The organism is Pseudomonas sp. HMSC065H01, from assembly GCF_001815235.1.
Taxonomy (GTDB): Bacteria; Pseudomonadota; Gammaproteobacteria; order Pseudomonadales; family Pseudomonadaceae; genus Pseudomonas; species Pseudomonas aeruginosa.
On the sequence record NZ_KV819897.1, the window covers coordinates 55,878 to 110,329 of the forward strand.

55 protein-coding genes and 1 riboswitch (2 of these 56 cut by a window edge) are annotated in these 54,452 nt (G+C 67.6%); of the genes, 28 read left to right on the forward strand and 27 right to left on the reverse strand.

Annotated features, from left to right (window positions below):
* From cupB3 to HMPREF3014_RS18190, 5 genes are all read left to right on the forward strand, one after another.
* Positions 1–781 carry the final stretch of a fimbrial biogenesis outer membrane usher protein CupB3 gene (gene cupB3, locus HMPREF3014_RS18170; RefSeq protein ID WP_014833886.1) on the forward strand. It extends 1,688 nt beyond the left edge of the window, so 781 of the gene's 2,469 nt are visible here — the last part of the coding sequence; its start codon lies off the left edge, out of view; it ends in the stop codon at positions 779–781.
* Positions 778–1,518, forward strand: a complete 741-nt coding sequence (locus HMPREF3014_RS18175) for a fimbrial biogenesis chaperone (RefSeq protein ID WP_023086989.1) — start codon at positions 778–780, stop codon at positions 1,516–1,518. The genes cupB3 and HMPREF3014_RS18175 overlap by 4 nt, the downstream gene beginning before the upstream one ends.
* 87 nt (positions 1,519–1,605) lie before the next feature.
* Positions 1,606–4,662: a two-partner secretion domain-containing protein gene (locus HMPREF3014_RS18180; protein ID WP_023086990.1), complete on the forward strand. Its 3,057-nt coding sequence runs from the start codon at positions 1,606–1,608 to the stop codon at positions 4,660–4,662.
* A 99-nt stretch (positions 4,663–4,761) separates the two neighbouring features.
* Entirely contained in the window at positions 4,762–5,907 is a 1,146-nt protein-coding gene (locus tag HMPREF3014_RS18185; RefSeq protein ID WP_003158814.1) for a fimbrial protein, read from the forward strand.
* 644 nt (positions 5,908–6,551) lie between these two features.
* Entirely contained in the window at positions 6,552–7,196 is a 645-nt protein-coding gene (locus HMPREF3014_RS18190; RefSeq protein ID WP_003093364.1) for a response regulator, read from the forward strand.
* Positions 7,197–7,210: 14 nt separating this feature from the next.
* Here HMPREF3014_RS18190 and HMPREF3014_RS18195 read toward each other — a convergent pair whose 3' ends face one another.
* The 4 genes from HMPREF3014_RS18195 to HMPREF3014_RS18210 all read right to left on the reverse strand — a co-directional run bounded on the left by HMPREF3014_RS18195 (position 7,211) and on the right by HMPREF3014_RS18210 (position 11,753).
* Positions 7,211–7,900, reverse strand: coding sequence for an SDR family oxidoreductase (locus HMPREF3014_RS18195; protein WP_023086991.1), 690 nt, complete (start codon positions 7,898–7,900; stop codon positions 7,211–7,213).
* Between the two features lie 89 nt (positions 7,901–7,989).
* Positions 7,990–10,965: a non-ribosomal peptide synthetase gene (locus HMPREF3014_RS18200; protein WP_023086992.1), complete on the reverse strand. Its 2,976-nt coding sequence runs from the start codon at positions 10,963–10,965 to the stop codon at positions 7,990–7,992.
* A gap of 210 nt (positions 10,966–11,175) precedes the next feature.
* Entirely contained in the window at positions 11,176–11,382 is a 207-nt protein-coding gene (locus HMPREF3014_RS18205; protein WP_003093358.1) for a helix-turn-helix transcriptional regulator, read from the reverse strand.
* Entirely contained in the window at positions 11,379–11,753 is a 375-nt protein-coding gene (locus HMPREF3014_RS18210) for a hypothetical protein (RefSeq protein ID WP_009313341.1), read from the reverse strand. Before HMPREF3014_RS18210 ends, HMPREF3014_RS18205 begins: the two co-directional genes overlap by 4 nt.
* Before the next feature lie 106 nt (positions 11,754–11,859).
* On the opposite strand from HMPREF3014_RS18210, the gene HMPREF3014_RS18215 reads away from it, so the two are divergent.
* The gene (locus HMPREF3014_RS18215; RefSeq protein ID WP_023086993.1) at positions 11,860–12,696 is read left to right on the forward strand and encodes a class I SAM-dependent methyltransferase; all 837 of its coding nucleotides are present in this window, start codon (positions 11,860–11,862) and stop codon (positions 12,694–12,696) included.
* On the opposite strand, the gene HMPREF3014_RS18220 is transcribed toward HMPREF3014_RS18215, so the two are convergent.
* Complete coding sequence (locus HMPREF3014_RS18220; RefSeq protein ID WP_014602497.1) at positions 12,693–13,361, reverse strand: helix-turn-helix transcriptional regulator; 669 nt, start codon at positions 13,359–13,361, stop codon at positions 12,693–12,695. The two genes, HMPREF3014_RS18215 and HMPREF3014_RS18220, sit on opposite strands and share 4 nt — an antisense overlap.
* A gap of 228 nt (positions 13,362–13,589) precedes the next feature.
* Between HMPREF3014_RS18220 and HMPREF3014_RS18225 the strand changes: the two genes are divergently transcribed.
* The 6 genes from HMPREF3014_RS18225 (at position 13,590) to HMPREF3014_RS18250 (ending at position 20,497) form a co-directional block, all read left to right on the forward strand.
* Positions 13,590–15,077: an aldehyde dehydrogenase family protein gene (locus tag HMPREF3014_RS18225; protein WP_003113043.1), complete on the forward strand. Its 1,488-nt coding sequence runs from the start codon at positions 13,590–13,592 to the stop codon at positions 15,075–15,077.
* A 190-nt stretch (positions 15,078–15,267) separates the two neighbouring features.
* Complete coding sequence (locus HMPREF3014_RS18230) at positions 15,268–16,758, forward strand: APC family permease (protein ID WP_003118227.1); 1,491 nt, start codon at positions 15,268–15,270, stop codon at positions 16,756–16,758.
* Positions 16,733–17,311, forward strand: coding sequence for a DUF3156 family protein (locus HMPREF3014_RS18235; protein WP_003159319.1), 579 nt, complete (start codon positions 16,733–16,735; stop codon positions 17,309–17,311). The genes HMPREF3014_RS18230 and HMPREF3014_RS18235 overlap by 26 nt, the downstream gene beginning before the upstream one ends.
* Before the next feature lie 160 nt (positions 17,312–17,471).
* The gene (feaR, locus tag HMPREF3014_RS18240; RefSeq protein WP_003105262.1) at positions 17,472–18,422 is read left to right on the forward strand and encodes a transcriptional regulator FeaR; all 951 of its coding nucleotides are present in this window, start codon (positions 17,472–17,474) and stop codon (positions 18,420–18,422) included.
* Between the two features lie 268 nt (positions 18,423–18,690).
* A complete protein-coding gene (locus tag HMPREF3014_RS18245; protein ID WP_003113045.1) occupies positions 18,691–19,575 on the forward strand; it encodes a dTDP-4-dehydrorhamnose reductase in 885 nt (294 codons plus the stop codon).
* Entirely contained in the window at positions 19,568–20,497 is a 930-nt protein-coding gene (locus tag HMPREF3014_RS18250) for an NAD-dependent epimerase/dehydratase family protein (RefSeq protein ID WP_003093339.1), read from the forward strand. The genes HMPREF3014_RS18245 and HMPREF3014_RS18250 overlap by 8 nt, the downstream gene beginning before the upstream one ends.
* Here the strand turns inward: HMPREF3014_RS18250 and HMPREF3014_RS18255 are convergent, their stop codons facing one another.
* The 6 genes from HMPREF3014_RS18255 to HMPREF3014_RS18280 form a co-directional block, all read right to left on the reverse strand.
* Positions 20,498–20,854 (reverse strand): SirB2 family protein, encoded by a 357-nt coding sequence (locus tag HMPREF3014_RS18255; protein WP_003093338.1) that lies wholly within the window; start codon positions 20,852–20,854, stop codon positions 20,498–20,500.
* An 83-nt stretch (positions 20,855–20,937) separates the two neighbouring features.
* Positions 20,938–21,636 carry an outer membrane protein OprG gene (gene oprG / locus HMPREF3014_RS18260; RefSeq protein ID WP_003093337.1) on the reverse strand — a complete coding sequence of 233 codons (699 nt, stop codon included), beginning with the start codon at positions 21,634–21,636 and terminating at the stop codon, positions 20,938–20,940.
* A 147-nt stretch (positions 21,637–21,783) separates the two neighbouring features.
* Positions 21,784–22,302, reverse strand: coding sequence for a DUF3299 domain-containing protein (locus tag HMPREF3014_RS18265; RefSeq protein ID WP_003105266.1), 519 nt, complete (start codon positions 22,300–22,302; stop codon positions 21,784–21,786).
* Positions 22,303–22,319: 17 nt separating this feature from the next.
* Positions 22,320–23,585, reverse strand: a complete 1,266-nt coding sequence (locus HMPREF3014_RS18270; protein WP_003118230.1) for an ABC transporter permease — start codon at positions 23,583–23,585, stop codon at positions 22,320–22,322.
* A 2-nt stretch (positions 23,586–23,587) separates the two neighbouring features.
* On the reverse strand, positions 23,588–24,292 hold the full coding sequence (locus HMPREF3014_RS18275) for an ABC transporter ATP-binding protein (protein WP_023086994.1): 705 nt from the start codon (positions 24,290–24,292) through the stop codon (positions 23,588–23,590).
* 88 nt (positions 24,293–24,380) lie between these two features.
* Positions 24,381–24,953 (reverse strand): DUF2796 domain-containing protein, encoded by a 573-nt coding sequence (locus HMPREF3014_RS18280; RefSeq protein ID WP_003105271.1) that lies wholly within the window; start codon positions 24,951–24,953, stop codon positions 24,381–24,383.
* Positions 24,954–25,085: 132 nt separating this feature from the next.
* On the opposite strand from HMPREF3014_RS18280, the gene HMPREF3014_RS18285 reads away from it, so the two are divergent.
* Positions 25,086–25,442: a hypothetical protein gene (locus HMPREF3014_RS18285; protein WP_003105273.1), complete on the forward strand. Its 357-nt coding sequence runs from the start codon at positions 25,086–25,088 to the stop codon at positions 25,440–25,442.
* Positions 25,443–25,466: 24 nt separating this feature from the next.
* Here HMPREF3014_RS18285 and trxA read toward each other — a convergent pair whose 3' ends face one another.
* From trxA to HMPREF3014_RS18300, 3 genes are all read right to left on the reverse strand, one after another.
* On the reverse strand, positions 25,467–26,336 hold the full coding sequence (gene trxA, locus HMPREF3014_RS18290; RefSeq protein WP_003119122.1) for a thioredoxin: 870 nt from the start codon (positions 26,334–26,336) through the stop codon (positions 25,467–25,469).
* A 71-nt stretch (positions 26,337–26,407) separates the two neighbouring features.
* Complete coding sequence (locus tag HMPREF3014_RS18295; RefSeq protein WP_003119123.1) at positions 26,408–27,070, reverse strand: class I SAM-dependent methyltransferase; 663 nt, start codon at positions 27,068–27,070, stop codon at positions 26,408–26,410.
* On the reverse strand, positions 27,067–27,537 hold the full coding sequence (locus HMPREF3014_RS18300) for a YbaY family lipoprotein (protein WP_003113050.1): 471 nt from the start codon (positions 27,535–27,537) through the stop codon (positions 27,067–27,069). The genes HMPREF3014_RS18295 and HMPREF3014_RS18300 overlap by 4 nt, the downstream gene beginning before the upstream one ends.
* Before the next feature lie 185 nt (positions 27,538–27,722).
* Here HMPREF3014_RS18300 and nrdR point away from each other — a divergent pair, with 185 nt between their 5' ends.
* The 13 genes from nrdR to HMPREF3014_RS18365 all read left to right on the forward strand — a co-directional run bounded on the left by nrdR (position 27,723) and on the right by HMPREF3014_RS18365 (position 37,444).
* Entirely contained in the window at positions 27,723–28,187 is a 465-nt protein-coding gene (gene nrdR / locus HMPREF3014_RS18305) for a transcriptional regulator NrdR (protein WP_003107181.1), read from the forward strand.
* A complete protein-coding gene (ribD, locus tag HMPREF3014_RS18310) occupies positions 28,184–29,305 on the forward strand; it encodes a bifunctional diaminohydroxyphosphoribosylaminopyrimidine deaminase/5-amino-6-(5-phosphoribosylamino)uracil reductase RibD (protein WP_003107179.1) in 1,122 nt (373 codons plus the stop codon). The genes nrdR and ribD overlap by 4 nt, the downstream gene beginning before the upstream one ends.
* Before the next feature lie 81 nt (positions 29,306–29,386).
* Positions 29,387–29,549: riboswitch (FMN riboswitch) on the forward strand.
* A gap of 183 nt (positions 29,550–29,732) precedes the next feature.
* A complete protein-coding gene (locus HMPREF3014_RS18315) occupies positions 29,733–30,392 on the forward strand; it encodes a riboflavin synthase (RefSeq protein WP_023086995.1) in 660 nt (219 codons plus the stop codon).
* Positions 30,393–30,418: 26 nt separating this feature from the next.
* Entirely contained in the window at positions 30,419–31,516 is a 1,098-nt protein-coding gene (gene ribBA, locus HMPREF3014_RS18320) for a bifunctional 3,4-dihydroxy-2-butanone-4-phosphate synthase/GTP cyclohydrolase II (protein ID WP_003093313.1), read from the forward strand.
* A 117-nt stretch (positions 31,517–31,633) separates the two neighbouring features.
* A complete protein-coding gene (ribE, locus tag HMPREF3014_RS18325) occupies positions 31,634–32,110 on the forward strand; it encodes a 6,7-dimethyl-8-ribityllumazine synthase (protein WP_003093311.1) in 477 nt (158 codons plus the stop codon).
* Positions 32,107–32,586: a transcription antitermination factor NusB gene (nusB, locus tag HMPREF3014_RS18330; protein ID WP_016253004.1), complete on the forward strand. Its 480-nt coding sequence runs from the start codon at positions 32,107–32,109 to the stop codon at positions 32,584–32,586. Before ribE ends, nusB begins: the two co-directional genes overlap by 4 nt.
* Before the next feature lie 18 nt (positions 32,587–32,604).
* Positions 32,605–33,573 (forward strand): thiamine-phosphate kinase, encoded by a 969-nt coding sequence (gene thiL / locus HMPREF3014_RS18335; protein ID WP_003454180.1) that lies wholly within the window; start codon positions 32,605–32,607, stop codon positions 33,571–33,573.
* Positions 33,566–34,081 (forward strand): phosphatidylglycerophosphatase A family protein, encoded by a 516-nt coding sequence (locus HMPREF3014_RS18340; protein WP_003093304.1) that lies wholly within the window; start codon positions 33,566–33,568, stop codon positions 34,079–34,081. Before thiL ends, HMPREF3014_RS18340 begins: the two co-directional genes overlap by 8 nt.
* Before the next feature lie 8 nt (positions 34,082–34,089).
* Entirely contained in the window at positions 34,090–34,836 is a 747-nt protein-coding gene (locus HMPREF3014_RS18345; RefSeq protein ID WP_003102821.1) for a substrate-binding periplasmic protein, read from the forward strand.
* 2 nt (positions 34,837–34,838) lie between these two features.
* Positions 34,839–35,483, forward strand: a complete 645-nt coding sequence (locus HMPREF3014_RS18350; protein WP_003093301.1) for a TIGR02281 family clan AA aspartic protease — start codon at positions 34,839–34,841, stop codon at positions 35,481–35,483.
* 130 nt (positions 35,484–35,613) lie between these two features.
* Positions 35,614–36,231, forward strand: a complete 618-nt coding sequence (ribA, locus tag HMPREF3014_RS18355; protein WP_003110510.1) for a GTP cyclohydrolase II — start codon at positions 35,614–35,616, stop codon at positions 36,229–36,231.
* On the forward strand, positions 36,228–36,647 hold the full coding sequence (locus HMPREF3014_RS18360; protein WP_003118238.1) for a hypothetical protein: 420 nt from the start codon (positions 36,228–36,230) through the stop codon (positions 36,645–36,647). The genes ribA and HMPREF3014_RS18360 overlap by 4 nt, the downstream gene beginning before the upstream one ends.
* Positions 36,647–37,444, forward strand: coding sequence for a cobalamin-binding protein (locus HMPREF3014_RS18365; protein ID WP_003102817.1), 798 nt, complete (start codon positions 36,647–36,649; stop codon positions 37,442–37,444). The genes HMPREF3014_RS18360 and HMPREF3014_RS18365 overlap by 1 nt, the downstream gene beginning before the upstream one ends.
* 236 nt (positions 37,445–37,680) lie before the next feature.
* On the opposite strand, the gene dxs is transcribed toward HMPREF3014_RS18365, so the two are convergent.
* The 3 genes from dxs to HMPREF3014_RS18380 all read right to left on the reverse strand — a co-directional run bounded on the left by dxs (position 37,681) and on the right by HMPREF3014_RS18380 (position 40,799).
* Complete coding sequence (gene dxs, locus HMPREF3014_RS18370; protein ID WP_003102816.1) at positions 37,681–39,564, reverse strand: 1-deoxy-D-xylulose-5-phosphate synthase; 1,884 nt, start codon at positions 39,562–39,564, stop codon at positions 37,681–37,683.
* A gap of 108 nt (positions 39,565–39,672) precedes the next feature.
* The gene (locus HMPREF3014_RS18375) at positions 39,673–40,560 is read right to left on the reverse strand and encodes a polyprenyl synthetase family protein (RefSeq protein ID WP_003114915.1); all 888 of its coding nucleotides are present in this window, start codon (positions 40,558–40,560) and stop codon (positions 39,673–39,675) included.
* Positions 40,557–40,799, reverse strand: coding sequence for an exodeoxyribonuclease VII small subunit (locus tag HMPREF3014_RS18380; protein ID WP_003093283.1), 243 nt, complete (start codon positions 40,797–40,799; stop codon positions 40,557–40,559). The genes HMPREF3014_RS18375 and HMPREF3014_RS18380 overlap by 4 nt, the downstream gene beginning before the upstream one ends.
* 157 nt (positions 40,800–40,956) lie before the next feature.
* On the opposite strand from HMPREF3014_RS18380, the gene HMPREF3014_RS18385 reads away from it, so the two are divergent.
* Entirely contained in the window at positions 40,957–42,126 is a 1,170-nt protein-coding gene (locus HMPREF3014_RS18385; RefSeq protein WP_023085617.1) for a mandelate racemase/muconate lactonizing enzyme family protein, read from the forward strand.
* Positions 42,127–42,357: 231 nt separating this feature from the next.
* Here HMPREF3014_RS18385 and HMPREF3014_RS18390 read toward each other — a convergent pair whose 3' ends face one another.
* The 8 genes from HMPREF3014_RS18390 to mucE form a co-directional block, all read right to left on the reverse strand.
* Complete coding sequence (locus tag HMPREF3014_RS18390; protein WP_003102810.1) at positions 42,358–43,365, reverse strand: DUF4340 domain-containing protein; 1,008 nt, start codon at positions 43,363–43,365, stop codon at positions 42,358–42,360.
* Position 43,366: 1 nt separating this feature from the next.
* Positions 43,367–45,169, reverse strand: coding sequence for a GldG family protein (locus HMPREF3014_RS18395; RefSeq protein ID WP_003114912.1), 1,803 nt, complete (start codon positions 45,167–45,169; stop codon positions 43,367–43,369).
* Between the two features lie 9 nt (positions 45,170–45,178).
* Positions 45,179–45,913: an ABC transporter permease subunit gene (locus HMPREF3014_RS18400; protein WP_003102804.1), complete on the reverse strand. Its 735-nt coding sequence runs from the start codon at positions 45,911–45,913 to the stop codon at positions 45,179–45,181.
* Positions 45,910–46,836 (reverse strand): ABC transporter ATP-binding protein, encoded by a 927-nt coding sequence (locus tag HMPREF3014_RS18405; RefSeq protein WP_003118243.1) that lies wholly within the window; start codon positions 46,834–46,836, stop codon positions 45,910–45,912. The genes HMPREF3014_RS18400 and HMPREF3014_RS18405 overlap by 4 nt, the downstream gene beginning before the upstream one ends.
* 404 nt (positions 46,837–47,240) lie before the next feature.
* Positions 47,241–49,547 carry a CHASE2 domain-containing protein gene (locus HMPREF3014_RS18410; protein ID WP_023086996.1) on the reverse strand — a complete coding sequence of 769 codons (2,307 nt, stop codon included), beginning with the start codon at positions 49,545–49,547 and terminating at the stop codon, positions 47,241–47,243.
* Positions 49,548–49,565: 18 nt separating this feature from the next.
* On the reverse strand, positions 49,566–50,567 hold the full coding sequence (locus HMPREF3014_RS18415) for a FecR family protein (protein WP_003110517.1): 1,002 nt from the start codon (positions 50,565–50,567) through the stop codon (positions 49,566–49,568).
* A gap of 165 nt (positions 50,568–50,732) precedes the next feature.
* A complete protein-coding gene (gene aqpZ, locus HMPREF3014_RS18420) occupies positions 50,733–51,422 on the reverse strand; it encodes an aquaporin Z (protein WP_003102790.1) in 690 nt (229 codons plus the stop codon).
* A gap of 346 nt (positions 51,423–51,768) precedes the next feature.
* The gene (gene mucE / locus HMPREF3014_RS18425) at positions 51,769–52,038 is read right to left on the reverse strand and encodes a mucoid induction factor MucE (protein WP_003093256.1); all 270 of its coding nucleotides are present in this window, start codon (positions 52,036–52,038) and stop codon (positions 51,769–51,771) included.
* A 194-nt stretch (positions 52,039–52,232) separates the two neighbouring features.
* On the opposite strand from mucE, the gene HMPREF3014_RS18430 reads away from it, so the two are divergent.
* Entirely contained in the window at positions 52,233–52,949 is a 717-nt protein-coding gene (locus tag HMPREF3014_RS18430) for a response regulator transcription factor (protein WP_003093250.1), read from the forward strand.
* 91 nt (positions 52,950–53,040) lie between these two features.
* Here HMPREF3014_RS18430 and ppa read toward each other — a convergent pair whose 3' ends face one another.
* The gene (ppa, locus tag HMPREF3014_RS18435; RefSeq protein ID WP_003093248.1) at positions 53,041–53,568 is read right to left on the reverse strand and encodes an inorganic diphosphatase; all 528 of its coding nucleotides are present in this window, start codon (positions 53,566–53,568) and stop codon (positions 53,041–53,043) included.
* A 79-nt stretch (positions 53,569–53,647) separates the two neighbouring features.
* Positions 53,648–54,452, reverse strand: partial view of a M90 family metallopeptidase gene (locus HMPREF3014_RS18440; protein ID WP_003093244.1) — the 3' portion only. Its footprint extends 26 nt past the window's final position; the window shows 805 of its 831 coding nt (coding positions 27–831); its start codon lies beyond the right edge, outside the window; the stop codon is at positions 53,648–53,650.

The window sequence follows — 54,452 nt, forward strand, 5'->3', positions numbered from 1 at the left end:
CAGCAACAGCGGAACCCAGCTCACCAGCGGGGTTTCCGGCATGCTGGGCAAGCGTGGCGAGGCCTCCTACTCGCTGTCGGCCTCCCATGACCGCGACAGCCGGCAGACCTCGAAGAGCGCCAGCCTCGACTATCGACTGCCGCAGGTCGAACTCGGCTCCAGCCTCTCGCAGGGACCGGGCTATCGGCAGTTGTCGGTCAAGGCCGCGGGGGGCCTGGTCGCGCACAGCGGCGGGATCACCGCGGCACAAACCCTGGGCGAGACGATCGGCCTGGTCCACGCGCCAAATGCCAGGGGCGCGGCTGCCGGCTACTCGGGAAGCCGGATCGACCGCCACGGCTATGCGGTGATTCCCAACCTGCTGCCCTACCAGTTGAACAGCGTCGACCTCGACCCCAACGGCATGGCCGACGAGATCGAACTGAGGTCCAGTTCGCGCAACGTGGCGCCCACCGCCGGAGCGGTGGTGCGCCTCGACTATCCGACGCGGGTGGCAAGGCCCTTGCTGGTGGATAGCCGGATGCCCAGCGGCGAGCCCCTGCCGTTCGCCGCGGAAGTGCTCGATGCCCACAGCGGGCAGTCGGTGGGCGCCGTCGGCCAGGGCAGCCGCCTGGTGCTGCGGGTCGAGCAGGATCGCGGCTCGGTTCGGGTGCGCTGGGGCAACGAGCCGCAGCAGCAGTGCCTGGTCGACTATGCGCTGGGCCCGCGCGAGACGACGCCTCCCGTCCTGCAACTGGCATGTCGCCCGGCGTCGGCCGCCGACCGGGAGCGCACGCTGTGACCGGCGTCGGCCTGGGACGATGCAGCACGGCCTGGGTCCTGCTGGTGGCGCTGGTGGCCGATGCCTCCGCCTCGCTGTCCGTGATCGGGACCCGTTTCATCTATCCGGCGGGCGTTTCCGCGCTGACGATCCGCGTCGGTAACGTCGGGACGCGCCCGGCCCTGGTCCAGACCTGGCTCGATCGCGGCGACGAGACGGCGGACCCGAGCGCTGTCACGGTGCCGTTCATCCTGTCGCCGCCGCTGTTGCGTATGGACCCGCAGGAGACCCAGGCGCTCCAGCTTCGCCATACCGGCGAGCCGCTGCCGGACGACCGGGAATCGCTGTTCTGGGTCAACCTGCTGGAGGTGCCGGGGCGGGAGGACGGCAGCGGCAACCTGCTGCTGGTGAGCTACCGCCTGCGGATGAAGCTCCTGTTCCGTCCGCAGGGTCTGGCCGGCGATCCGCGAGCCGCCGCGCGCCAGGTCGTCTGGCGCCTGCGTCCGGCGGTACGGCCGGGGCAGCGGGCGCTGCTGGAGGCGGACAACCGCAGTCCCTATCACGTTTCCCTGGTGCGCCTGGAGCTGGGCGAGGGCGACCTCGCCATGTCCCTCGGCAGCGTCACCCTGCCGCCTTTCGCCCTTACCCCGTTGAGTCTGCCGGCCGTGCCCGGCGAGGCGGCGCGGGTCCATTTCGATGCGGTGGGGGATGACGGCCAGATCGAGCGTGGCGACGCGCCGGCAGAGAGATACCCGTAGGAGTTCGGCAGGGCCCGGGGAGTTGGGCTCCTGCCGTAGCACGGCCCTGCGAATAGGTCGCGGGGTTTCACTGGAGGAAGGAAGCACATGAACAAATGCTATGCACTGGTCTGGAACGTATCCCAGGGCTGCTGGAACGTCGTCAGCGAAGGCAGTCGCAGGCGCGGCAAGCCCGCCGGCGCCAAGGCGGCGATCGCCTCCGCCCTGGCCCTGCTGGGCGCCACGGCCCTGGCTCCGGCCTATGCGCTGCCAAGCGGGGGAACGGTGGTCGGCGGGAGCGCGAACGGGGAGATACACCTGTCGGGCGGCAACAGCCTGTCGGTCAACCAGAAGGTCGACAAGCTCATCGCCAACTGGGATTCCTTCAGCGTTGCCGCCGGCGAGCGGGTGATCTTCAACCAGCCGAGCAGTAGCTCGATCGCCCTGAATCGGGTGATCGGCACCAAGGCCAGCGATATCCAGGGTCGGATCGATGCCAACGGCCAGGTCTTCCTGGTCAACCCCAACGGCGTGCTCTTCGGTCGCGGTGCCCAGGTCAATGTCGGCGGCCTGGTGGCTTCCACGCTGGACATCACGGATGCCGAGTTCAACGGCAACTCCTCCAGATACCGTTTCACGGGTCCCTCTACCAACGGTGTCCTCAACCACGGGGGCGCCATCACCGCGGCAGAAGGCGGCAGCATCGCCCTGCTGGGCGCGCAGGTCGACAACCGCGGGACGGTCCTGGCGCAGATGGGCGGTGTCGGGCTCGGCGCGGGCAGCGACCTGACGCTGAATTTCGACGGCAACAAGCTGCTCGACATCCGCGTCGACGCCGGGGTCGCCAATGCGCTGGCAAGCAACGGCGGCCTGCTCAAGGCCGACGGGGGGCGAGTCCTGATGGCGGCCAGGACCGCCAATGCGCTGCTCAACACGGTGGTGAACTCCCAGGGTGCCATCGAGGCCCGTTCGCTGCGCGGCAAGAACGGGCGGATCGTGCTCGATGGCGGCCCGGACGGCAAGGTCATGGTGGGAGGCGCCTTGTCCGCCAATGCGCTGAAAGGTCCGGGGCACGGCGGCACGGTCGAGGTCCGGGGGCAGGCGGTGGAAGTGGCCCTGGGCACTCAGGTGAACACGCTCGCCAGCAATGGCCTCAACGGCACCTGGAAGATTGCCGCCGACAAGATCGACGTGCGCCCGTCGGCGGTGTCGGATGGCGTCACCGTTCATGCCGACACCCTGTCGCGGAACCTGGCGAGCACCAATATCGAACTGGTTTCGACCAAGGGCGACCTGGACCTCGACGGCTCGGTGAGCTGGGCATCGGGCAACCGGCTGGGGCTGGGCTCCGCGGCCGACCTGACGTTGAATGGCAGGCTGAATGCCAGTGGCGCCAAGGCTGGGCTGGAGCTGAAGGCCGAAGGCGCTATCGATATCAATGACAAGATCGTTCTCGGCGGGGCTGGCAGCGCGCTGGCCATGGATGCCGGCGAAGGCCACCGGGTGAACGGCACGGCGTCGGTCTCCCTGGCCGGGGCCAACGCGACCTACGTCTCCGGTGGCTATTACTACACGGTGGTGCAGAACCTGGCGCAGTTGCAGGCGATCAACAAGAACCTGGACGGCCTGTACGTGCTCGGCGGCAATATCCTGGGCGGCAGCTATTACTGCACGGCGCTGCAATCCATCGGCGGGCCCGCCGGCGTTTTCAGCGGCACCCTGGACGGTCTCGGCAACAGCATCGGCAATCTCTCGATCAGCAACACCGGGCCGAATGTCGGGCTGTTCGCCCGCTCCTCGGGCACCCTGAGCAACCTGAAGCTGAACAACCTGCGGGTATCCGATAACACCTACGGCTCCGGACCGTCTTCGCTCGGCGCCCTGGTCGGGATCAACAGCGGCCGCATCGCCAACGTCAGCGCCAGCGGGGTCTCGGTCGTCGGCAGCCGACTGCGCTCCAACGCACTGGGCGGCCTGGTCGGGCGCAATATCAGCGGGCAGATCGCGAACGCATCCGTCAGCGGCGGCGTCACCGGTTATGCGGCGAGCACGGCGGTCGGCGGTCTGGTGGGGGAGAACTTCACCACTGCCTGGGGGCCGGAGGCGGTCATCGAGAACGCCCACAGCAACGTCCATGTGGCTGCACAGTCCACCGAGCGCAACAGCCTGGGCGGCGTCGGCGGCCTGGTCGGACTGAATGCGAAGGGCATGATCAGGGCGTCCGGCAGCCAGGGGAAGGTCGAGACCTACCGGCCCGGCCTGAACGTCGGCGGCCTGGTCGGCTACAACATGTTCGGCCACGTCTCCGATAGTAGCGCCAGCGGCCAGGTGGAGGCCAGCGGCGCGGGGAATACCGGCGGGCTGGTCGGCCTGAGTTCCGGCGGCGAGATATTCCGCTCGCAGGCGAGCGGGTCGGTGTACAGCAAGGGCGGCCTGGCGACCGGCGGGCTGATCGGCAAGGCAGAAGGCAACGGCATGCTCGGAAACCTGAAAGCCAGCGGCAGCGTCACGGACCAGGGCGGCGCGGATCTGGGCGGGCTGGTCGGCAACAATAGCCAGAGCGCCATCGAGACCGCCGAGGCGACGGGCAAGGTCAGCGGCGGCAGCAACAGTCGCGTCGGCGGGCTGATTGGACACAACCTCGGCGGTTCCGTCGCCCATGCGATCTCGCGCGGCGACGTGAGCGGCGGGTTCAACAGCCTGGTGGGCGGGCTCGTCGGCCACAACGGCGGCGAACTGGTCAACGTGGATACCAGCGGCAGGGTCAGCGCCGCTGCGAGTGCGTCGGTTGGCGGCCTGGTCGGCAGCAACGCCGGTTCGATCCTGTCGGCGCGCAGCAGCAGTACCGTCAACAGCGGCGGGCGCAGCCGCATCGGCGGCCTGGTCGGCGAGAACCAGATCCAGGGACGCATCGTTTCGTCCATGTCGGAAGGCACCGTCAGTGGCGACTACTACGTCTCCATGGGCGGGCTGGCCGGCGTCAACCTGGGATCGATCGAGTACTCCGGCGTCAGCGGCAAGATCGACTTCAAGCCTCAGTCCCATTACGGCCAGATCTACGGTGCGCAGGTCGGCGAGAACCATGGGGTCCTGGGCGGCAACTACGTGATCGGCGAGGCGGCGCTCCTGCCGCCTGCCGGTATCGACTACGGCAACATCTGGTAAGGCCGGCAGGGGAGGTCCCTGGCGGACCTCCCTTCCCGGCCGGGGCCGCTCTCGCCTGGAGTGTGGCCCTCTTCCGCAGGCGCAATCTTGGAGAGTTCCATGAGCATGAGGTTATTTCCCGGCCGCGTTTCCCTGCGCCGCCGGCCTGGCGCGCAGGCTCGGCAGGCGCTCGTTCTCGGCCTCTGCTGCCTGACCGGCGGCCAGGCCTGGGCCCTGAACGAGGTCGCCCTGAACTGCTCGTTCGGCAATGGCAAAGGCTTGCCCTGGCGTGTGGTGAACGAGCTGACCAGCGGCACGGCGAAAGGCACGGTGCTGTTCGCCAGGCCGGTGAGCCTGTTCCTGAACTACAAGCCCCAGGCTTCCCAGGAGGCGCATGAGCTGGTCATCGGGGGGAACTGGTCCGGGGTGGGCTTTCCGGGGCCTTACGGCACGGTGGCGTCCGACGTCAAAGGCATCGGCTATCGGATCTCGGTGGATGCCCAGGACGGCGTCAAGCGGGTGATTCCGGTCGACAACCAGCCCCATGCGCTGGACAAGCGAGTCACGAGCTTTTCCGGAAGCACGACCAGCGACTACCTACAGGAACTGGTCCTGACGGTCGACCCCGGCGAGTTGCCTGCCGGCGACCTGAAGGTAACCAGCGTATCCGGCAGCGCCACCCTGAATCTCTGGGCGGTGGACAGGCTGAAGGGCGAAGCGTCCATCGGCAGCGTCCTGGCGGTGCCTGCGGACAACTACCCCACCGGGGTTTGCCGAAAGCCCTATTCGCTGATCGGCCCGGCCTCCATCGGGATCGGCGGCGGTCCCCCGCCGCCGCCGATCCCGAAGAAATGCAAGGTCGAGGTGGGACGGGAAATCAACGTCAAACTGGGTAGCGTCGCGTTGAAGAACTTCCCGCGGGTCAACGACACCTCCACGGAGCGCTCCTTCGATATCTCTCTCAGCGAGTGTGCGGCGCTGGCCAAGCCGGAAATCGCTTTCCGCGACAAGTATGTCTCGGCGCAGCAAGCGGACCCGACGATCCTCAGCTTGAAGAGCGGCGGCGCGGCGGGGTTCGGCATCGTCGTGAAGAACGGCCTGGACCAGCAGCGGATACGTTTCGACGGCACGCCCTACCCGATGCGGCGTGTCGGCGACAGCGCCGACCTCCCGCTGAGTGCCGCCTACATCCGTATCGGCGCGGAGGGCGAATTGAAGGCCGGGGTCGCCGACGGCGCCGCCGAGTTCACGTTTACCTTCCCCTGAGCGGCGCCGCCGCTCTTTCCCCGGCGTTTCCCGCCCCGCCTCGGGAAGCGCCGTCGGCCGCTTTCGCGCCAGCCCTCGCGAAGGCTCGGCCCCTCACCTCCAGTGGTTGCAGATCGCCGAAGGCGCTCTGCATATCGCTCCGCTGCTCGTCCTGGGTCTCGTGCGCACATGCCATTCCCGCACACGGAATACCGATATTGCGTATGGGCGAAGGCTTTCTGAGGGATATGCAAGTTTCCTCGGTAGGATTTCGCGCAAATAAACGAACGCTATTTTCCAGGCGATAGTTTCAGCTTGTCGCGGAACTCTTTTTTCAAACTTTTTGCTGCTCTGGCTTGTCCGTTTCGTATTTCATCGTTTTTCATAAGTGTCTACGTAGACGTTTTTCGGGGGCTGTTTCAAGTGTCTTTGTTGTTAGTTTACGAGGCGAAAAAATAGTAGTTTTACTATATTAAATATCGTCGGTTTCACTAGAAAATACACATGTTCACTTTGAACCGGGGCAGTGGCGTCGGCGGATTCCGGACCGCGCTTTCCTCCTTGCCGGCCGAGCGGCGGCCGCCTGCCTGCGGCAGGCATGACCGAGACCACAGGTTTCCTGGTAACGCTTTCGCCTGCCGTGTACCGCTTAAGGAGACGCAAGGATGTCCCTACATCGCATTCGCGTAATGGTTGCGGATGATCATCCCGCCATTTCGCTGGGTATTTCCTACGAACTGAGTCAGTGCGGTTCTTTGGAGATGCTCGGTCAAGTTTCCAATTCTACCGAGTTGATCGGCCGGCTCGACGAAGGCGACTGCGATGTCGTTATCGTCGACTATACGATGCCGGGCGGGAAATATGGCGATGGACTGGCATTGTTGTCATTGCTGCGGCGACGTTATCCGCATCTGCAATTGGTTGTCTTTACCATGCTGAACAATCCGGGCCTTATCCGGGCCATTCTCAAGCAGGGTATCAATTGCATCCTCAGCAAGTCCGACTCGACCAGTCACCTGCTGGCGGCGGTGAGCGCGGCCTATTCGCGAAACCAGTATTTCTCGCCGTCGATCAGGGACATCTTCGTCAACCAGGTGCTTTCCTCGCACAACGAACGGCTGACGCCCCGGGAGGCGGAAATCGTCCGTCTGTTCGGCTCCGGACTGACCATCACCGAGATCGCCGAGCGCTCGCATCGCAGCGTGCAGACCATCAGTACGCAGAAGGTCAGTGCCATGAAGAAGCTCGGCATCAAGCGCGATGCCGACCTCATCAGGTATGCGGCCGAGGGCTATTGCCGGATGCCCTGACGGATCGGCCCGCTTCACCAGGGCAGCGGCTGGTTCCGATAATCGACGAAGCGACAGGCATTCACGCCCGCGGCATCCTCCACCGCCGCGACCAGTCCGGCGGCGCTTTCCTCGACGCTCAGCGGCGCGCTGTCGCCGCCCATTTCGGTACGCACCCAGCCGGGATGCAGGAGCAACAGGCTGAACGGCAACTCCTCGAACTCGCCCTCCCAACTGCGTACCAGGCTGTTCAGCGCCGCCTTGCTGGCGCCGTAGAGCGGCATCGTGGCCGACAGGCCCAGCGCCAGGCTGGCCATCTGCGAACTCATGAACGCCACCACGCCACCCCGGCTAACCCGTCCGGACAGTGCCCTGGCCAGGCGCAGCGGCGCGATGGCGTTGGTCAGGAATAGCTGGGCGGTCTGCTCGGCGTCGATTTCCGCCACATCCTGTTGCTGCGGGCCGTAGATGCCGGCGTTGACGATCAGGCGATCGATCCGCCGCTCGCCCAGCATCTTGCCAATGCGTTCGGCGCAATCGTGTTGGTTGAGGTCGCCGGTCACCGCTTGCAAGCGCTCCCCGGCCCGCTCCGCCAGTGCCTGTAGCCCGGGAGAGCCTTGCGGTCGCCGGGCGACGGCGAATACCTGTGCGCCGCGTTGCAGGAAGGCATCCGCCAGTCCCAGGCCGATGCCGCGCGAGGCGCCGACGATCAGAACGTTGTGCATGAGGTTCTCCGGGCGATAAAGCGGACAGGATACCCAAGCGCGTCCCGCTGCGGTAACCGCCGCGGCGACCGGCCGCGGCGGCCTCGACCTTACCGCATGGCGCTGCCGCCCAGGCCGGCGAGGTACAGGTCGAGCAGGCGGTCGTCGAACTCCGGCTCGCGCACGGCGCTCCCGCGCAGGTGTTCCTCGACGTTGGTGCAGTCCCAGAGATAGGTGTCCTGGTACAACTCGACGGTGCTGCGGCCGGCGTACATGTTGTCGCGGAACATGCTCAGCAGGGGATAGAGCGGGGCGTCGCGATTGTCTTCCCAGAGACTTACCCAGTCGTCGAACGGCATCTGCCGAAGGGGACGCCCGGCGCGTCGCCCGAGACGGCCGAAGAACTCGTCCAGGGTCAGGCAGCGCGGAATGCTCGGCACCAGGTTGAATTTCTTGCCCAGCGCCGAAGGCTGGCGGGCGATGACGCTGATCGCCTCTACCATGTAGTCCACCGTGGTCAGGCCCTCGCGCAGCTCGCGCAGGAGCGGCACGGCCCGGTACTCCAGGCAGGTCCGCGCCAGCCGGCTCCACCACTGGTAGTCGGCGTAGGCGCCGGTACGGCTGTGGCAGGTGGCGTAGCCGAGGCGGAAGGTCATCAGCGGCAGGCCGCGTTCAGCGGCGAGGTCGGCGATCTTTTCCATCACCCATTTGCTGCGCACGTAGCCCATGTCGGTGACCACCGCCGGCAGGTTCTGGTCGATGTCGTCGTCCTCGCGCATCAGGCGCTTGCCGGTATGCAGGTGGCCCCAGCTGTACACCGAGATGCTCGACAGCAGCATCAGCGGCTTGCAGCGGCCGCTGGCGCAGAAGCGCAGGACCTGGCCGAGCCCCTCGACGTTGTCGCGCTTCATGTAGCTGTACGGCTGGATGAAGTTCACCGCGCTGGCGGAATGGAAGACCTGGTCGACGCTGCCGGCCAGCTCGCGATAGGTTTCCGCCGGTAGTCCGAAGCCTGGTTCGGCGAGGTCGGCGGCGTAGGCCCTGACCCGTCGCCAGTCCGACTCGGCGAGTTCGATGCGGTGCTGCCGGGCGGCCTGGCGCAGGCGTTCGAGGGCGTGGGCGTCGTTTTGCGCACGGACCGGACAATGCAGGTCGGCCTCGCGGCTGGCCAGCAGCTCGGCGAGCAGGTGGGCGCCCATCAGCCCGCTGGCGCCGGTGAGCAGGATGTGCCGTGGCGCGAGCAACTGGGCGGCGTCCATGGGCCGACTGAAATCCACGTCGGCGGGCAGGCGCACGTCCCGTTGCAGCTCCTGGGCCGGTTCGCTGTCCAGCGCCGGCGGCGCTTCGCCGGCGCGCCGCGCCAGGCTGGCCGCCAGTTGGCGTACGCTCGGGGTGCGGTAGATGTCGTGGATGTAGGCACGGTTGCCGAAGCGTCGGCTCAGTTCGCGCACCAGGGCGGCGGCCAGCAGGGAATGGCCGCCGACCTCGAAGAAGCTGTCGTCCAGGCCGAAGTCGGTATGCCCCAGCACTTCCTGCCAGGCCAGGGCCACTTGCAGTTCGCCGGGGGTGCCGAAGCGTTGCTCGTCGAGTCGTTCCTGGCATTGTTCCTCCAGGCGTCGACGCAGGGCCTGGCGGTCGATCTTGCCGTTGACCGTGGTCGGCAGGCTGTCCAGCGACAGATAGCGGCTGGGCAGCATGTAGTCGGGCAGTTCCTGGCGCAGGGCGGTCTTGATGGCGGCGAGCACGGCCCTGGCATCGCCGCCCCGCTGGCGGGGGACCACGAAGGCGCTCAATTGCTGGCTACCGCAGCGTGGGTCGGCATGCGCCAGCACCACCGCGCCATGGATCGCCGGCTGGCGCAGCAGCGCGGCTTCGACGTCGCCGAGTTCGACGCGGTGGCCGCGGATCTTCACCTGGTCGTCCAGCCGACCGAGGAACTGCAGGCTGCCGTCGGCCAGCCAGCGGGCCTTGTCGCCGGTGCGATAGAGCCGGCGCCGCAGTGCCTGCGAGTAGTGGAAGCGCCTGGCGGTCATGTCCGGGTCGCGCAGGTATTCGCGCGCTAGGCAGACGCCCGCCAGGTTCAGCTCGCCGGGCCGGTCGCCATGGCAAGGCCGGTCGTCGGCGTCGAGAATGAATGCCTCGCAACCGTCGATGGGCGTGCCGATCGAGGCGGGCCGCCGATGAGCTTCGGCGTCGACGATGCGGCAGGTGGCGAAGACCGTGGCTTCGGTCGGGCCGTAGTAATCCACCACGGTATAGGGCAGCCCGCCGGTTGCGACCGGCGGCAGTTTTTCCCCGGCGCAGAACAGGTAGCGCAGCGCCAGCGACGGCGGAGCGGGTTGCTCCACCAGCGCAGGGACCATCACGGTAGGCGCGAAGGCATGGCTGATCCGCTGCTCGGCGAAGAATGCCAGCAGCGCCGCCGGGTCCGGGCGCACCTCGTCGGGCACCAGGTGGAGGCAGGCGCCTGCGCACAGGGTGGACCAGATTTCCCATTGGCAAACGTCGAAGCCGACGCCGGCCATCAGGGTGGTGCGGCTCCGTTGATCCATATTGAAGCGCCGGTTGTGCCAGCCCACGAGGTTGGCCAGGGAGCGACTCTCGATCACCACGCCCTTGGGTTCGCCGGTGGTGCCCGAGGTGAAGATCACATACAGCGCTTCGCTGCCGTCGAGCGCCGGTCTCGGCGCGGCACCCGCCGCACTCGTCGCGAGCGCCTGTGCGATGGCCTCCACCGGTTGCCCCGGCAGGTCCTCGGCCTGGGTGGCGAGGGCCAAGGGGGCTTGGCACTGGCGGAGGATTTCCCGCTTGCGCCTGTCGGGTTGCCGACGGTCCACCGGTACGTAGGCCGCTGCGCACTTGGCGGCCGCCAGGATGGCGATGACCAGTTCGGCCGAGCGTTCGGCCAGCAGGGGCAGCCGCTCGCCCCGGGCGACGCCGCGCCTGGCCAGGTGGGCGGCCAGCCGGTCGCTGAGTCGGTCGAGTTCGCGGTAGCTGAACGAGCGCTCGCGATCGACGAGGGCGGGGCGTTCGGGATGGGTATCTGCGTGTTGCCTGAATAAGCCAAGAACAGAATCTTTCGACATGGCTGAGACTCCTGTCTTGCCGGTTGAAAAGACGTTATCCGTGGTTTTTCAGCGTATCGAGCGGGGACCAGGGGGAAGGCTGGCGATAGGCCTGGTCCAAGGCTAGCCCCGAGGGGAAATGCGGCAACTGCCATTTGGTACAGGGTAAGGGGGGCTCGCCGCCGGGGTCGCCAGGGGGCGCCCCGAACATTTTCGGCAGCGGGACCGGACTCAGTCCAGCTGGCCTTCCCGGTCGTCGAAGATCGCTTCTATCGCCAGTCCGAACACCCGGGCGAGCTTGAAGGCCAAGGGCAGGCTTGGGTCGTAGCGGCCGGTTTCGATGGCGTTCACCGTCTGCCGCGATACCTCCAGCTTTCCGGCCAGCTCCGCCTGTGACCAGCCGCGCTCCGCGCGCAACTCGCGAACCCGGTTCCTCATGCGTAGCGCCTCAGTCCCAGGACGCAGCCGATGGCCCAGAACGCGCCCATCAGGGGCCAGACGAAGAACATCGAGAGTTTCGGAAAGCCGGTGGTTTCGAGGAAACCGTAGGCGAAGGTGAGCAGGGCGGTGCCGACGAAGGCCAGGGCGAGGGCTTCGAGATGGATGCGCCGGGCCATTTCGTCGAGGCGCCGCAGGTAACGGATCACCACCAGCGCCAGGGCGACCATCGGTGGCACCGGCAGCAGGGCGAGGAAGACCCGGCCGGCGCCCGGTTCCGTGCCTGCCAGCAACTGGCCGCTGATCAGAACGGCAGCGGCATAGGCGACCAGCGCGAGAAGCAGTTCGAGGAAGAAACGTTTGTGGGTCATGGTTGAACCGTCCATGTAAAGGGGGCTTTACATTGGCCGGGATGCTCTTCTTTGTCAAGCAAGCTTTACATTCTCCATGGGCTTGCCTTGGCGAGGAGACTCGGGGATGGTAGCGGGCGGTCTCTGGGAGAACGGCGAAATGGCGACGGGCGACGAATTCGACGCGCTGCTGGTGGAAGCCGGCCGCACACCGATGCGCGGCTGGGAATACGACTATGGCGGACGCATCCGCCTGGAACCGCCGCCATGGGATTTCCCGGGGCGCATGCTGGAGCGCTGCCGGGCCGCCGCCAGCCTGCTGGACATGGGCACCGGCGGCGGCGAACGGTTGAGCCGGCTGCCGTATCGTCCGCCGCTCACCGTGGCTACCGAGGGCTGGGCGCCCAACCTGGAGATTGCCCGGGGTCGCCTGGAGCCCCTGGGCATCCGCGTGGTCGAGGTGGAGGGCGCGCCGGACAACCATCGCCAGGGCCGGGAGGGCGATGGCGGCGGGGCGTTGCCGTTCGCCGATGGCACCTTCGACCTGGTCGGCAACCGCCACGAGTCCTATCTGCCATCGGAGGTCCGGCGGGTGCTGGCGCCCGGCGGCTGTTTCCTCACCCAGCAGGTGGCCGGCGACTTCAACCGCGAGTTCTATGCGTTGCTCGGCGAACCGGCGCCGACGCCGGAGGCGCCGCACTGGAACCTGGGTTTCGCCCGGGCCCAGCTGGAGGCCGCGGAGTTGCCGCCGGTGGCAGGCGGCGAAGGTTGGGAGGTGTTGCACTTCGCCGATGTCGGCGCCCTGGCCTGGTACCTGTTGAACCTGCCCTGGGTATTTCCCGGTTTTTCCTTCAGGCGCCACCGCGAGCGCCTGCGCGGCCTGCACGAGAGCGGCAAGCCGCTGGCGGTGCGGCAGTTCCTCTTCTGGCTGGAGGCGCGCAGCCCCCAGGCCGCGCGCGGCTAGAGGAAGAGTCGCTTCACCAGCTCGGTGCGGCTGCGCGCGCCGGTCTTGCGGAACAGGTTGAGCAGGTGGGTCTTCACCGTCGGCAGGCCGAGTCCGAGGCACTGCGCCAGGCATTTGTTGCTGACGCCGTCGCGCAGCAGCAGGGCGATCTCCCGTTCCCTCGGTGTCAGGCCTTGCAGGCGCTCGGCGCTGGCCGTTGGCGTGGCGCATGCCTGCGCCGCCAGCTCCATCAGGCCATGCAGGGCGCGCAACTGTCGCAGCTCCTGGTCGGAGAAGGCCCCTAGGCGGGCGTCGCGCAGCAACGACAGGGCCGCGACCGGACGCTGATGCGCATGCGCCAGCACCTCGACCACGTCGCAGATCCCGTGGCGTCGCAGGAAGCCCTGGTACAGCGCGCTGTCCTCCGCGGGCTGGTGGGCGATGCCCTGGCGCAGCGGCACCACCGGCGAAGCGTTGGCCAGGCAGTGGCGCGGCTGCAGCGGATCGTAGTCGCGGTAGTGGCGCAGGTAGTCGCGGTGCATGCCGGCCGGCATCCGCAGGAGCTGGAAATCGTGTGCGCGGCAATCCTCGTCGATGCGATAGAACACGCACAGGCTGGCCGGCACCACCTGGGTGAAGGCCTGCATGCAGCGCGGGCCGAGGTCGGGCGACAGGGTCGAAGGCATGGCGCGGGGCTCCCGTGGGACGAGGCGGCGGGACGTCCACTGTCCCGCCTGCCGGGCAGAATGTCCATGCCCCGGCGTGCCGTCTTGTCTCTCTCTGCCTGGCTTGGCAGGCAGCGGCAAGAAACCCGGCAGGCTGGAGCAAGCGAGCGGGGGAGCGGCGGGTCCAGAGTATTCCCGGGTAGTAGGCGCATGCATGACGCAGCGCCGTCGCCAAGCCGAGGAGCACACATGAGTATTGCCATCGACCCGTCCGTCAGCGCCTTCTTGCGCAGTCCCCATGGCCTGCTGATCGACGGCGAGTCCGGGCCGGCGCGTTCCGGCGCCGACATGCCGCTGTACGACCCGGCGACCGGTGCCGAGCTGGCGCGCGTGGCCCGCGCCGGCGCCGAAGACGTCGATCGGGCGGTCGCCGCCGCGCGGCGTGCGTTCGAAGGCAACTGGGCAGGCCAGCGCCCTGCCGATCGCGAGCGCCTGCTGCTGCGACTGGCGGAACGGATCGAGGCGCATGGCGAGCAACTGGCGCAGCTGGAGACCCTGAACAACGGCAAGTCGATCAACCTGTCGCGGGCCCTGGAGGTCGGCGCCTCGGTCGAGTTCATCCGCTACATGGCCGGCTGGGCGACCAAGATCGAGGGCCGCAGCCTCGACCTGTCGATCGCTGCGGTCCCAGGCGCGCGCTACCGGGCCTACACGGTGCCGGAGCCGGTGGGCGTGGTCGGAGCCATCGTGCCGTGGAATTTCCCCTTGCTGATGGCGATCTGGAAGATCGTCCCGGCCCTGGCCTGCGGCTGCACCGTAGTCCTCAAACCGGCCGACGAAACCCCGCTGACCGCCCTGCGCCTCGGCCAGTTGTGCCTGGAGGCGGGGATTCCGCCAGGGGTGGTGAACATCGTCACCGGCACGGGCGCCGAGGCCGGCGCGGCACTGGCGGCGCACCCGGGCATCGACAAGCTGGCGTTCACCGGCTCGACCCCGGTGGGCAAGCTGATCGGGCATGCGGCGGTGGAGAACATGACGCGTTTTTCCCTCGAACTCGGCGGCAAATCCCCGGTGATCATCCTCGATGACACCAGCCTGGACATGGCTGCCGCCGGTTCCGCCGGCGCGATCTTCTTCAACCAGGGGCAGGTCTGCACCGCTGGTTCGCGCCTCTATGTGCAGCGCAAGCGTTTCGACCAGGTGCTGGAGCGCCTGGCGGCCATCGCCGGCGACCTGAGCATCGGCCCCGGCCTGGATCCGACCACGCAGATCAACCCGCTGGTCTCGGCCAGGCAGCAGGAGCGGGTGCTGGGGATGATCGAAAGCGGGGTGGCCGAGGGCGCCAGCGTGGTCTGCGGCGGGGCGCGCCAGGGCGAGACGGGGTTCTACGTGCAGCCGACGATCCTTGCCGACGTCACCCCGGGGATGCAGGTGGTGCGCGAGGAAATCTTCGGGCCGGTGCTGGTGGCGACGCCCTTCGACGATCTCGACGAAGCGGTGCGTCTGGCCAACGACAGCATCTACGGGCTCGGTGCGAGCATCTGGTCCAACGACCTGCGCCAGGTCATGGACCTGGTGCCCAGGATCAAGGCCGGCACGGTATGGGTGAACGCCCACAACCTGCTCGACCCGTCGATGCCGTTCGGCGGCTTCAAGCAGTCCGGCATCGGTCGCGAGATGGGCCATGCGGCGATCGAGGCGTACACCGAGAACAAGTCGGTGTGCATCGCCTACTGATATCGATGAAATCGGGGTGAGCTGATTCGTTCGGCTCTTTCGCTGCCCTCCGCGGCAGCCTTTTGTTCGACACGCTTCGCCTGCCGGCGGAGCGTACGGGACGCCGGCGCGTCCCGCAGGGCGCCTGGCGCGCCCTGGCAGGGCCTGACGCAAGAACAACAACAGCAACGCTGCCGTCGAGGATACGTCGATGTCCAACTCCAGACTCACCCAGCACCTGCTCCGCGGGCGGGTTGGTTTCCCCACCGCCCTGGCCAGTTCGGTCGGGTTGATCATGGCCAGCCCGGTGATCCTCACCGCCACCACCGGCTTCGGCCTGGGCGGCGGAACCTTCGCCGTGGCGATGCTGGTGGCGCTGCTGCTGATGCTGGCGCAGTCCACCACCTTCGCCGAGGCCGCCTGCCTGCTGCCGACCCGTGGCTCGGTCTACGACTACCTGTCGTGCGGCCTCGGGCGCTTCTTCGCGATCACCGGCACGCTGTCGGCCTACCTGATCGTCCATGTGTTCGCCGGCACCGCCGAGACCATGCTCAGCGGCACCATGGCGCTGGTCAACTTCGAGTCGCTGAATACCCTCACCGAGCCGGGCGGCGGCGCCTGGCTGGTGGGCGTCGGCATGGTGCTCTGCTTCGGCCTGCTGAATGCGCTGGGGATCACCGCCTTCGGTCGCGCCGAAGTGATCCTCACCTTCGGCATGTGGAGCACCCTGATGATCTTCGCCGTGGCCGGCCTGTTGCGCCTGCCCGCGGTGGGGTTGCAGGGCTGGTTCGGGGCCTCGATGGTCGGCGACGACCTGCCGACCCTGCTGTCGCTGGTGGGCATGGCGATGTTCATGTTCGTCGGTTGCGAATTCGTCACGCCGCTGGCGCCGGAGGTGCGCCACGCTTCGCGGACCCTGCCGCGGGCGATGGCCCTGGGGTTGATCGGGGTGGCCTGCTGCATGTTCCTCTATGGCGCGGCGATGCGCCGGCAGGTGGAAAACCTCGACCTCGGCGGCGGCCTGCACCTGCTGGAGACGCCGATGGCGATCCCGCGATTCGCCGAGCAGGTGATGGGACCGTTCGGACGCATCTGGCTGGGCGTGGGCCTGCTGTTCGCCGGAGCCGCCACCATCAACACCCTGATGGCCGGCCTGCCGCGGATTCTCTACGGGATGGCGCTGGATGGCGCCTTGCCGAAGGCCTTCACCTACCTGCACCCGCGCTTCAAGACACCGTTGCTGTGCATCGCCGTGGCAGCGGCGATTCCCTGCCTGCACGCCTGGTGGCTGGGCGGCGACAGCGAAGGGATCATCCACCTGGTCCTGGCTGCGGTCTGCGCCTGGGGCACCGCCTACCTGCTGGTGACCCTCTCCGTGGTGCTGCTGCGCATCCGTCGCCCGGACCTGCCGCGCGCCTACCGCTCGCCGCTGTTCCCGTTGCCGCAGCTATTCTCCAGCGCCGGAATCCTGCTGGGGATGTTCTACATCACGCCGCCGGGGATGAATCCCGCCGACATCTACCTGCCGTTCGCCCTGATGCTCGGCCTGGCGGCCGCCTACGCCCTGTTCTGGACCCTGTGCGTACAGCGGGTGAATCCGTTCCGTCCGCTGGCGGTGGAAGAGGTGCTGGAGAAGGAATTCGCCGAAGAGGACCAGCAGCAGCGGGAGAGGGCGCATGTCCGCCTGGGCGCGCTGGTATGAGCGTCACTGGCGCGACTGGCGGCCAGCCGCCTATCGCCCCGGAGCCACCCTGGCCCTGGTGCGGCGCAACCTGGCTGCGTGCGACGGCGAGGCGCAGGACGGCAGGCTGTTGCTGCGTACGAAAGAGCTGAGCCTCGAGGTTCGCGAGCGGGTCCAGGCGCACCTGTTCATGCATATCGTCAGCACCGAGTTCAGCCTGTTCGTGGCGGCGCCCGGGGGGCCGCCGGCCAGCCTGGAGCTGCGTCACGCCGGTTGCTTGCGGCGTCGCGGCATCCTTTGCAAGGTACGCAGCGGGAGCGGGCTCGAGCCGTTGCGGGAGGCCTTGCAGGGGGGCGACCGGGTCTTGCTGGAGCAGCTCATGCCGCTGGACTTCCGGAGTTTGCGCCTCTGCCGCGACGACAGGGGCTGGACCGTGAGCCTGGAACACCTGGGGGCGTGCGAGGTGGTCAACCGCTTCCCCGCCTATCGCCGCTACATCCCTCTGGTCGCCGAGCAGCGCCTGGCCCTGCTGGGCGCCTTCGCCCAATTGCAGCGCCTGCTTTCTCCCGTCTGAACGGCCCTTGCCGGCTCTCCCGGATGCGTATCCGCCGGTCCATTTGCGCTAGCTTGTGGGTATATCGATAACATGTTAATCATATCGGCAGCGCTGCGTGGCTCGGTAGTTGCCGCGCCATACAACAATAACGATGGCCGTTGCCGTCAGGAGGTGCCCGGTGCATACCCTGTCTTCCGCACACAACAGCTTCGAAGCCTGGAACCAGGCGTTGCGCCAGGTCTGCGGGCGCTTCGAATCGCAGCCCGCGCTGAACCGGACGCTGTTCATCGGCGATATCTCGCGGCAGGACCTCGGCGGTCTGGAGTTGGCGCAGATCCGCACCAACGCAGGGCGCATCGCCCGCCAGGCCACCCATGCCGATCATGACGACGACCGCCACTGCTTCCTGGTCGTCCAGCGCAGCGGCCATGCGCAACTGCGCCAGGGTGGGGACAGCATAGAGCTGGCGCCAGGGGAAATGGCGCTGATGGACTCCGCGGGCGGCTGCGAGATCATTCCCCACGGACTCATCGAACACACCTCGTTCCATCTCTCCCGCGAAGAGGTATGCCGGCACCTGCCACCCAGCCAGCGGGCCTTCGGCAAACTCTCGCCGAACTGCGCCAGCGGTCGCCTGCTGAGCCTGCTGGTGCAGCAGGTGTGCGCCGGAGAACTGCAGCCGTGGGCGGTGGCGGACGAGGGCGGGGCGTTGCAGGAGGCGCTGATCGCCCTGCTCGGGCCGGCGCTACAGCACGCCGGCGAGGAATTGGAGGGACCGCTGGCCGGGCTCTATGGCTACAGTCTGCGCCGGCACGCGGAGCGTCTGATCGAGCAATCCCTGCAGGAGCCGCGCCTGAGTCCGGACATGCTCGCCGGCCGCCTGCGCATCTCGGTGCGCCAGTTGTACCGGTTGTTCGAGGAGCAGGGCGACAGCGTCTGCCGCTACATTCTCCGCCAGCGCCTCAGCCGCAGCGCCGCCGACCTCGGCAACCCACGGCTGCGCGGCGAATCGATCACCTCCATCGCCTTCAAGTGGGGTTTCAGCGACTCGGCGCATTTCAGCCGGGCGTTCAAGAAGCAGTTCGAGGTTTCGCCCAAGGACTATCGGGCCGGCGCGCTACCGGCCTGACGCCGCCGCGCGCTGCCATTCGTCCCGCCGATCCGCGCCGCAGGCGGAGCTGGCCCGGTGAATGCTTGACGCTTCACCGGAGGCACAGCAAGAATGCGGCGTGTCAGGTTGCATGAAAATAACGGCGGCGCTGTCCGGGGTACCTGCCGCGACAAGCAGCACCCGATGCCCGCACCTTTCATGTCGCCAGCGAGGCGCAGGATGTCATTGCCTTGGGGCGTGCGCCGCGTCGCTATTCACTATCAGATTTCGAGTGCCCCCCTACACCATGCGAATGCGCCTGATGCTTTTGGGCGGCGGTAATGCCCTTGGACAGGCGCTGATCCGCCTAGGGGCGGAGGAAGACATCGGTTTCCTCGCGCCCAGACCACCCGAGCAGGGCTGGGATGCCGCCAGCCTCACCACCCTGCTGGACGAAACGCGCCCCGACGCGGTGATCAACCTCGCCTTCTACCACGACTGGTTCCAGGCCGAGCAGGTCGAGGCGGAGCGCCTGGGCGCCCAGGAGCGCGCCGTCGAGCGCCTCGCGGAGCTCTGCCAGCACTACGAGATCCTGCTGGTCCAGCCGTCCAGCTACCGGGTCTTCGACGGCGCCCGCGCCACCGCCTACAGCGAGAAGGACGAGACCCTTCCGCTGGGCCTGCGCGGCCAGGCGCTCTGGCGCATGGAGCAGAGCGTGCGCGCGGCCTGCCCGCGACATGTGCTGATCCGCTTCGGCTGGCTGCTGGACGAAAGCCCGAACGGCTTGCTGGGACGTTTCCTCAGCCGCGCCGAACAACCGCAGCCGCTGTTCCTCGCCGACGACCGGCGCGGCAACCCGACGCCGGTGGACGACGCCGCGCGGGTGGTGCTCTCGGTGCTCAAGCAGCTCGACTGCCAGGCGCCGCTGTGGGGCACCTACCACTACGGCGGACTGGAAGCGACCACCACCCTGGCGCTGGGACAGGTGATCCTCAACGAGGCGCGTACCTATCGCTCCAACCTGATCCAGGAGCCTTCGGCGGAGGCCCATGCCGCGCGCCCGGACGCGCTCGACGAGCCGCAGCACGCGGTGATGGTCTGCAAGAAGATCCTCCACACCTTCGGCATCAAGCCGCGCGCCTGGCGCGCAGGTTTGCCGGCTCTATTGGACAGGTACTACAGGCATGTTTGAACGCCCCATCCTGATCACCGGCGGCGCCGGTTTCATCGGCTCCCACCTGACCGACGCGCTGCTGGCGCGCGGCTACCGCGTGCGTGTGCTGGACAACCTGTCCACCGGCAAGCGCGACAACCTGCCCCTGGACGACGAACGGGTAGAGCTGCTCGAAGGCGACGCCGCCGACGCGGCGACCCTGGCGGCCGCCCTGAAGGGCTGCGCGGCGGTCGCCCACCTGGCCGCGGTCGCCTCGGTACAGGCCTCGGTGGACGACCCGGTCGCCACCCACCAGAGCAATTTCATCGCCACCCTGAACCTCTGCGAAGCGATGCGCGAGCAGGGCGTGAAGCGCGTGGTGTTCGCTTCCAGCGCAGCGGTCTACGGGCAGAACGGCGAAGGCACGGCGATCGACGAAGACACCCCGAAGTCGCCGCTGACGCCCTACGCGTCGGACAAGCTGGCCAGCGAGTACTACCTCGATTTCTATCGCCGCCAGCATGGGCTGGAGCCGGCGATCTTCCGCTTCTTCAACGTCTACGGGCCGCGCCAGGACCCGTCCTCGCCCTATTCCGGGGTGATCAGCATATTCACCGAGCGCGCCCTGAAGGGGACGCCGATCACCGTGTTCGGCGACGGCGAGCAGACCCGCGACTTCATCTACGTCGCCGACCTGGTCGATTTCCTGGTCCAGGCGCTGGAGGCGACGGCGGTGGAACCCGGGGCGGTGAACGTCGGCCTGAATCGCAGCATCAGCCTGAAGCAGTTGCTGGCGGAGATTGGCCAGGTACTCGGTGGCCTGCCGCCGGTGACCCACGCCGACGCGCGAGCCGGTGACATCAGGCATTCGCGGGCGAACAACGAGCGCCTGCTGCGGCGTTTCCGCTTCGACCAGCCGACGCCGATGGGCGTGGGCCTGGCGCGCCTGCTCGGCCGCTGATCACCACCAGGGCTTGTTCAGCGCCAGGTAGAAGATCCCGCCCAGCAGGGTGAGGCTGAGGACGCTGAGCAGGCCCTTGCCGGGGCCCCGCGCCATCCGCAGGGCGAACGCCGCGCAGACGATGTAGCCCAGCAACAGCCCCAGCTTCGCCAGCAGCCAGAGCGGCAGCGGCCAGGGCATCGCCAGGTGCACCAGGCCGAGCGCGCTGAGCAGCAGCAGGGTGTCCACCAGGTGCGGTCCCCAGCGGCGGATGCCGCTGGCCTTGCGCCCCGACCAGTTCCAGGCCAGGCGCCAGACGAACAGGGCGGCGCTGCTGAGGGCGAAGGTGATGTGCAGGGTCTTCAGCCAGAGGTACATGGGGTCCGTTTCCACAGGATGAAAAAAGGCGCCCGAAGGCGCCTTTTCCCGTTGGGGGCGCAAGCCCCGCGACAGTCTACGACTCAGAACTTGTAGCCGAAACCGATCATGTAGACCCACGGATCGACGTCCACGTCGACCTTGGTCTTGTTCACGCCCAGGGCGCTCGGGCCGTTGATGCTGGCCTTGGTGTCGATGTCCATGTACCAGACGGCCATGTTGAACAGCGCGTGCTCGTTGAGCATGTAGTCGAAGCCCAGTTCGCCGGCCAGGCCCCAGGAGTCCTGCAGCTTCATGCTGCTGAAACCCTGCGCCTTGCGGTTGCTGGCGAGGTCTTCGTCGAAGAAGGTGGTGTAGTTCACGCCCAGGCCGCCGTAGGGCTGGAAGGCGCTGTTGGTACCGCCCATGGGGTAATACTGGAGCAGCAGGGTCGGCGGCAGTTGCTTGATGTCGGCCAGCTTGCCGTCCAGGCCCGGGCCGAGGCCCTTGACGTCGACCTGGTGGTTGAACGGAGTGGCGGCGACCAGTTCCACGCCCCACTTGTCGGCGAACATGTAGGTGAAGGTCAGGCCGAGCTGGGTGTCGCTGTCGACAGTCGCCTTGGTACCGCGCTGCTTGGCGCCGTCCAGCTTGATGTCGGAACTGCTGTCGTCGGGATCGACGGTGGCGAAGCCGCCACGGATGATGAAGTCACCGGCCTTGTGTCCTTGAATATCCGCAGCGGCGAACGGGGAGGCGACGGTGAGGGCCAGCAGGGAAGCGGTAAGCCAGGACTTACGCATGATGAGCTCCATTCCTTGTATTAGAAAGTGTTGGTGCTGCTAATGGTCAGCCAGCTAACAGTTGCCTTCCTTGACACAGCTCAATCAATCCTAGGAGCAAATGTGACCGCCGCAACGTAAATGGCGCGGCGGATTGTCGCATGTCGTTCAGCCACCTTCGTATTCGTAGGGCGTCACCTTGCTCGCCTGCATGCGGTAGCCGGCCGCCGCCAGCTCGCTGCTGGCGTTCTCCACCTTGAAGGTGCCCTCGACCCAGAATGGCTGATACAACTCGTCCATCTGCACGCCCTTGGCGGTCTTCACGTAGACGATCTGGTTCGACGGCGGCGGCGGTACGTGGATGCAGGCGCCGTAGTAGGGGACCAGGAGGAACTCGGTGACCAGCCCGGCCTCGCTGATTTCCAGCGGCACGATGTAGCCCGGCAGCTTGGCCTCGATGCCGTCCAGTGCCTTCACCACCGGGGCGTTGGGGCTCTGCTGGCTGGCCGCCGGACCGGCTTCGCTGAGGGCGTTGGCGAGGTCGTGGATCGGCAGCGGCGCCGGGGCGGGCGGGGCGCCGGCCGGGATCAGTTGCGACCAGGTCAGTTCGCGCGGCGCGGCGCGCGCCACGGCACTGCCCAGGAGCAGGGCGAAAGCCAGCAGGAGGACGGTCAGGGAGCGCAGCATCGGGGAATATCTCCGGGTCATAGGCGGATCGACAGGCCATCGGCCAGGGACTGGCGGTAGGCGCGCCAGGCCGGCACGCAGCCGATCAGCACGGCGGCCGCCAGGATAGCCCCGAGCAGGCTCCACTCATAGTCGCTCGGCCAGGCCAGCGGCAGGTAGATGCCGTAGTTGGCCTGGACGTAGCCCTGGCTGGCGGCGATGCCGAGGTAGAGCAGGCCGAGGCCGAGGGCGACGCCGGCCAGCGCCAGGCTGAAGGCCTCGGCCAGCAGCAGGCCGAAGATGTGCCAGGGGCGCGCGCCCACCGAGCGCAGGATGGCCATCTCCCGGCGGCGCTCGTTGAGGCTGGTGAGGATCGCCGTGAGCATGCCGATCAGGCCGGTGAGGACGACGAACAGCGAGACCACGAACAGTGCCTTCTCGGCGGTGCCCATCAGGCCCCACAGTTCCTGCAGGGCGACACCGGGGAGGATCGCCATCAGCGGTTCGCCGGGATAGTCGTTGACCTCGCGTTGCAGGGCGAAGGTCGCCACCTTGCTCTTCAGGCCGACCAGGAACGCGGTGATCGCCTGTGGTTGCAGGTCCATGTGCCGCGCCTGCTCGGCACTGACGCGCCCGGCGCCCATCGCCGGCACCCCGTTGCGCCAGTCGACGTGCAGCGCCTCCATGCCGGCGAGGGATATGTGCAGGGTGCGGTCTACCGGGGTACCGGTGCGCTGGAGGATGCCGACCACGGTGAACGGCTTGTCGTCGTGCTTGACCAGGCTCACCGTGCTCACCCCATGGGCCAGCACGATCTTCTCGCCGAGCCTGTAGTGCAGGGCTTCGGCCACCTCGGCGCCGAGCACCACGTCGAACAGGTCCTGGCCGAAGGCGCGGCCCTCGGCCAGTTGCAGTTCCTGGCCGCGGCCGTAGCGGTAGTGCTCGAAATAGCCGGCATCGGTACCCATTACCCGGTAGCCGCGGTGCGAGTCGCCGAGGGAGATCGGGATCGCCCACTTCACCCGCGGGTTTTCGGCGAAGTGCCGGTAGCTGTCCCAGCGGATGTTGTTGGTCGCGTTGCCGATGCGGAATACCGAGTAGAGCAGCAGGTTCACCGAGCCGGAGCGCGCGCCGACGATCAGGTCGGTTCCGGAGATGGTACTGGCGAAGCTGGCCTTGGCCTCGGTGCGGACCCGCTCCACCGCCAGCAGCAGGCAGGCGGAGAGGGCGATGGCGAAGATCGTCAGCAGGGCGGTGAAGCGGCGGTTGGCCAGGCTGGCCAGTGCCAGTCGGAAGAGATACATGCTCAGAGTCCTGCCGGCCGGGCGGCGCGGTTGAGATCGGAAAGGGACAGGCTGCGGTCGAACAGCCCGGCCAGGTTCTGGTCGTGGCTGACGAACAGCAGGCTGGCGCCGGCCTCGCGGCATTCGGCGAAGAGCAACTGGAGAAACGCCTCGCGGCTGTCGGCGTCGAGCGCCGAGGTCGGCTCGTCGGCGATCACCAGCTCCGGCTGGCCGATCAGCGCGCGGGCGGCGGCGACCCGCTGCTGCTGGCCGATGGACAGGCTGTCGGCGCGGCGTTCGTGCAGTTCGCCGCCGAGGCCGAGCTGGCCGAGCAGATGGCTGGCGGCCTGCGCCGGGCTACCGTGGCGTTCGCGGGCGCGCTGGCGGCGCAACGCGGAAAAGTGACAGGGCAGCTCGACGTTCTCGCGTACCGAGAGGAATGGCAGCAGGTTGAACTGCTGGAAGATGTAGCCGGTGTGGTCGACGCGGAAATGGTCGCGGCGCGCGGCGGACAGCTTTTCCAGGTCCTCGCCGAGCAGGCGGATGCTGCCGCGGCCGGGCTTCTGCACGCCGCCGAGGAGGCCGAGCAGGGTGGTCTTGCCGCTGCCGGAAGGCCCCTTGAGGAACAGGCTCTCGCCGCGTTCGAGATGGAAGCTGGGAATGTCCAGCAACTCCGCCTGGCCGGGCCAGGCGAAGCCGAGGTTGGTCAGGGTGATCAGTGCGCTCATGGGGGTAGGGGCGGAACGCTCCGCCGGAGCCTCGAGAATGGATGGAGGGGCGCCGCGCCGAATCCCTCGCGGCGCCTCCGGAACGATCCTACAGCTTCAGCTCGGCGCTGGCCGGAGCCAGGTCGGCGCCTTTCTGGCCGTCGGGACCGATCAGTTGTACCTGAATTTTCTGGGTGGCGGGGAAGCGCTTGAAGAACTCGGCGAGGGTCAGCAGCTTGAGCAGCTCGGGCTTCTCGCAACTGAGCTGGTAATGGGCGTGGATATCGGCATGACCGTGTTCGTGTTCGTGGCCTGCCTTCTCCTTGTGCGCGTGGGCCGGCGCCTTGTCGCCGAACAGCGGACTCCGCAGTTCCTGGCTGGCCACCGAGCAGCCGGCGGTGACCGGCAGGGCGAACAGCTCCAGCGGTTTTTCCAGCTGCGCGCGGGCCTTGGCCACGGCGGCCTTGTCCGCGTCGGTGCTGGCGGCGTGTTCGAAACCGACCAGGTTCATCGCCGGGCTGTCCAGCTCCAGTTCGAGGGTCTTGCCGTCCAGCGCCACGTTCAACTGGGCGACGCCGTGCTCGTGCTTGCCCAGGCTGCCATGGGCGTGGTCATGGTCGTGGTCGTCATGGGCCTGGGCGGCGAACGGCAGCAAGACGAGGGCTAACAGCAGTGGGCGCATGAACGGGACTCCGGCAAGGAAGGAAAAGAGTTTGTTACGTTATAACGAATTTTTCCGCCTGCCTAGCCTGGCCGATTTGGCCCCTACGCGCCGACGTGGGAGCATGGCGCGATTCGCTTGTGGAGAAACGAGATGGTGCGGATTCGCGGAAGCATCGGCGACTGGCCGGTGGACCTGACCCTGGAACTGGACGCCGAGGATTGGCGCCAGCTGGCGCAACACGTGCCCCCGCCGCCGCTGGGCGAGCCGCAGGTCGCGGCGGCCAGGGCGCCGGCGCCGGCAGCGCCGGTGGATCGCCTGTGGCAGACCGCCCAGGACCTGCTGCGCGGCAGCGGGCGGATCGAGGGGCCGCAGTTGCTGGCGGAGTTGGAGGGGTTCAGCGGCAATGCCGGCGCCGCCAAGCAACTGCTTGTGCGCCTGCGGCATGACGCCCGGGTCAAGGTCGAGGTGGTCGACGGCACCCAGGTGTTCGTCTGGCTGGAGGACTGAGCCCCGCGGACGGGGCTCGGCGACTCAGTAGAGCGCCTGGTACAGCTTGCGGCGGTAGGCGGTGACCAGCGGGTGGTCGTTGCCAAGCAGGTCGAAGACCTGCACCAGGGTCTTGCGCGGCAGGTCGTCCTGGTAGCCGCGGTTGCGCAGGAACAGCTTGAGCAGTCCGTCCAGGGCCGCCTCGTACTGCTGCCGGGCGAGCTGCTGGACGGCCAACTGGTAGGCTGCCTCGTCGTCGCCGGCATCGGCCGCCAGGCGGCTCTTCAGCTCTGCGCTGTCGGGCAGGTCGGCAGCCTGGCGCAGGAAGGTCAGCTGCGCGCGGGCGCCGGCCAGGGCCTGCTTGTGCTCGTCGCTCTTCACCGCGTCGAGGATGGCCTGCGCCTCTTCCAGTTCGCCGCGCTCGGCCAGGCAGCGGGCGTAGAGGATCAGCGCCGCGGCGTTCTCGTTGTTCTCCGCCAGCAGGGCTTTCAGGGTCGCTTCGGCGTCGCCGATGCGGCCTTCGGCGAATAGCGCCTGGGCCACTTCCAGCGGGTCTTCGTCGGGCAGCGCCGGTGCTTTCACATGGGGTTCGAGCAGGGCGCGGATCTGCGATTCGGGCTGGGCGCCGGCGAAACCGTCGACCGGCTGGCCATCCTTGAACAGGACCACGGTCGGCAGGCTGCGGATGCCGAAGCGCATCACGATGTCCTGCTCGACGTCGCAGTTGACCTTGGCCAGCAGCAATTCGCCCTGGTAGGACTCGGCGATCTGCGCCAGCAGTGGCATCAGCGCCTTGCACGGGGCGCACCAGTCGGCCCAGAAGTCCACCAGGACCGGCTTGTGGAACGAGTTCTCGATGACCTGCTGCTCGAAGTTGGCGCCGGTGACGTCGAAGATGTAGGGCGTATCGCTCATGTCGATTCTCGGAAACGCAAGGTGGTGACCACTATAAGTGGGGGCGCGCCGCGCGCAAACAAGCCCGTGCCTCAGGCTTGCCCGCGTTCGGCGTGATACAGGCTGACCAGGCGGAATTCGGCGGGCTCGGCGAGGTCCGGCCAGGTACAGGCGTCGAGCACGTCCAGGCGCCGGTACAGCGGATGACGGAAGTCACGGACCCGCGAGTCGGCGACCAGCGCCTGGCGGCCGCGGCTGAGGAACTGGTCGAGCAGCGGCAGGTTGGCGCGGTCGTAGAGCACGTCGGCCACCAGGATCAGGTCGAAGCGATCGTCCTCGGCGAAGAAGTCCGCCGAATAGCTCAGCTCCACTCCGTTCAGTTCGGCGTTCGCCCGGCTCGCTGCCAGCGCCAGGGGATCCAGGTCGCAAGCCACCACCTCGGCGGCGCCGGCGCGGGCCGCGGCGATCGCCGCCACCCCGGAGCCGCTGCCGAAGTCCAGCACGCGCTTGTCGCGGACCCACTGCGGGCGCTCCGCCAGCCAGCGCGCCAGGACCAGCCCGCTGGCCCAGCAGAAGCACCAGTACGGCGGCTCTTCGAGGATGCGGCGGGTTTCCTCCGGGCTGAACTGGCGGTCCATGTTCTGCGCGTCGATCAGCCACAGGCGCAGGTCGGTGCCGGGCAGCGCGGTGGCGCTGAGCCGGGCGTCGCCGAGCAGCTCGCCCAGCGCCTGGGTCAGGGCTTGCGGTGCCGTCACGGCGCGCGTACCAGGCGCAGTTCGCCGAGGGACTGGGTGGTCGGCTGGGCGATCCGCAACGGATGCAGGCGCCAGGCCAACTGGCCAGACTGGATCACCCGCGCGTGCAGTTCGACGCGCAGCGCGCCACCGGCCGGCGGGAAGGATTCGGGGTTGAACGGCAGGCGGAAGGGCATGAGTTCGCCGGTGGCCAGCACCGTCTCGCTGGCCAGCAGCCGCTGTGGACGGTCGCGCTCGTCGATCACCAGCAGTGCCATCTGCACCTCGCTGCCGCGTGGCAGGCTGCCCTGGATGCTGCTCAGCGTTCCGCTCAGCTCGCGCAGGTGGGCCGGTAGCACCGGCTCGACCATGGTCACGCTGCGCGAAGCTTGCGGCGTTGGCGCAGGCTTCGGCTTGTCGCTGGAACAAGCGGCGAGGAGAAGGACGGCCAGCAGGGCGATCGGGCGCAGGGTCATGGGCTGCTCCATAGCGGTGGAATCCGGGCGGCGCTTGTATAGCGCAAAGTGTGATTCTTGTCGCGCTTCGCGTAGGCCGCAACGTCCGATTCCTCTCGCCTTTCCCAGCGTGCCGGCGCCGGTCGATTCTGCGGGTGCTCGGTCGGGCGCGGATGCGCTACCATGCGGCTTCCTTCAGCTACGCCTGTATCAGCACCATGCATTGTCCCTTCTGCGGTGCCCATGACACCAAAGTGATTGACTCGCGACTGGTCGCCGAGGGCGATCAGGTGCGCCGGCGCCGCGAGTGCCTGGCCTGCGGCGAACGCTTCACCACCTTCGAGACCGCCGAGCTGGTCATGCCGCGCCTGATCAAGCAGGACGGCAGCCGCCAGCCGTTCGACGAGGACAAGCTGCGCGCCGGCATGCAGCGCGCCCTGGAGAAGCGTCCGGTCAGCGTCGAGCGCCTGGAAGCGGCCATCGGCCACATCAAGCACCAGTTGCGCGCCACCGGCGAGCGCGAGATCAAGTCGCGGGTGCTGGGCGAACTGGTGATGGCCGAGCTGCAGAAGCTCGACGAAGTCGCCTACATCCGTTTCGCCTCGGTCTACCGGCGCTTCCAGGACCTCAACGAATTCCGCGAGGAGATCGAACGCCTCGCCCGCGAGCCGGCCAAGGAATGAACGCCGCCGACCCGCTGTACATGGCCCGCGCCCTGGAACTGGCGCGCCAGGGGCTGTACTCCACCCATCCGAATCCGCGCGTCGGCTGCGTGCTGGTCAAGGACGGCCAGGTGGTCGGCGAGGGCTGGCACGTCCGCGCCGGCGAGCCGCACGCCGAGGTCCATGCCCTGCGCCAGGCCGGCGAGAATGCACGCGGCGCCACCGCCTACGTGACCCTCGAGCCCTGCAGCCACTTCGGCCGCACCCCGCCGTGCGCCGATGCGCTGGTGGGCGCCGGGGTGGCGCGGGTGGTCGCGGCGATGCAGGATCCCAACCCCGAGGTCGCCGGTCGCGGCCTGCTGCGTCTGATGCAGGCCGGCATCGCGGTGCAGAGCGGCGTCCTCGAAGCCGAGGCGCGGGAACTCAACATCGGTTTCATCAAGCGCATGGAACATGGCCTGCCGTTCGTCCGGGTCAAGTTGGCGATGAGCCTGGACGGGCGCACCGCCATGGCCAGCGGGGAAAGCCAGTGGATCACCGGGCCCTCCGCGCGTTCGGCGGTGCAGCGCTTGCGCGCTCGCTCCAGCGTGGTGTTGTCCGGCGCCGATACGCTGCTGGCGGACGATGCGCGGCTCAACGTACGCCCCGACGAACTGGGCCTGAACGCCGAGCTTACCGCGCTCGCCGCGGCTCGCCAGCCGTTGCGGGTGCTGGTCGACGGGCGCCTGCGGGTGCCGCTGGAGTCGGCGTTCTACCAGGCCGGTCCGGCGCTGGTGGCGACCTGCGCCGCCGCCTCGGCGCGCGAACGCTTCCAGGACGCCGGCCACGAACTGCTGGCGCTGCCCTCCGCCGAGGGCCACGTCGATTTGCACAAGCTGCTCCTGGAACTGGCGGCGCGCGGCGCCAACGAAGTGCTGGTGGAGGCCGGCCCGCGTCTGGCCGGCGCCTTCGCCCGGCTGGGGCTGGTGGATGAGTACCGGCTGTTCGTCGCGCCGAAGTTCCTCGGCTCCAGCGCCCGTCCTTTGCTCGACTGGCCGCTGGCGCGGATGGCCGATGCGGCGCAGTTGCGGATCGACGACATCCGCGCGGTGGGCGACGACTGGCTGGTCACCGCGCGGCCCCATCCGCGGGACGCCTGAACTTCGCTGCGCGGCGACGCGGCGGACGATGCACAAGCGGCGCAACTGTGGTAAAACGCCACACGGCCATCTCGGTGGCCGTAACGTTCTCAGGGCGGGGTGAAAGTCCCCACCGGCGGTAATGGCGCGCAAGGCGCCTAGCCCGCGAGCGCTTGCCGGACCGGCCACCGCCGGACGACAAGGTCAGCAGACCCGGTGCGATTCCGGGGCCGACGGTCATAGTCCGGATAAAGAGAGAACGGGATTGCCTGCCTGGGCGTACCCTGTGCGCCCGCAAGATCCCCTTCGATCCAAAAAGCCCTGTTTTTCACGAAACAGGAGTTCGTCATATGTCTTCATCTTGGAATACCCGCGCTATGGCACGCAGGCCGCTCGGCGTCGCGCCGGCCATGCTGCGCGCCTGTGCGGCGGAAAAACGGGAGGTCGCATGTTCACCGGCATAATCGAGTCGATCGGCAGCGTCCGCGCAATGACGCCCAAGGGCGGCGACCTGCGGGTCTACATCGCCACCGGCAAGCTCGACCTGGGCGACGTCAAGCTCGGCGACAGCATCGCGGTCAACGGCGTCTGCCTGACCACGGTGGAACTGCCCGGCGATGGCTTCTGGGCCGACGTCAGCCGCGAGAGCCTGGCGCGCACCGCCTTCCAGCACCTGAAGGTGGGCAGCCGGGTGAACCTGGAAAAGGCCCTGACGCCGACCACCCGCCTCGGCGGACACCTGGTGAGCGGCCACGTCGACGGCGTCGGCGAGGTGCTCAAGCGCGAGGAGAACGCCCGCGCCATCCAGTTCACCGTGCGTGCCCCGCGCGAACTGGCCAGGTACATCGCGCACAAGGGCTCGATCACCGTCGACGGCACCAGCCTCACGGTGAACGCGGTGAACGGCGCGGAGTTCGAGCTGACCATCGTCCCGCATACGCTCAGCGAAACCATCATGGCCGAGTACCAGCCCGGACGCCGGGTCAACCTCGAGGTCGACCTGCTGGCCCGTTACCTGGAGCGCCTGCTGCTTGGCGACAAGGCCGCCGAGCCCAGCGCCTCCGGCATCAGCGAAGCGTTTCTCGCCGAGAACGGTTTTCTCAAGTAACCCACGAATTGCATAAGGGGGTGCCCATGGCACTCAACACGATCGACGAACTGATCGAAGACATCCGCCAAGGCAAGATGGTCATCCTGATGGATGACGAGGACCGCGAGAACGAAGGCGACCTGATCATGGCCGCCGAATGCGTCCGCACCGAAGACATCAACTTCATGGTCAAGCATGCCCGCGGCCTGGTCTGCATGCCGATGACCCGCGAGCGTTGCGAGCGCCTCGGCCTGCCGCTGATGGTGCAGCGCAACGGCTCCGGCTTCGGCACCAAGTTCACTGTCTCCATCGAGGCCGCCGAGGGCGTCACCACCGGCATCTCCGCCGCGGACCGCGCCCGCACCGTGCAGGCTGCGGCGGCGAAGAACGCCGTGGCCGCCGACATCGTCAGCCCCGGCCACATCTTCCCGCTGATGGCCCAGCCGGGCGGTACCCTGGCTCGCGCCGGGCACACCGAGGCGGCCTGCGACCTGGCGCGGATGGCCGGGTTCGAGCCGTCCGGGGTGATCTGCGAGGTGATGAACGACGACGGCAGCATGGCTCGCCGGCCCGAACTGGAGGCGTTCGCCGCCGAGCACGGGATCAAGATCGGCACCATCGCCGACCTGATCCACTACCGGCTGATCCACGAGCGCACCGTCGAGCGCATCGCCGAGCAGCCGCTCGACAGCGAACTGGGCCACTTCAACCTGATCACCTACCGCGACTCGGTGGAGGGCGACGTGCACCTGGCGCTGACCCTCGGCAAGGTCTGCGCGGAAGAGCCGACCCTGGTCCGCGTGCATAACATGGACCCGCTGCGCGACCTGCTGCAGGTCAACCAGCCGGGCCGCTGGAGCCTGCGCGCGGCGATGACCAAGGTCGCCGAGGCGGGCAGCGGCGTGGTGCTGCTGCTCGGTCACCAGATCGGCGGCGACGACCTGCTCGCCCATGTCCGCGAGATCGCTTCGGCGCCGGCTCCGGCGCCCAAGGCCACCACCACCTACAGCACCGTCGGTGCCGGTTCGCAGATCCTGCGCGACCTCGGCGTGCGCAAGATGCGCCTGCTGAGTGCGCCGATGCGCTTCAATGCGATATCCGGTTTCGACCTGGAAGTTGTAGAATACCTGCCCGCCGAATAAGGCCTGTCCCGCCCGCCGCGTGCAAGATCGCGGTGGGCGCTATGCTGGACGGACCTTTCGACCCTTTTCGCTCGGGGCGCAACGGCGTCCCGGCTCTTTAACAGATGAGACCTGCTCATGACCCTGAAGACCATCGAAGGTACCTTCATTGCCCCCAAAGGCCGCTACGCCCTGGTGGTCGGCCGCTTCAACAGCTTCGTCGTGGAAAGCCTGGTCAGCGGCGCCGTCGACGCCCTGGTCCGCCACGGCGTGGCTGAAAGCGAGATCACCATCATCCGCGCCCCGGGTGCCTTCGAGATCCCGCTGGTGACCCAGAAGGTCGCCCAGCAAGGCGGCTTCGACGCCATCATCGCCCTCGGCGCGGTGATCCGTGGCGGCACCCCGCACTTCGAATACGTGGCTGGCGAGTGCACCAAGGGCCTGGCCCAGGTGTCCCTGCAGTTCGGCATCCCGGTCGCCTTCGGCGTCCTCACCGTCGACTCCATCGAGCAGGCCATCGAGCGCTCCGGCACCAAGGCCGGCAACAAGGGCGCCGAAGCCGCGTTGTCGGCCCTGGAAATGGTCAGCCTGCTGGCGCAGTTGGAGGCCAAGTGAGCAATCAAGACAGCGGCAACCCGGCAGCCAAGCCGCCGAAAGGCAAGACCGCCGCTCGCCGCAAGGCCCGCAGCCTGGCCGTCCAGGCCCTGTACTCTTGGCAGATCGCCGGCCAGTCCCTGCACGAGATCGAGGCGCAGTTCCGCACCGACAACGACTTCTCCGAGGTCGACGGCGCCTACTTCCACGAGATCCTGCACGGCGTGCCGCGACAGAAGAGCGAGCTGGACTCCACCTTCGAGCCCTGCCTGGACCGCCCGCTGGCCGAGATCGACCCGGTCGAGCTGGCCATCCTGCGGCTGTCCACCTACGAGCTGCGCAACCGCATCGACGTGCCCTACAAGGTAGTGATCAACGAGGGCATCGAGCTGGCCAAGACCTTCGGCGCCACCGACGGCCACAAGTTCGTCAACGGCGTGCTCGACAAGCTGGCGCCGCGCCTGCGCGCCGCCGAGCTGCGCGGCGGCAAGCGCTGATCCCGCGCCGGCGGCGTCATGGGTGAGTTCGAGCTGATCCGCCGCTTCTTCGCCGCGGCCGCCTGCGCGGCGCCGGCGGCGGACGTGGCCCTCGGCATCGGCGACGACTGCGCCCTGCTGGCGCCGCCAGCCGGCGAACAACTGGCGGTCTCCACCGATACCCTGGTGGAAGGCGTGCATTTTCCCGCCGGTTGCGACCCTTTCCTTCTTGCCCAGCGAGCCCTGGCGGTCTCCGCCAGCGACCTGGCGGCGATGGGCGCCGCGCCCCTGGCCTTCACCCTGGCCCTGACCTTGCCGCAGGCCGACGCCGAGTGGTTGCAGGGTTTCGCCCGCGGCCTCGACGCCATGGCCCGGCAGTGCGGCCTGGCCCTGGTCGGCGGCGACACCACGCGCGGCCCGCTGAGCATGACCCTGACCGTATTCGGCAGGGTGCCGGCCGGCCAGGCGCTGACCCGCGCCGGTGCGCGCCCGGGCGACCTGCTCTGCGTCGGGGGCCCGCTCGGCGAGGCTGGAGCGGCGCTGGAACTGGTGCTGGAGCGAAGATCGGCGCCCGCCGAGGTGGCCGAACCGCTGCTGGCGCGCTACTGGACGCCGGCCCCGCAATTCGGTCTGGGCCTCGCCCTGCGCGGCAAGGCCAGCGCCGCCCTGGACATCTCCGACGGGCTGCTCGCCGACTGCGGGCATATCGCCCGCGCTTCCGGCGTTGCCCTGTTGGTCGAATGCCAGCGCTTGCAGGCAAGCGCCGCGTTGAGCGGCCTGCTCGCCGGCGAGGAAGCCTTGCGCCAGCAACTGGCCGCCGGCGACGACTACGTGCTGGTTTTCACCCTGCCGCCTGAGTACCTTGGCGAGATTCGCGCCGCGTGGCCGGCCACGGCCGTCATCGGCCGGGTCGAGGCGGGACAGGGGGTGCACCTGCTCGACGCCGACGGAAAGGAACTCATACCGGCCGCGGCCGGTTACCAACATTTCGGAACCCAACGTGACTGAGCATCCTGATCAGGCGCCGGCGCAGCCGGTGCCGCCGTCGGTCTGGCGCAATCCCTGGCATTTCCTCGCCTTCGGCTTCGGCTCCGGCACCCTGCCCAAGGCGCCGGGCACCTGGGGGTCGCTGGTGGCCATCCCGTTCATCCCGCTGTGGCAGATGCTGCCGGACTGGGGCTACTGGCTGATGCTGGGAGTGACCATGCTGTTCGGCTTCTGGCTGTGCGGCAAGGTCGCCGACGACCTGCGCGTGCACGACCACGAAGGCATCGTCTGGGACGAGATGGTCGGCATGTGGATAACCCTCTGGCTGGTGCCGGAGGGCTGGTGGTGGCTGCTGATCGGCTTCGTCGTGTTCCGCATCGTGGATATTCTCAAGCCCTGGCCGATCAGTTGGGTGGACCGCAACGTGCACGGCGGCGTCGGGATCATGCTCGACGACGTCCTGGCCGGGGTATTCGCCTGGCTGGTCATGCAGGGTCTAGTCTGGGGATGGGTACACTGGCTGGTCTGAGGCCTCCCATGCGTCTGCTCGTCCTGTTCTGCTGCCTGTGGCTGCTGCCCGGCGTCGCTTCCGCCGCCCCCTCCGTGGGCGAGATCCGCGTGGTCAGCGAAACCTGGACGCGCTACACCCAGGAGGACGGTCGCGGGGTGGCCTGGGACCTGTTGCGGGCCGTCTACGAGCCGGCCGGGGTACGCCTGCGGATCGCCAACGAGCCCTATACCCGGGCGGTCGGCCTGGTCCTGCGCGGCGAGGCCGACGCCTGGGTCGGCGCCTACCGCGGGGAAATCGACGAAGCGCTTTATCCTCGCTGGCCCTATGACGTCGATCCGATCGCCGTGCTTTCCCTGAAAGACAATCCGCCGCCGCCACTGGAGGGCCTGAGCCGGTTCCGCCTGTCATGGATGCGTGGCTACGCCTTCGCCCGCTATTTCCCTACCCTGACCCCGCACAGCGAGTTGCAGCGCCGCACCTCGGCGCTGCCGATGCTGCTCAACCACCGGGTCGACTATTTCATCGATTCGCGTCCGGAACTCGAGGAAATGCTCGCAGGGGCCGGAGCGCTGGCGGCTGAGTACCGCATCACCGACGTCACTCGGTTGCCGCTGTATCTTGGCTTCTCCGATTCCCCCAGGGGCCGTGAGCTGCTGGCGCTGTTCGACCGGCGCATGCGGCAGTTGCATGCCAGCGGCGAGCTGGAGCGGATCTTCGCCCGCTGGAACTGGCCCTATGCGCCGTTGAAGGCAATCCTGCCACCCAAGGAGTGATCATGCTGCGGCTGTGCGTCGCCCTGTTTTCCAGCGTTCTCGCGTTGTCCTCGCTGGCCGCGCCCCAGGTGTTCGTGGTCGGCCTGTTCCCCGGCGCGGCGGTACTCAACGTCGATGGCCAGCGCAAGCTGGTCAGGGTCGGCCAGACCGGCCCGCAGGGCGTCCAGGTGGTCAGCGCCGACAGCCGCAAGGCGGTGCTGCGGATCGACGGCGTCGAGCGCACCTACGAACTGAGCCGCGAATACAACGAGGCAGGCTATTCGGCGCCGCAGCGGCAAAGCTTCAGCATCGCCCGCGGTACGGGCGGGCACTATTGGGTGGCTGGCTCGGTGAACGGGCAGAACATGCAGTTCCTGGTGGATACCGGCGCCACCAGCATCGCCATGAACGAGAACGAGGCGCGCCGCCTGGGTATCGATTACCGGGTGGACGGCAAGCCGATGGTCGCCTCCACTGCCAGCGGAACCTCGCGCGGCTGGCGGGTGACCCTGGACCGGGTGAAGATCGGCGGTATCGAGTTGCTGGGTGTCGAGGCGGCGGTGATCGAGGGTGGCTATCCGACCGAAGCCCTGCTCGGCATGAGTTTCCTCAACCGGGTGCGTTGGCGCGAGGAACAGGGAATGCTGCTTATCGAGGCCAAGCATTGAATGTCGCTCGCTCATAACCCGGGGTTCTATTCATCGTCCATCTCGATAGGTATTTGCGGCATTTCGAGCTGACCGGGCGCCGGACGCTGCTGGTACAATGGCGGACTTCCGTTTCCCTAGGAGTTCCCCGGTGTCCGTCGTGTTCGTCGCCGCCTCCAAACTGCCGACTCCCTTCGGCGAATTCACCATGCATGGTTTCCTCGACGAGGAGAGCGGCAAGGAACATGTAGCCCTGAGCATGGGCGACATCGCCGATGGCGCGCCGGTGCTTGGTCGCCTGCATTCCGAATGCCTGACCGGCGACGCGCTGTTCAGCCTGCGCTGCGATTGCGGTTTCCAGCTGGAAGGCGCGCTTGCCGCCATCGCCGAGGAGGGCCGCGGCGTGCTCCTCTACCTGCGCCAGGAAGGTCGCGGCATCGGCCTGCTGAACAAGATCCGTGCCTATGAATTGCAGGATGGCGGTGCCGACACCGTCGAGGCGAACCTGCAACTGGGTTTTGGCGCCGACCAGCGCGACTACGCCATGTGCCAGCCGATGCTCGCGCACCTGGGCGTCTCCTCCCTGCGCCTGATGACCAACAATCCGCGCAAGGTCAAGGCGCTGGAAAGCTACGCCATCACCGTGGCGGAGCGCGTGCCGCTGCAAAAGGGCCTGAACAAGCACAACAGGCGCTACCTGGCGACCAAGGCCGGCAAGCTCGGGCACATGCTCGGCAGCCTGCACCAGGGCGAGGCGGAAACCACGTGAGTCGCCAGCAAGCCCGCGGCGCGCTGGGACGTGCCTGGTGGTTGCAACTGGCGTTGGCGCTGTTGCCGCTGATCCTGGTCGAGTTCTTCCTCGGCGAACTGCAACCCCTTCCCCATGGCCTGGCGATGCCGCTGTTCATCGCCGCGCTGCTGTCGATGTTCGTCAACCTGCCGCTGTTCGGTGCCTACAAGCGTGGTCTCATCGCCACCCAGAAAGCGCTGGATACGGCGGAGGAAGCCGCCGCCTGGGCCCGTCTGGCGCAGGTGCGCCGCAAGGCCCTGTTCGGCGCCAGCCTGCCGGCCTGGATCGGCGTGCCGGGTGTGTTCGCCGGGCTCAACGGCGTTGCGCTGATCCTGCTCGGGGTCACCAGCCTGGTGCTGTTCTGGCTCTACCGTATTCCGCGTCAACTCGGTTGATGCGCTCGTTCTGGCTGCTCGCCTGCCTGCTCCTCAGCCTTTCCGCCGGGGCGGCGCAGCGGGTGGTCAGCCTGGCGCCTTCGCTGACCGACAGCGTCCTCGAACTCGGCGCAGCGCGCCGCCTGGTCGGCGTGCTGGATGGCGGCGAGCGTCCGGCGGCGATTGGCGACCTGCCTTCCGTCGGCCGCTACGGCCAGGTCAATCTCGAACGCCTGCTGGAACTGCAGCCCGACCTGATCCTGGTCTGGCCCGGCAGCGTGCCTGAGGCGCAGTTGCAGCGCCTGCGGGACTTCGGCATCGCCCTCTTCATCGCCGAACCGCACAGCCTCGACGAACTGGCCCTGCAACTGGCTGCGCTGGGCGAGGCATTGGGCGAGGCCGAGGCCGGCCAGCGGTTGTCGGCCAGGTTCCGCGAAGGCATGCGGCGCCTGGCCGAGCGCTACCGGCGGGACAAGCCGCTGAAGGTGTTCTACCAGGTCTGGGACCGGCCGCTGTACACCATTGGCGGACGCCAGGTGATCAGCGATGCGCTGCGCGTCTGCGGCGCCGAGAACCTATTCGGCGACCTGCCGCAGCCGGCGCCGCAGGTCAGCGTCGAGGCGGTTCTGGCGCGCGATCCGGCGGTCATCGTCGCCGGCAGTCACGCCCAGCTCGAACTCTGGCGGCAATGGCCGGCGCTGGCGGCGACGCGGCGCGGACAGCTGTACCGGATCGAAGACAAGAACCTTGAGCGGCCGAGCTTCGCCATGCTGGCGGCGACCGAGAAACTCTGCCGCTCGCTCGCCGGGGCGCGCTGAATGCTTGCCGGTATCGCGCGCTGTATCGGCGGATAACGCCGGTGGCGTTGTTCGCCCTACGGCAATTGGGGGGTAGGGCGAATAACCGCAACGCGGTTATCGCTGCCAGTCGGCGGGGTATGTCGGTATGGTGGTGTATCGGCGGATAACGCCGGTGGCGTTATTCGCCCACGGCAATTGGGGGGTAGGGCGAATAACCGCAACGCGGTTATCCGCCGTTGTCGCTGGGTTTGGCGCTATTGCCGGTCGAGACGCTGGCGTACCGCCTTTTCGATGCCCGCGGCATCCAGGCCGCATTCGGCGAGCATCTCGCTGGGCTTGGCGTGTTCGACGTAGTAGTCGGGCAGGCCCAGTTGCAGCAGCGGGACTTCGAGGCCCTCGCTGGCGAGGAACTCGCCGACCGCCGAGCCGGCGCCGCCCATCACGGCGTTTTCCTCGATGGTCACCAGCAGTTCGTGGCTGCCCGCCAGTTCGCGTACCAGGGCTTCGTCGAGGGGTTTGACGAAACGCATGTCGACGACCGTGGCGTCGAGGCTTTCGGCGACCTTCATCGCCTCCGCCAACTGCACGCCGAAGACCAGCAGTGCGACCCTGCCGCCGCGCCGACGGACCACGCCCTTGCCGATCTCCACCGGTTGCAGGTCCGGATCGATCGGATGGTTGGGGCCGCTGCCGCGCGGATAGCGCACCGCGGCCGGGCCATCGAACAGGTAGCCGGTGGTGAGCAGCTTGCGCAGCTCGTCCTCGTCGCTGGGGGTCATCACCAGCATGCCGGGGATGCAGCGCAGGTAGGAGATGTCGAAGCTACCGGCGTGGGTCGGGCCGTCCTCGCCGACCAGGCCGGCGCGGTCGATGGCGAACAGCACGTCGAGGTGCTGCACGGCGACGTCATGGATCAACTGGTCGTAGGCGCGCTGGAGGAAGGTCGAGTAGATCGCTACCACCGGCTTCATGCCCTCGCAGGCCATGCCGGCGGCCAGGGTCACGGCATGCTGTTCGGCGATGGCGACGTCGAAGTAGCGTTCCGGATAACGTTCGCTGAAGGCCACCAGGTCGGAACCTTCCTTCATCGCCGGGGTGATGCCGAGCAGGCGCGCGTCCTGGGCGGCCATGTCGCACAGCCACTGGCCGAAGACGCTGGAATACTTGGGTCCGCCGGTCTTCTTCGGCGCACTGCCGGGAGCTTCCAGCTTGGTGATCGCGTGGTAGCCGATCGGATCCAGTTCGGCCGGGGCGAAGCCCTTGCCTTTCTTGGTCACCACATGGAGGAACTGCGGGCCCTTCATGTCGCGCATGTTGCGCAGGGTAGCCACCAGGGTCGGCAGGTCGTGGCCGTCGATCGGGCCGATGTAATTCCAGCCGAGCTCCTCGAACAGGGTGCCGGGGACCAGCATGCCCTTGGCGTATTCCTCGGTGCGCCGGGCGATCTCCCAGGCCCCGGGCAGGCGCGAGAGCACCTTCTTGCTGCCCTCGCGCATGCTGCTATAGGTGCGGCTGGAGAGGATCTTCGCCAGGTAGTTGGAGAGCCCGCCCACGTTGTGCGAGATCGACATGTCGTTGTCGTTGAGGATCACCAGCATGTCGGCGTCGACTTCCGAGGCGTGGTTGAGTGCCTCGAAGGCCATGCCGGCGGTCAGCGCACCGTCGCCGATCACGGCCACCGACTTACGCTCCTTGCCTTGCAGGCGGGCGGCGATGGCCATGCCCAGGGCGGCGCTGATGGAGGTGCTGGAGTGGCCGACGCCGAAGGTGTCGTACTCGCTCTCTGCGCGGCGCGGGAAGGCCGCCAGGCCGTTCTTCTGGCGCAGGGTGCCCATCAGCTCGCGGCGCTCGGTGAGGATCTTGTGCGGATAGGCCTGGTGGCCGACGTCCCAGACCAGGCGGTCGTCCGGAGTGTCGAAGACGTAGTGCAGGGCAATGGTCAGCTCGACCACGCCGAGGCCGGCGCCGAAATGACCGCCGGTCTGGCCGACGGTATACAGCAGGTACTGGCGCAGCTCGTCGGCCAGGGTTTCCAGGTCCGCCTCGCCCAGCCGGCGCAGTTCGGCCGGCGAAGAGGCGCGGTCGAGCAGGGGCGTGGCGGGGCGCTCGCGGGGAATCTCATGGAGCGTCTTGGGCATCAGGCTGTCGTTATGCAATCCGGAGAGGCCAGCAGTTTACCTGATGCACCGGCCGCGCCCAAGCAAGGGAGCCCCTACCTTTGCCGGGGACTTCCGACGACCCGTCGGTCAGTTGCGTCGCTCGACGATGTAGCGGGCCAGTTGGCGCAGCGGGTCGGCGCTCGGCGGAAAACCGTCGAGGGCGGCCAGGGCCAGGTCGCGCAGCTCCAGGGCATAGCCTTTGGCGGCCTCCAGGCCGAGCAGGGCGGGATAGGTCGGCTTGTTGTGCGCCTGGTCCTTGCCCTGGGTCTTGCCGAGGGTGGCGGTGTCGCTTTCCACGTCGAGGATGTCGTCCTGCACCTGGAAGGCCAGGCCGATCGCTTCGGCGTAGCGCTCCAGGGCGGCCAGCGAGGCGGGCTCGGCGCGACCGCTGGCGAGGGCGCCGAGGCGCACGCTGGCTTCGATCAGCGCGCCGGTCTTGTGCCGGTGCATGACTTCCAGGGCCGCCTGGTCGAGGGCCACGCCGACCGAGCCGAGGTCGATCGCCTGGCCGCCGACCATGCCGGCGGAGCCTGCGGCGCGCGCCAGGCGGGTGAGCATTTCCAGACAGACGGCATGTTCCTGCGGATTGCGCCGGGTGTCGGCGAGCACTTCGAAGGCCAGCGCCTGCAAGCCGTCGGCGGCGAGGATCGCGGTGGCTTCGTCGAAGGCCCGGTGGGTGGTCGGCTGGCCACGGCGCAGGTCGTCGTCGTCCATCGCCGGCAGGTCGTCGTGGACCAGCGAGTAGGCATGGATCAGCTCCACCGCGCAGGCCGCGGCGTCGGCGCGCTGCGGCGCTCCGCCGAGGGCCTCGCAGGCGGCGTAGGCGAGCAGCGGGCGAACCCGCTTGCCACCGTTCATCACGCTGTAGCGCATGGCCTCGTAGAGGCGTTGCAGTTCTTCGCGGGGAGCGACGAACAGGGCGTCCAGGGCGGCATCGACGCGCGCCTGGCAGCGCGCCTGGTAGGCCGCGATCATGCCTCGTCGCCTTCCGCATCGAACGGCGCTTCGCTGAGCTCGCCGTCGCGTTCGAGGAGGATCTGTACCTTCTGTTCGGCCTGGCTCAGCGACGTCTGGCATTCGCGGGTCAGGCGGATGCCCTGCTCGAAGGCGCCCAGCGACTCTTCCAGCGACAGCTCGCCGCTTTCCAGGCGTTCCACCAGGGTTTGCAGCTCGGTGAGGGACTGTTCGAAATCGAGGGTTTTCTTGCGGGCCATCGGGGGAGTCTCGGCGAGGTGTACAAAACCCCGCGACACTAGCAGAGGGGCGGGGGCCGGGCAAATCGGCGGAAGGTCGCTACGACCGATCGGGACGACCATGGCGGCGGCCTTGGCTAAGGTGGAGAGAGGTCCAGCGAGGAGGAGCCGACAGGCGATGCGCATCCAGGAGGTCCGGGAACGCAGTATTCCCCTTTCCCGTTACGCCGGCGTGGCGGCTGCCACCGGTGGTTTGAGCACCAGCCTGGTGGCGGTGCTCACCAATATCGTGCGCGACGGTCGGCGTGTGGTCGGCTACGGCCACGCCTCGGTAGGGCGCTACGCCCAGGGCGGGCTGATCCGCGAGCGTTTCGCCCCGCGCCTGCTGGGGGCTCCGGCGGACAGCCTGGCGAGCGACGACGGCAGTGGCATCGATCCGTTGCGAGCCTGGGACCTGATGATGCGCGACGAGAAGCCCGGCGGCCACGGCGAACGCTGCGTCGCGGTGGGCGCCCTGGACATGGCGCTGTGGGATGCCGCGGCCAAGGCCGCCGGCCTGCCGCTGCATCGCTTCCTGGCGCGACGCCTGGGGCTGGCGGAAGACTATCCGCAGCGCGTACCGGTCTACGCCGGCGGCGGCTACCCCTATCCGCACGACGACCTGGGACGCCTGGAAGAGGAACTGCGGCGCTTCGTCGATCTCGGCTACACCCACGCCAAGATCAAGATCGGCGCGGCCGGGCTGGACCAGGACCGGCGCCGTATCGACAGGGCGCTGCGGGTTCTCGGCGACGCTTCGCGGCTGGCGGTCGACGCGATGAACCGCTACGACGCGGAGGGCGCGGTCGACGCAGCGAAAGCCCTGGCGCCGCTGGGGTTGTGGTGGTTCGAGGACATCTGCGACCCCCACGATTTCCCTACCCAGGCCGAAGTGGCGGATATCTATCCGGGGCCCATCGGTGCCGGCGAGGCCTTGTTCTCCCTGGCCGAGGCTCGCTTGCTGGATCTCTATGGCGGCTTGCGGCGGGAGCGCGACGTGCTGGTGTTCGACCCCGTGCATTGCTATGGCCTGCCGGGCTACCTGGCGATACTCGACCACCTGTGCGCCCGGGGTTGGCCGCGCGCGGCCTTCCGCCCGCACGCCGGCTACCTGTTCAGCCTGCACTTGGTGGCGGCCCTGCGCCTGGGTTGGGCCGAGGCTACGCCGTCGGCTTTCCGGCCATTCGACGATTTCGCCGGTGCCCTGCCGTTTTCCTCGGGATTGGCGGGATTGCCACAATCGCCTGGTATAGGCTTCGAGCGCCAGGCGACACTTGCCGGGCTGTTCCGCAAGCTTCTGGAGGCCTAGAGAACGGTGATTGGCTGGGGTTGTGCGGAGGCATTAAAAAAGCCGGCTTGTGGCCGGCTTTTCTGGGGTGGGGTTGGCTTACTTCTGATAAGCCGCGCCTGCCTTAGGAATTCTGCATCGACGAGCCGAGGGCTCGTGAAGGAAGCGCTACTCTAGCAAACTCGGCCAGTCCTGCCCAGCATCCCGCGGGGCTCTATTTCGCCGGCTGCGAGCGGCGCCTGGCGAGAGCGCTCAGCACTTGGGCGACGAGGGCTTGGCCGGCTTGCTTTGCTTCACCGGCGATGCCTTGGGTGGCTGGGGCGCGGGAGCGGTATCCGGACTCAGACCCTCCACGCGGTAGCGCCAACCCTTGACGGCTGAGACCTGCCCGTCGGCGAAGCCCTTGCTGTCGGTCAGTTGCAACCAGTACTGGCGCTCCAGTTCCAGAAGCTGGCCCTGCAGCGTGCCGCCGGCGAAACTCTTGAGCGTGAAGGTCAGCAGCGGTTTTTGCCGCGAGGCCTTGGCCGGCGCGACCTCCAGCAGCCTGAGCGCAGCGAACAGGCGTGCGGCCTGCTCGGCTTCCGCCTCGCCCATCAACTGTGGCCTGGATGGGAACTGTCGCAGGCGGATGCCATCGTCCTTTTCACTGGCTCGGGAAATGTTCAGCCGTACGCCGTTGCCATAGGACAGGGTCAGTTCGCGCAACTGTTCGAATGGCAGGTCGGTCAACCGAGGGTCGAGCAGGGCCAGGTCGTTGACCGGCAGGCCGACCGTTCGGTCGATCAGCCAGGCCCCCTCATCGTCGGCCTGCCTGACCAACTGCCCGCCCTGCGAGGTGCGCTTGCCCAGCAACAGGACCAGCGGCGGCGCGTCGCCGCGCTCCAGGGTGATCCGGCTGGCCTGGCCCTTGCCCTGGTCGGAGAGTCCCATGCGTTCGCGGTTTTCCGGCGAGGCGCTCTTTTCCTCCAGCAGGCGCGCGTCGGCCAGGCTGCGCAACAGCTGCCGGATGGTTTCCCCCGAGGCGGGATAGCCGTCCTTGCTGGCGAGCGTCCAGTCCTTGCCATCGCGCCTGGCGCGGATCGTCGGTTGGCCGGGGGTGGCGATGCACAGCGCGGTCACCTGGTGCGGTTTCAGCCCTGGCAGCCAGGCGCGGCTCGCAGGCGGTTGCGCGGGCGGTTGCTGCCGTTCGTGGAGCCAGCCCAAGATTCCGGCGAACAGCGCCAGGGCGAGAGCGAGTCCCGCTACGTTACGCAGGCGCATGTCAGCCCCTCCTCCGGCGCATGCTGCGCCAGCTCCAATGCAGCAGGAGGAACAGGGTGAGCAGTGCCGGCAGCAGGACCGTATTGGCCAGTTTCACCTGTTCCCCCAGGCGCTCGACATCGGCATTCAGCTGGAACTGCAATTGACGCAGTTGCTGGCGGATGCGCAATTTGTCATCGATGAAGCGGCGCAGCGTCGCTTCCATTTCCGGAGTCACCTCCTGGTCGCCGGCGTCCATCGATTGCTGCAAGGTGCGCAGGTTCCTGTCGGTGTCGTTGAGGCTTTGCTGCAGCGCGTTGAGCTGTTCCTGGGCGCGCAGCCCGGCCTCGCGGCGGAGCGCTTCCACGCGGGTGAACGGGCGCTTCGTATGGCCTCGCGAGCGTAGGTCGATCAGCGCGTCCGAACCGGAGAGGTAGTCGAGGGCATTGCCGACGAACAGGTCGTTGTCCGCCCATACCTGCGGCTCGTTGTGGCCGGGCTGTTCCTGGAGCCAGAGCGGATTGCTCAGCAGGTCCGTATCGGCGACCAACAGCACATGGATGTTCGCGCTGTCGCTCAGGCCTTCGCCTTGCTTCCCGCGGTCCGCAGGGAAGGCACTCGTCGCCGGCCCCTCGACCTTGGCGGCCAGCACGTAGCGTTCCCCGGTCGGGACCAGGGTGGCGTTGAGCTGCTCCGTCGAGGATTGGCGGAAGCGTTCCAGCGACAGCGGCATGCTGTGCGCCGAGCTGTGTAGCAACGGAATGAAGCGCGTCGAGGCTCCGCCGAGAGGTTCGAGCAGGCCGACGCTGGCGAGGTTGAGGCTTTCCAGGCCGGTGGTCAGCACGTTGTCGTGGGGGAACGTGTCGCCGGGGAGGTGTAGCCAGGTCGGATTGCGCTCCGGGCGACGTTCGGCGTTGGGCTTGATCATGGCGAACGAGGCATCCGCCAGCAGGGTATCCGGCCGCAACTGGACGCCCCAGGAGCGCAGCAACGGGGCCAGGTCGGAGCTTTTCCCGCCGTCTGCATCGGCGAGACTCAGAGGGTCGACGAAGGCCAGCAGCTTGCCGCCGCGCAGGACGAACTGGTCGATGGCGTATTGGGTCTGTTCGGACAATTGCCTGGGGTGCACCAGCATCAACACCGAGACTTCGGCGGGGATTTCCGTCGAAGCGAGCCCCAGGGTGCGGATGTCGAACTGTTGGTAGAGCTTGTCCATCATCGCCCAGGGCCTGCTGCCCGGCTGCCCGTCGGTGGGCGCCTGCCCGGTCATCGGCAGCGAGCTCATCAGGCCGACTACCGTGCGTTCCCGCTGTGCGAGTGCCTGGACCAGGCGGCTGAGATCGTATTCCAGAAGCGGCTCTTCTTCCGGCGAGAAGAACGGGATCACCTGGAGGCCGTCGGTCGGGTTGGTGGCCGCCAGGCCAAAGTAGATGGCTTCGCCATTCGGGCCGATGGGCGGCGCCTGCAGGCCGAAGCGCGCGGCACGGTCCTCGTCGTCGGAGAATGGCAGGGGATCGATCACGAACAATCGGACATTGCCATGGCTCCGCCGTGCATAGAGGTCCAGCACTTCCTCGACGCGGCGGGCGTAGTTGCGCAGGGCGGGCAGGTCACTGGCGCGGCTTTTCGAAAAGAACAGGTAGAGGTTGAGCGGTTCGTCGAGACTGTCGAGGACTTCCTGGGTGCCGGCGCTGAAGGTGTAGAGCTTCTGCTGGGTGAGGTCGAACTGCTGGTCGCGCAGCAGCAGGCTGGACAGCAGGTTGAAAGCGAGGAACAGCAGGCCGACCAGCAGCAGGCCGACGCCCGAGTACAGGGTTCGTTTCATGGATGTTTCCTACGCTGCCTTTTTCAGGTCGATGACGATGGTGGTGGCGACCAGCCAGGCGACGATCAGGCTGCAGAAGTAGGCCAGGTCGCGGACGTCGAGCACGCCCCGGCCGAGCGCCTCGAAACGGACCAGCACGCTCAGCGAGGCAATGCCGTCCAGCAGCCATTGCGGAAGCCAGCCGGAGAGCGCCTGTTGTACGTGGGGAGTGCCGGCGCCGACGAATAGCAGGCAGACGAGAACGGTCAGGGCAAAGGCGATGATCTGGTTCTTCGCCAGCGCCGACATGCAGGATCCGATGGCCAGGTAGCCGCCGGACAGCAGCCAGCCGGCCAGGTAGCCGGCGATGATCGCGCCGTTGTCGGGCGAGCCGAGGTAGTTCACCGTCAGCGGCATCGGGAAGGTCAGCAGCAACGCCAGCCCGGCGCAGAACCAGGCCGCGAGGAACTTGCCGGTGACCAGGGTGGCGCGGGAGACGGGCAGGGTCATCAGCATCTCGATGGAGCCGGACTTGCGCTCCTCGGCCCACAGGCGCATGGCCAGCGCGGGGATCAGCAGGAGGTAGAGCCAGGGCAGGCTGGAAAAGAACGGCGCCAGGTCGGCCTGGCCGCGCTCGAAGAAATCGCCCAGGTAGAAGGTGGCCACGCCGGAGAGGACGAGGAATACCAGGGTGAACACATAGGCGAGCGGCGTGGCGAAGTAGCTGCCCAGCTCGCGTCTGAAAATGGTGCCGATGGCGGTCATGCGGGGGTTTCTCGGGTCAGTTGGCGGAACACTTCTTCCAGTTGGCCGTGTTCGGTACGCACCCCGGATACCCGCCAGCCGCTGCCGTGGATCAGGCGGTTGAGCGCGGGAAGGATCTGCGCGCCGGGGCGGGCCAGAATGGTCAGGGTGCCGGCCCGGTCGGGGCGTCCTTCGATACCGGCGACGCCGGGGAGCATGGCGATGGCCAGCGGGTCTACCGGTGCTTCGATGCTGAGGCTGACGGCATGGTGGTAGCGGCTGCGGGTCCTGAGTTCGCCCGGGGTGTTGTCGGCCAGCAGGCGGCCGCCGTTGATCACCAGGGCGCGGCTGCACATGAACGAGACTTCCTCGAGGATGTGCGTGGAAATCACCACGATCTTGCTTTCCGAGAGGTTCTTCACCAGTTGCCGGACCTGGTGCTTCTGATTCGGGTCGAGGCCGTCGGTGGGCTCGTCGAGCAGGAGCAGCTCGGGATCGTGGAGGATCGCCTGGGCCAGCGCGACGCGGCGCTTGAAGCCCTTGGACAGGGTTTCGATGATGCTCCTGCGCTCATCCCGCAGCTCCATGCAGTCCATGGCGCTGTCGATGCGCCGACGTTTTTCCCGTCCGCTGTAGTCGCGGATGGACGCGACGAAGGCGAGAAAGCCCTCGACCGTCATTTCTCCGTAGCTGGGAGCGTTCTCCGGCAGGTAGCCGATCAGCTTCTGTGCCTGGCGCGCCTTGTCCTGCATGTCGAAGCCGAAGATGCGTACGCTGCCGGCGCTCGGCGCGAGGAAGCCGGAAAGCATCTTCAGGGTGGTCGACTTGCCCGCTCCGTTGGGGCCGAGGAGACCGACGATCTCTCCCCGGTCGATGCGGAAGCTCAAGTCGTTTACCACCGTCCGGCCGGAAAAGCGTTTGCTCAGTCTGTCTATGTCGATCATGGTTTCACTGGAAGTTGAGCCGTTTGCTGTTATGCGTAGGGGATCGCATGAGCGCGGTAGATTACCGGGAGTTATTGGCTGGTTTTTCCAGTGGGCTCTTTTTGAGATTAGTTACTTATATTGTTGGGAAACTTCCTACGAACTCTCGTTAAAAGATGGAAGTTATCGAGACTTCCAGGGCAGCCCTGTAGCTGGCGCAGCGCCTTGGTTCCGCTGTGGGAACGCGGCCATGTCGCGCTCGCTGGTGCCTATGTTGGGGACGCGTCGATTCCCCCTGCGGAGTTTCACGAGGGAAGGCAGTTGCCGTTTCGATAGACGGGAAGCGGAATAGCCCGGCCGCCTGGATCTTCCGAACTTCGAGACCAATGCAAGTTGGAGGAAGACCCGACTTCCGCCAGTAGCGGTTATTCCTCGCCTTTCAGCAGCGGAAGGCGAATCTCGAAAGTGGTGCCCTGGCCAACCTGGCTCTGGCAACCGATCCTGCCGCCGTGCCGGTCGATCACCGTCTTGACCATGGCCAGACCCAGGCCCAGGCCGGCGCTGCCCTCGGCGGAAGCGAAGCGCTGGTACTGGCTGAACAGGCGCGGTAGTTCGGCGGCCGCGATACCTTTGCCCTGGTCGACGATCCGGCAGTTCAGCCAGTCGCCTTCGAGGCGGATGCTCAGGCTGACGACGGTCCCCGCCGGGCTGTACTTGACCGCATTCTCCAGCAGGTTGAACAGCGCGCGCGTGAGCAGGCCGGGGTCGGCCCAGACCATCGGTTCCTGCTCGTCGTCCCAGTCGCGCCGCAGGTCGATGTCTTTCTGTTGCGCGAGGGGCCAGAGCTGGTCGGCGGCGTCCATCGCCAACATGGTGAACATGCACGCTTCGAAGCGGTAGGCGTCGGATTCGGCCTTGGCCAGTTGCACGAAGGCGTCGGTCAGGCCCAGGGCGCGACGGACCTGCTGCTCTATCTGTCGGTAGACCTGCTGGCCGGCTTCGTCCTCGGCGGGGCGGACGTCGAGCAGGGCGAGGATCGCCGAGTGCGGCGCGCGCAGGTCATGGGAGAGGAAGCGCAGGAGGGTGGCGCGCTGGCGCTCGGCATCGCGTTCGGCGCTCAGGTCGATCAGGCTCACCAGCCAGCCGATGGCGGTTTCGCTTTCGACCGGCAGCAGGCGCGCCAGGTCGAGGCGCAGGTCGCGTTCCCGGTGGTCGCGGAACTCGATGGCTTCCAGGGTTTCCAGCGTTGGGCGGGCGCCACCGGCGAGGCTCGGATGGCCGAGTTCGGCCAGGCGCTGGCGCAGTTCGGCGCCGCGCAGCTCGCCGCCGAACAGGTCGCGTGCCTTGCGGTTGGCCAGCAGGATCTGCCCCTTCGGGTCGCAGATCAGGGTCGCCACCGGCAGGCCTTCCAGGCCGTCGGCCATGAACCGCCGGCTGTCGCGGGTGCGGCTGACCGCCTGCTCCAGGGCGGCGATGCGGTTCTGCAATGGATCGTTGCCGGCGCGCGGGGGGCTGGCCCGCTCGGGCAGCACCTTGGGCTCGCGGTCGAGGCGCGCCAGTTCCCAGCCGAAGTAGGCGAGCACCGCGTTCAGCCGGCGCCAGCTCCAGATCAGGTAGGCCAGCAGCAGGCCGACCAGGCTGGCCAGCGGCGACCACCACCAGCCGTTGAGCAGCAGCGCCCAGGAAAGACCCAGGGCCAGGGCCGCGCAGGCCAGGGTGAGGAGCAAGGCGTGGCGCGAGCGGAACAGCATCAGGCCGAGCAGCAGCGCTACGCTGGCGGCGGAGAGCAGGGCGGCGAGCCAGGGTTGCAGGTCGACGGCGGTGCGCTGCTGCAACAGGCCGTTGAGGATGTTGGCCTGGATCTCCACCCCCGGCGTGGTGCCGAGGCTGGCCGACAGCGGGGTGACATAGCGGTCGCCGAGGCCCGGCGCGGTGGCGCCGACCAGGACCAGGCGGTCGCGCAGCAGGCTGTCTGGCACCTCGCCGCGCAACACGCTGACGTAGGGCACGCTGGGGAAGCCCGCGTCGGCACCGATGAAGGGAATGCGGATGGCGTGGTCACGCTGCCAGCCGGGCAGGTTGCGCATGTCGTCGAGGCCGGGCATGGGCATGGGCATGGCGCCGGCATCGGCGAATGCTTGCCAGGCGAGCAGCGGGCGCGGCTGGCCGAGCGGTCCTTCGCGCAGGTAGACGCTGCGCACCGTGCCGTCGCTGTCCGCTTCGACGTTGATATGCCCGATGCCGGCGGCGCAGCCGGCCAGCGGCGCGGTCGGCGGTATCTCCCGTGGCGGTTCGCCGTAGCGCGGCACGCTTTCGCGCAGCAGTGGCAGGAGGACGTTGCCGGCCCGGCACAGCGATCTTGCCAACTGGCGGTCGCTGTCCGGATTGGAGGAGGGTTCGCTGAAGATCACGTCGAGCAGTACGCTGCGTGCGCCGGCGGCGGCCAGGCGATCCAGCAGCTCGGCGTGGACGCTGCGCGGCCAGGGCCAGCGACCGAGGCTTTCCAGGCTACGGTCGTCGATGGCGACGACGAGGATGCGCGGATCGACGGCCAGCGGGGCGAGGTTGCGCAGGCGGTCGTAGAGCAGGTTGTTCAGCGGCAGGCCGCTGCTCAGCGAAAGCAGGGCGGTGAGCGGAAGGAGCAGCAGGCTGACCAGCAGCCATTCGCGCACCAGGCCGCGGAACAGTCGCTGCGCCTGGCTGGGCTCGTCCTGGCGGTCGAGCGCCTTCATCGGCGAGGCCCCGGCGCCCTATCGGGCACTGCCGCCTCGCGGGTAGTAGAGAATGTCGTATACGCTGGTCTCGCCCTCCAGGCCGTCGTTGTCGAAGGCCGAGAGACGGACGTGGTAGAAGGCCGCCTTGAGTCCGCTGAAACTGACTTCCGGGGTGCTCGAGAAACGCTCCTGCTGGATGCGCAGGAAGTCCGGATCGCTGGCTACCTGGGCACGGTAGCGCTTGGCGCCGTGCAGCGGGGCAAGATAGAGCTTCCAAACCGGAGACTCGCCGTGCTCGCCGCCCTGGCCGCGCAATTGCGGGGCGGGTAGCAGGTCCACCGGCGTCAGCTTGCCCTGCGGCTTGACCTTCAGGCCGCGGCGGGCGTCGACCAGCACGTCCTCGTCCGGCTCGGCCTGCGCCGCCTTGCGGGCCGGGCGCCTGCCGTTGAGCGGCAGGTCGTCGCTGGTCAGCTCGCGGTTCACCGCGACGCGCCCGTCGAGCACTTCGGTCAGCGCCTGGCCGTCTTCGGTGCGGGCGCGGAAGTGGGTACCGCGCACGCCCAGCACGCCGACCGGGGTCAGCACCTGGAAGCGGTCGTGATCGCTCTTTCTCTTCAGGACATAGGACTCGACCTGCCCTGCGCGCAGGGCGATCTGCGGAATGCCGGTGTCCTCGTCGAGGTGCAGGGTGACTTCCGAGCTGGAGGGCAGGACGATGCGGCTGCCGTCGCCGAGCAGCAGGCTGACGAAGGCGGTCGGAGAGGTCTTGACGCCTTCCAGTTCGTCGATGTCCATGCCTTCTTCCAGGGGCGTCTGGTTGCCCTTGGCGTCGAGCTTCCAGGCGTCGCCGGCGAGATAGAGCACGCTGGCGGGGAGCGGCTGGGGCAGGCACGTTTCGCCCTGCTCGATGAACGGCGGCCGTTTTGTCTTGGCCGGCGCGGCCGCGACGGAGCCGGCGAGCAGCGTCAACAGTCCGCCCAGCGCCAGGGCGGCGCAAGCCGGAAAGAGGGATCGGGAAGTAAGGGCGAGGGCTGTCATAGGCTTCACTGGGCGGCGGGTCAGGTATCGCTGGCGGTCCGGTCAGGCTGCAATCTGCCTGATCGGGCGCCGGTTTCGCAATCCTTGCAACGACATCGGGAGCCCGCAGGCTCCCTTGTCGTTTCCTCGGCCGCAGCGCCTGGCGGTTGGGCCAGGCGCTTCGGTTCAGTCGTTCTTGTCGCCGATCAGGCGATAGGCCAGGGCGCCGAGTACCGCACCGAGAATCGGCGCGACCCAGAACAGCCACAGCTGGGAAACCGCCCAGTCGCCGACGTACAGGGCGACCGCGGTGCTGCGCGCCGGGTTCACCGAGGTGTTGGTGACCGGGATGCTGATCAGGTGGATCAGGGTCAGGGTCAGGCCGATGGCGATCGGCGCGAAGCCCTGCGGCGCGCGCTTGGAGGTGGCGCCGAGGATGATCAGCAGGAACATGCCGGTAAGTACCACTTCGCTGACCAGCGCGGCTTGCAACGAGTAGCCGCCCGGCGAGTGTTCGCCGTAGCCGTTGGAGGCGAAGCCGGCGGCCAGGTCGAAGCCGGCCTTGCCGCTGGCGATCAGGTACAGCACGCCGCCGGCGGCGAGGCCACCGAGGACCTGGGCGACGACATAGGGCAGCAGTTGGCTGGCCGGGAAGCGCCCGCCGACCCACAGGCCTACCGATACCGCGGGGTTCAGGTGGGCGCCGGAGATCGGGCCGATGGCATAGGCCATGGTCAGCACGCTGAGGCCGAACGCCAGGGCCACGCCGAGGTAGCCGATTCCCAGTTCCGGTACGCCGGCAGCGAGTACTGCGCTGCCGCAGCCGCCCAATACCAGCCAGAAGGTGCCGAAGAACTCTGCTCCGTATTGCTTCATGATGAGGTCCTTTTCAGATCCAGGATGGGACGCGGATCGAGGCGTCCGGATAGCGGGAGGGGATGATTCGAACAAGGAAGGGGAGATGACACATCCGTGTGTCGAAGCCAGCCCTGGGGGGATTGGCTCGGTTGCCTGGGGCGATCGTCCGTTACCGACCCCTGACTGTGGTTCGAGTGGTCTCGTTCCACGGCCCGCCGGAGCGGGTTTACACATCCCTGTGTCGGAGCAATCCATTTGCTCCTTGGCCTACTCAGCGGTTGGAAATCTACCAAGCGCGATTTGTCTGCTGTGAGATTTGCCATATTTCTTCAGATTCTTCCGCGCTATTTCAGATTCGTCGCGTTCAAAACACCCAGCGCAACTCGTCACGCACGCTGACGGCGCCGGACAGGCCGACGTTCCACATCTCGGCCCTGGCGCGGGCCGGGCCGTCGAGGCCGAGCGGAGTAGCGAAGGACGGGCTGGCGGTGCCCTGGCTGAACGACGGGGCCTGGACCGGGCCGGCCGGATGGCTTACCGATTCCAGGCCGAGGACCAGGGCAAGGCAGGAAAACTTGCCGAGGGCCTGCAGGTTGATGTCACGCAAACGTTGGCTAACTGGCCGGAAACCCATGGCTACGACTCCTTGATAGGTCAGGCTGGCGCTGGCTCGCGGGCTCTTCGTCCCGCTTAATGGCTATTTGGAATCAGGCTATCAAGGGCTGGTCGCGACCAGAGAGATTCGTCACAATTCTTCAGATTTGTACGTAATTCGCCGTTCCTGGAGCGAAAAAGGGGCGTTAGCCCGATTGAACAGGACCAGCTTTTATGCGTGTCGCGATACTGGACGACGAGTCGGCCGAACTGGACCGGGTCGAGCAGACCTTGCAGCAGATACCCGCGCAGGGCGAACAGGCCTGGACGGTGCACCGTTTCGCCCGTGGCGAGGACCTGCTCAAGCAGCTCAAGCGGGAAACCTTCGACCTGCTGATCCTCGACTGGCAGTTGCCGGACCTCAGCGGCCTGCAATTGCTGCGCTGGAGCCGCGAGCATCTGGATGCGCCGCCGCCGGCGATCATGCTGACCAGCCGTGACGCCGAACAGGACATCGTGCAGGCGTTGAACAGCGGCGCCGACGACTATGTCAGCAAGCCGTTCCGGCCCAACGAACTGAAGGCGCGGGTAGCCGCCGTGCTGCGTCGCCACGGGGGAACGCGTCCCGCGCAGCATGAGGTGCAGACTTTCAACGACCTCAGTTTCGACGATGCCGAGCTGACCGTGACCCGGGCCGGCGCGCCGATCAGCCTGACCGAACGCGAATACCGCCTGGCCCGCTGCCTCTTCGCCAACCTGGGACGGCCGTTGTCGCGGGAATATCTCTACGAGCGCTTCTGGCCCCACGAGGAAGTGTTGTCCTCGCGGCCGCTGGATACCCACATCTATCGCCTGCGCAACAAGCTTGGCCTGACCGCCGAGCGCGGTTGGCAGTTGCTGACCATCTACGGCTACGGATATCGGTTGGAGAGCGTGGCGACGGTCGACTGAGCGGAGCGGGGTGGCGAGACCGACCTTGGAGGTCGGCGAGGGAGAATGAAAAAGCCCCGCGGCTGCGGGGCTTCTTTTCGGCGAGGCGCGCTTACTTCTGGAACGCGGCCACGGCCTTGGTGATCTCGGCGCGGGCGGCGTCGGCGTTGCCCCAGCCTTCGACCTTGACCCACTTGCCTTTCTCGAGATCCTTGTAGTTCTCGAAGAAGTGCTTGATCTGTTCCAGCAGCAGGGCCGGCAGGTCGGTGTATTCCTTCACGTCCTTGTACAGGACGCTCAGCTTGTCGTGCGGCACGGCGATCAGCTTGGCGTCGCCGCCTGCCTCGTCGGTCATGTGCAGGACGCCAACCGGGCGCGCGCGGATCACCGAACCGGGAGCGACCGGATAGGGGGTCACCACCAGCACGTCCAGCGGGTCGCCGTCGTCGGCCAGAGTGTTCGGGATGAAGCCGTAGTTGGCCGGGTAGAACATCGGGGTGGCCATGAAACGGTCGACGAACAGGCAGTCGGTGTCCTTGTCGATCTCGTACTTGATCGGCGCATGGTTGGCCGGAATCTCGATAGCGACGTAGATGTCGTTCGGCAGGTCCTTGCCGGCCGGGATCTTGCTGTAGCTCATGGGTGACTCCAGAGGTTTCTGGCCAAAAAAGAGGCCGCGATTATAGGCATATTCGGTTGTCGATGCCATGTACCGGCATTCAGCCGTTAGTCGTGTCGCCCGCCGCCTCGCGGTAGTCCGGATGCTCGGCCTGCAGGCGGCGCAGGCGTTGCAGCGGGTCCTGGCGGTAGAACAACTGGAGCTGCCGGTATACCGCCGGATAGGCCTCGTGGAGGAGATCCGGGGCGGTGAAGAAATACTCGCTGGTAACGGCGAAGAACTCCGCCGGATCTTCCGCCGCATAGGGGTCGATGGCGGTCTGCGCGTCGGGGTCGCGGTCGAGCAGGGCGTTCATCTCGTCGTAGGCGGCCTGCATGGCGCTCGCCCAGTCGCCGATGCGCATGCCGGCGTGCAGCGGCGGCAGGCCGTTGGCGTCGCCGTTGAGCATGTCCAGCTTGTGCGCCAGTTCGTGGATCACCAGGTTGTAGGCATCCCAGCCACCCCCGCCGACGACGCCGGGCCAGGCCAGGACCACCGGCCCTTGCAGGGACGTCTCGCCGCTGCGTTCGTCGTCGAACTCATGGACTACGCCGCTGGCGTCGCGGTGTTTCTGCGGGCTGACGAAATCGTCGGGATACAGCACCAGTTCGTGGAAGCCCTGGTACCAGTTCAGCTCCGGCAGGTGCAACAGCGGCAGTTGCGCCTGCGCCGCCAGCAGCAGGCGGCCGAAGTCGTCGAGATCGACGCCGGCGAGTGCGGTCAGGTGCTTGTCGGCGAGAAACAGCACGGCCCGCTCGCGCAGGCGGCGGTCCTCGTCGGCGTCCAGACCGTCGAGGATCGGCAGGTGCCGGCGTACCCGCTGCCAGAGCTCTTCGGCCACCGGGTGGCGTGCCAGCAGGCGCCGG

Excerpts from the sequence above, each read along its gene's own strand:
- HMPREF3014_RS18180 (WP_023086990.1), top strand. The coding sequence starts at position 1,606 with ATGAACAAATGCTATGCACTGGTCTGGAACGTATCCCAGGGCTGCTGG.
- HMPREF3014_RS18185 (WP_003158814.1), top strand. The coding sequence starts at position 4,762 with ATGAGCATGAGGTTATTTCCCGGCCGCGTTTCCCTGCGCCGCCGGCCT.
- HMPREF3014_RS18190 (WP_003093364.1), top strand. The coding sequence starts at position 6,552 with ATGTCCCTACATCGCATTCGCGTAATGGTTGCGGATGATCATCCCGCC.
- HMPREF3014_RS18195 (WP_023086991.1), bottom strand. The coding sequence starts at position 7,900 with ATGCACAACGTTCTGATCGTCGGCGCCTCGCGCGGCATCGGCCTGGGA.
- HMPREF3014_RS18200 (WP_023086992.1), bottom strand. The coding sequence starts at position 10,965 with ATGTCGAAAGATTCTGTTCTTGGCTTATTCAGGCAACACGCAGATACC.
- HMPREF3014_RS18205 (WP_003093358.1), bottom strand. The coding sequence starts at position 11,382 with ATGAGGAACCGGGTTCGCGAGTTGCGCGCGGAGCGCGGCTGGTCACAG.
- HMPREF3014_RS18210 (WP_009313341.1), bottom strand. The coding sequence starts at position 11,753 with ATGACCCACAAACGTTTCTTCCTCGAACTGCTTCTCGCGCTGGTCGCC.
- HMPREF3014_RS18215 (WP_023086993.1), top strand. The coding sequence starts at position 11,860 with ATGGTAGCGGGCGGTCTCTGGGAGAACGGCGAAATGGCGACGGGCGAC.
- HMPREF3014_RS18220 (WP_014602497.1), bottom strand. The coding sequence starts at position 13,361 with ATGCCTTCGACCCTGTCGCCCGACCTCGGCCCGCGCTGCATGCAGGCC.
- HMPREF3014_RS18225 (WP_003113043.1), top strand. The coding sequence starts at position 13,590 with ATGAGTATTGCCATCGACCCGTCCGTCAGCGCCTTCTTGCGCAGTCCC.
- HMPREF3014_RS18230 (WP_003118227.1), top strand. The coding sequence starts at position 15,268 with ATGTCCAACTCCAGACTCACCCAGCACCTGCTCCGCGGGCGGGTTGGT.
- HMPREF3014_RS18235 (WP_003159319.1), top strand. The coding sequence starts at position 16,733 with ATGTCCGCCTGGGCGCGCTGGTATGAGCGTCACTGGCGCGACTGGCGG.
- HMPREF3014_RS18245 (WP_003113045.1), top strand. The coding sequence starts at position 18,691 with ATGCGAATGCGCCTGATGCTTTTGGGCGGCGGTAATGCCCTTGGACAG.
- HMPREF3014_RS18250 (WP_003093339.1), top strand. The coding sequence starts at position 19,568 with ATGTTTGAACGCCCCATCCTGATCACCGGCGGCGCCGGTTTCATCGGC.
- HMPREF3014_RS18255 (WP_003093338.1), bottom strand. The coding sequence starts at position 20,854 with ATGTACCTCTGGCTGAAGACCCTGCACATCACCTTCGCCCTCAGCAGC.
- oprG (WP_003093337.1), bottom strand. The coding sequence starts at position 21,636 with ATGCGTAAGTCCTGGCTTACCGCTTCCCTGCTGGCCCTCACCGTCGCC.
- HMPREF3014_RS18265 (WP_003105266.1), bottom strand. The coding sequence starts at position 22,302 with ATGCTGCGCTCCCTGACCGTCCTCCTGCTGGCTTTCGCCCTGCTCCTG.
- HMPREF3014_RS18270 (WP_003118230.1), bottom strand. The coding sequence starts at position 23,585 with ATGTATCTCTTCCGACTGGCACTGGCCAGCCTGGCCAACCGCCGCTTC.
- HMPREF3014_RS18275 (WP_023086994.1), bottom strand. The coding sequence starts at position 24,292 with ATGAGCGCACTGATCACCCTGACCAACCTCGGCTTCGCCTGGCCCGGC.
- HMPREF3014_RS18280 (WP_003105271.1), bottom strand. The coding sequence starts at position 24,953 with ATGCGCCCACTGCTGTTAGCCCTCGTCTTGCTGCCGTTCGCCGCCCAG.
- HMPREF3014_RS18285 (WP_003105273.1), top strand. The coding sequence starts at position 25,086 with ATGGTGCGGATTCGCGGAAGCATCGGCGACTGGCCGGTGGACCTGACC.
- trxA (WP_003119122.1), bottom strand. The coding sequence starts at position 26,336 with ATGAGCGATACGCCCTACATCTTCGACGTCACCGGCGCCAACTTCGAG.
- HMPREF3014_RS18300 (WP_003113050.1), bottom strand. The coding sequence starts at position 27,537 with ATGGAGCAGCCCATGACCCTGCGCCCGATCGCCCTGCTGGCCGTCCTT.
- nrdR (WP_003107181.1), top strand. The coding sequence starts at position 27,723 with ATGCATTGTCCCTTCTGCGGTGCCCATGACACCAAAGTGATTGACTCG.
- ribD (WP_003107179.1), top strand. The coding sequence starts at position 28,184 with ATGAACGCCGCCGACCCGCTGTACATGGCCCGCGCCCTGGAACTGGCG.
- HMPREF3014_RS18315 (WP_023086995.1), top strand. The coding sequence starts at position 29,733 with ATGTTCACCGGCATAATCGAGTCGATCGGCAGCGTCCGCGCAATGACG.
- ribBA (WP_003093313.1), top strand. The coding sequence starts at position 30,419 with ATGGCACTCAACACGATCGACGAACTGATCGAAGACATCCGCCAAGGC.
- ribE (WP_003093311.1), top strand. The coding sequence starts at position 31,634 with ATGACCCTGAAGACCATCGAAGGTACCTTCATTGCCCCCAAAGGCCGC.
- thiL (WP_003454180.1), top strand. The coding sequence starts at position 32,605 with ATGGGTGAGTTCGAGCTGATCCGCCGCTTCTTCGCCGCGGCCGCCTGC.
- HMPREF3014_RS18345 (WP_003102821.1), top strand. The coding sequence starts at position 34,090 with ATGCGTCTGCTCGTCCTGTTCTGCTGCCTGTGGCTGCTGCCCGGCGTC.
- HMPREF3014_RS18350 (WP_003093301.1), top strand. The coding sequence starts at position 34,839 with ATGCTGCGGCTGTGCGTCGCCCTGTTTTCCAGCGTTCTCGCGTTGTCC.
- HMPREF3014_RS18365 (WP_003102817.1), top strand. The coding sequence starts at position 36,647 with ATGCGCTCGTTCTGGCTGCTCGCCTGCCTGCTCCTCAGCCTTTCCGCC.
- dxs (WP_003102816.1), bottom strand. The coding sequence starts at position 39,564 with ATGCCCAAGACGCTCCATGAGATTCCCCGCGAGCGCCCCGCCACGCCC.
- HMPREF3014_RS18375 (WP_003114915.1), bottom strand. The coding sequence starts at position 40,560 with ATGATCGCGGCCTACCAGGCGCGCTGCCAGGCGCGCGTCGATGCCGCC.
- HMPREF3014_RS18380 (WP_003093283.1), bottom strand. The coding sequence starts at position 40,799 with ATGGCCCGCAAGAAAACCCTCGATTTCGAACAGTCCCTCACCGAGCTG.
- HMPREF3014_RS18385 (WP_023085617.1), top strand. The coding sequence starts at position 40,957 with ATGCGCATCCAGGAGGTCCGGGAACGCAGTATTCCCCTTTCCCGTTAC.
- HMPREF3014_RS18390 (WP_003102810.1), bottom strand. The coding sequence starts at position 43,365 with ATGCGCCTGCGTAACGTAGCGGGACTCGCTCTCGCCCTGGCGCTGTTC.
- HMPREF3014_RS18395 (WP_003114912.1), bottom strand. The coding sequence starts at position 45,169 with ATGAAACGAACCCTGTACTCGGGCGTCGGCCTGCTGCTGGTCGGCCTG.
- HMPREF3014_RS18400 (WP_003102804.1), bottom strand. The coding sequence starts at position 45,913 with ATGACCGCCATCGGCACCATTTTCAGACGCGAGCTGGGCAGCTACTTC.
- HMPREF3014_RS18405 (WP_003118243.1), bottom strand. The coding sequence starts at position 46,836 with ATGATCGACATAGACAGACTGAGCAAACGCTTTTCCGGCCGGACGGTG.
- HMPREF3014_RS18410 (WP_023086996.1), bottom strand. The coding sequence starts at position 49,547 with ATGAAGGCGCTCGACCGCCAGGACGAGCCCAGCCAGGCGCAGCGACTG.
- HMPREF3014_RS18415 (WP_003110517.1), bottom strand. The coding sequence starts at position 50,567 with ATGACAGCCCTCGCCCTTACTTCCCGATCCCTCTTTCCGGCTTGCGCC.
- aqpZ (WP_003102790.1), bottom strand. The coding sequence starts at position 51,422 with ATGAAGCAATACGGAGCAGAGTTCTTCGGCACCTTCTGGCTGGTATTG.
- mucE (WP_003093256.1), bottom strand. The coding sequence starts at position 52,038 with ATGGGTTTCCGGCCAGTTAGCCAACGTTTGCGTGACATCAACCTGCAG.
- HMPREF3014_RS18430 (WP_003093250.1), top strand. The coding sequence starts at position 52,233 with ATGCGTGTCGCGATACTGGACGACGAGTCGGCCGAACTGGACCGGGTC.
- ppa (WP_003093248.1), bottom strand. The coding sequence starts at position 53,568 with ATGAGCTACAGCAAGATCCCGGCCGGCAAGGACCTGCCGAACGACATC.